Raw genomic sequence first — 57671 nt, forward strand, 5'->3', positions numbered from 1 at the left:
GCTTCATGCAGTGATTGATTCTGGCAGCGTCATTACGTTCTATCATGAGGATGGAAGAGTTCTGTTAAAGGAGCATTTCCGCCGTCTGCGCGATGAGGAAAGCATGCCGCTCAACATCATGGGACGCGAGTACAGCAACGGCGTCGGGGATAATTTCCGTATTGTAGCGCGGTTTGTAGCAAGAAAAGGTGAGAAAATCTTCGGAATGGGACAGTATCAGCAGCATGAGCTGGATCTGAAGGGCTGTATGCTGGAGCTGGCACAGAGAAACTCACAGGTCAGTGTTCCGTTCTATCTTTCCAGTATCGGCTACGGCTTCTTATGGAACAATCCGGGCGTCGGACAGGTGATGTTTGCGAATAATGGAACGGAATGGGTAACGGAATCCGGGAAAGAAATCGATTATCTTGTGATTGCAGGTGATACGCCTGCCGAGATCGAGGAGAATTATATGACGCTGACCGGAAAACCGCCGATGATGCCGGAATATGGCATGGGCTTCTGGCAGTGTAAGCTCCGCTACTGGAATCAGGAACAGCTTCTGTCTGTAGCAAGAAAATACAAAGAACTCGGTGTGCCGCTTGATGTGATTGTCGTTGATTTCTTCCACTGGACGAAGCAGGGCGAGTTCAAATTTGATCCGAAATACTGGCCGGATGTGCCGGGCATGTGCCGCGAATTAAAGGAGATGGGAATTCAGGTTGTTGTGTCGGTATGGCCGACCGTTGACATTTATTCCGAAAACTTCGAGGAGATGAAAGAGAAGGGTTATCTGGTTCGCACGGAGCACGGTGTACCGCTGACGATGCTCTGCGGCGGAAATGAAGTTTTCTTCGATGCGACTAACCCGGATGCAAGAACATATGTCTGGGAGAAGATCAAGAAAAATTATTATGATCAGGGTGCCAAGCTCTTCTGGCTGGATGTGGCAGAGCCGGAATACAGCGTTTATGATTTCAAGAACTACCGCTATCAGCTCGGAAGCGTACAGGAGGTCGGAAATATTTATCCGAAATATTATCTGAAAGCGTTCTATGACGGCATGACGGCAGAAGGCGATACTATGCCAATCAGCCTGATCCGTTCTGCCTGGGCAGGCAGCGCGAAATATGGTGCACTCGTATGGTCAGGCGATATTGTAAGTACCTTTGAGTGCTTCCGGCGCCAGGTACAGGCAGGTCTTAACATGGCGGTTGCCGGTATTCCGTGGTGGACCACTGATATCGGCGGCTTCCACGGCGCAAGAACCGATGACCCGGATTTCCATCGTCTGTACATCCGCTGGTTTGAGTACGGATGCTTCTGCCCTGTCATGCGTCTGCACGGAAACCGCAACCCACAGGAGGGCTACGGTGCAGAACAGATCGGATCCGGCAGTGACAATGAGATCTGGAGCTTTGGTGATGAGGCATATGAAATTTCCAAGAAATACATTTTCCTGCGTGAGCGCCTGAGAGATTATATCCGGGTACAGATGAAGAAAGCACATGAGGACGGAACCCCGGTGATGCGGCCTGTTTTCTATGATTTCCCGACAGATCCGGAGAGCTGGAATGTGGAGGACGCTTATCTGTTCGGACCGGATCTCTATGTTGCACCTGTGATGGAGGATCACGTAACGGAGCGCGAGGTTTATCTTCCGGCCGGAACGACATGGTTTAACGCATGGACCGGAGAAAAGTATGAGGGAGGACAGAAGGTAACGGTTGCTGCTCCGATGGATACTATTCCGGTATTCGTAAAGGAAGGAGCAGATGCAGAAAAGCTGCTGAATATTTTCTCTGAATAAGAGAATGTTCCCGTTCACCGGTACCAGGCGAACGGGAACAGAAAATCCTGTTCTTGCCATGTGAAACACGGACTCTGCATGGACAAAGCCGGAAAATATGGTATAATGGGCTGTGTTACAAAGAACATAGCTGCAAATGCATTCCGTGAGTGTAAAAGGACTGCCGGGGCTGCGCGGTAAGGTGCGGCGTCCGGCAGTCGCTCTGCAGAAAGAAAAAAGGAGGGGTGGATGCGCTTATGAATCTCTGGCAGAAAGGAAAACGAAGGATGCTGCATAGCGTTCGAATACGCAGTTTGAAGGATACGTCCCTGCGGCTTGGAACTCCGGTTTTTCTGGTCCTGATGGGGCTTGTTGTCTGCCTGCTCTGGGGCGTTTGGGAAAACCGCAAGCTGGCAGATAAATATATTGCCGATACGGCAAAGCTCTATGTCGATCAGATCAACCGTGATATGTCGCAGATCAACAGTGAACTGATCTATCTGCTGGATTCTGACAGCAATATCAAAGAAATCCCGGATCAGATAACATCGACAGATGCTCAGTATTATGAAATGGAGCAGACGCTGCGGGAGCGAAACCGTGTGCTGAAAATCCGTTACCATGAGGTACAGACCTTCTTCGTCTACGGTCAGAAAGCCAATGTTCTGATTACGGACAGCGGAACTATGTTTACCGAGAGTAAGGGAATGACAACGCTGAATCAGATGCTGATGTCCTATCTGCAGATTATGACATCAAAGGATTCGATCAGCACACAATGGACTGTGATTACGTTTGGCGACGACGACTATATTGTCGGCTGGTACGCGAAAAACAAAAAAGTCATAGGCTGTGTCATCAATCTGAATCTGATTTTCCGGACCATCCGCGCCAAAACAGAGGAGTATGATGTCATTCCGTTTATGGTGGATGCCAGAGGCCGTGTCATGACGCAGGCAGATACGTCGGAAAAATATAAAAATGAGATTATCGATTTTTCCAAAGCGGGAGAGAAAAAAGAGAAAAATGCGACGGTCTATTCCTACCAGCTTGGAACGGTCGGAAAAATCAATCTTATGGTTCTGCCGGGAGGAGGTATTCTTGAGAATGTACTGATTATGCAGATTGCATTTGTCGTCCTGATCGCGGTTCTTCTGATTGTCTGCGCATTGGAAATTACAGCATATTACCACCGGATTCTGGAACCGCTGGAAAAATTCGGACAAAAACTGGAGGAGCTGGAAAAAGAGCAGAGTCTGAATGACGATGGAAGCAACAATCTGTTAGAGCTGGAGTCTGTGAGCGGCAAATTCAAGGAACTGCTGCGGAAAATACAGGGATTGAAAATTGCGATCTACGAAAAAGAGCTTGCCGAACAGAAAGCCGAGCTGGAATACACGCAGGAACAGATCAAGCCACACTTCTTTCTGAACTGCCTGAGCCTGATCCATGGCATTGCGGATAAGAATAACGAAGGCGAGATCGTTGAGATCACAACGGTGCTGTCCGACTATATGCGCTACATTTTCCAGGATTCCAAGAAGCAGCGCGATGTGGAGGAAGAGCTGGAACACATTGAGGCATATATCCGCATCCAGAAGCTGCGGTACGGAGAAGAAGCCTTTTCCTTTGAAGCAACGACGGATGGTGATATCGGAGAATGGAAGGTTCCGTCTCTTCTGCTGCAGACACTGGTGGAAAACTCCGTAGTACACGGTGTATCCCTGGACCGGAAGAGTGAGATTTCCCTATATCTCACAAACGAGACGTACGAGGACGGTGAGTACCTCTACATCTGTATTTCCGACACCGGAAACGGATTTTCGAAAGAGGCACTGGATGCAATCGAAAACGACACGCCTATCATCTACCACGGCCGTCACCATGTCGGCATCTCCAATATAAAACGCCGCCTGGCGCTGATGTACGGCGAACGGGCGAGCATTACGTGCTCCAATATGGATGAAAATTACGGAGCCGTCGTAGAGGTGCGGCTGCCGAAAACAGAATAAAGCGAAAAGAAAAAGGCGGGAACCCGGAGAAACATAGAGGGTTCCCGCCTTTTTGCGTGAAAAAACTGCAGGAGCTTCCGGAACCTGATGGCTCCGGGAAGCTCCTGCAAAGGGGGAGATGATTCAAAAACTGTTTTCTGTATCAGATACGGGAAACTCCGTCATCGGTATAACGCTCGTAGGAAGCGCCTTCGTATCCGACCATGCGGATGCTTTCCTCTTTGATATCCGGTATGGATTCTGCAAAATCAGCAACCGGGATTGCGCAGCCTTTGCGGATGAAGAGCGGAACCTCATTCAGGGCAACTTCTACATAGTGGATACCTTTTGGAAGAACCTCCTGGAACATGTTTCCATTGCCGAGGAATTTTACAAACATCATTTCTTCCGGCAGATATACGTAACGGCCGATGGCATTCTGGGTGTAAACCGGTGCGATCATGATCTCATTACCGATCATCAACTGATCTTCTGTATTTCTTGCCAGTTTGTCGTCCGGATAAACGAAGGCAAGCGGTTTGAAGTACATATCGTCGTTTAAAGCAGCCTTCATGTACTCGCTGTACAGATACGGAACGAGGCGGTAGCGGACGCCGATGACGTTGCGGAAGTCCTCGATATGCTCAAACTGGTAAGGTTCCTGCTCACGTGTTCCGAGTGCAGCATGGTTTCTCATCAGAGGAGTGAAAACACCAAGTGCCAGCCAGCGGAGCAGCAGGTCTCTTGTGGTATTTGCACCGAATCCGCCGAGGTCGGCTCCGGTATAGAGGAAACCGCACATGTTGAGGGACGGCATCATCTTCAGGTTCAGCAGGATGTGTGACCACCACGAGCAGTTGTCTCCGGTCCAGATTCCACCGTAACGGTGCATGCCGATGTAGGAAGAACGGGAGAACATCAGGATTCGCTTATCCGGGGAAATTCGTTCAAAAGCTTCACCGGCAGAACGTGTCATGTTGTAGCCAAACAGATTGTGTACCTTGTCATGGCGGACCTGTTCGCCGTTTACGTTGTGATAGAAGCGTTTATAGTCCTCATGGTTGTTTGCCAGTGCCTGAAGCTTTCCACCTACCATGTAGTGCGGAACTTCCGGGTCACCCTCCACGTATTTCTTTGCAGTCTCTTTGAAATCAGCAAGGCCTTCCTGAGAATAGAAGATGGATGGCTCGTTCATGTCATTCCAGAAGGCATCGATTCCTTTGGAAACGAGAACATCGTATTTGTCGCCAAACCATTTTCTGGCATCTGCATTTAAGACATCCGGGAAATGAGTCCAGCCTGGCCATACAGTAGCTTCGAAGTAGGAGCCATCCTCACGGCGGCAGAAGTAGCCTTTTTCACAGCCCTCTTCGTAAATGTCATAACCCTCTTCGACTTTCACACCGGCATCGATGATCGGAACGAGATGGATCTTTTCTTTTTTCATATCCTGTACAAATCCCTCGAAATCCGGGAAACGTTCTTCATTTACGGTGAAGTCCTTGTAATCCTGCATGTAGTCAATATCCATGTAAACCATATCGAGCGGCACATGGTTTTCGCGGTATTTTTTCACTACCGTGCGGAAATCATCCTCTGTTTTGTAGCCCCAGCGGCTCTGACCGTAACCGAAAGCAAACTTCGGAGCAATGTAGCTGCGTCCGATGATGCCGCGGAACTGTTTTACGATATCAAGATCGGAATCACCGGTGATCATGTAAACGTAGAGATCTGCGTTTTCGCAGGAAACAGTCATTGTATCGGAAGTCGTGTAGCCGATATCGAAACGCAGGGTGCCCGGATAATCGAAGAAGAATCCTACGTGTGTCTTGCCGGAGATGATGATGAAGTTGTGTGCTGCATACAGAGAGGTTTTGCTCTCTACGTGGTTTGGATCATCAGCGCAGTCACTGATGTAAAGAAAACCGCGTTTGTTGATGCCGCGGTTGGCTTCGCCAAGTCCGAATACCATGTCCTCGTCAGCAAGCTTTGTAGTGAAGGAGAAGCCGTTCTCGGTGGAGAAGGTACCGTAATCCGGGTTCCTTCGGAAGAGGGGATCTCTTTTACGACAGCTTCGGTTTCAAATGGGGTTCCGTAGACAAATTTTTTTACCATGTCATCCTCCTTGTAAAATAAATGGAAAATATAGTGTTTTGGTTAGGTTTAGCGCAACACCTTTGTAATTTTATTATAACAGGGATCGGAAAAATGTCTAGCAAAATTCTTCCTTTTTTTAACAAAAAAACGTGTACAGAAAAAAATCAGGTTATGTTGGCAGGCCTTCTGCGCGTTTCCGGAAATCTCTCGGCGTACAATGGTAAGTACGCAGAAAAATTTTGGAATAATAACTCTGATGATTGAAACCGCATGCGGTACAGATTTCCGCGATGGACATTTTGGTTGTGTTTAGCAGATGACAGCTTACTTCCAGACGGTAATGATTCAGAAAATCAATTGGGCTCTGGCAAAGATAGCGGCGGAAAATCTGACAGCATTTATTGCGGCAGACTTTTCCGGCGGCGGCGATCTCTTCCAGATTGATGGATTCACTGTAGTGGCTGTAAATATAGGAAACCATATCGCGCTGGATCAGAAGATCTGGATCCTGTGAGACGGCGGTGTTGCCGTCCGGCATCATCGGATGCGTGCGCAAAAGACGGCACCACAAAAGGGAAAGCAGAGCAGCAGCCTCGATTTCGTAGGCGGTCGGCTGTTCCTTCTTCAGCCGGAGAATTTCCGGGAGGGTCTGCAGCGCTTCAGTATCTTCCGGATTTTCCGGCTTCAGATGAAGATATTCCAGAGCCGGATTCGAAAGAACCGGCGTAATATAAGACTGGTACAGAACGCTGTTCGCGGTGAGGATTTTCGGATGGCACAGGATACAGATAAAGTCACATTCCTGGCCGTTTTCAGAATATCCGTAGTGCATCTGGCGGGAATTGACGATAATCGCCTCCCCGGCGTTTAAAAGGACTCTTTTTCCATTGATATAGTAGTTCATCTGACCGGAGCGGATCTGTACCCATTCGATATCCTCATGCCAGTGGCAGAGCGCCCGGTGATCTGGATAGGAAGAAAGCAGTCCTTCCCGGATATAAAGCGGAATGCCGACTTCATCGTAGCGGACGATCTCGGATGCGTCCTGCATGACTTTTGTAATTGGGTCATTTATCATAAAAACCTCCGTGAAAAAGTACAATTATTATAAAAAATAAGGAATATTGTCGTAGAAAAAACGCAAAACCTAAGATAATATGATTATAACATATACGTGTATGGAATAAAACAGAAAAAAGGAAAAAGAAATGAAAAATCAGAGGGAAATCAAGAAAAAAGATCCAGAATTCTACCGGAAACTTCTTGCACTGCTGATCCCGATGGTTGTACAGAATCTGATGAATGCACTGGTAAGTGCGTCCGATGCGTTAATGGTCGGTACGCTGGACCAGAATTCCCTGTCTGCAGTTTCGCTTGCCACACAGATTTCTTTTGTCCTGAATCTCTTTTATGCGGCGATTACGATCGGAACAACGGTCATGGTCGTTTATTTCCTGCTGAATCTGGATGAAATGATTAAGCTTCCTGCCGTTTACAGACACTATAAAAAATATCAGTGGGTGAATAATATTACCAGGGAGGATACAGAACAATGAAAAACGTAGAGAGAAGAGACAGACAGTTACCGTACATTTCCGATGCAGAGGTCATGGAGCAGCAGATGAATGCGAGAAGACTGACGCAGAAACTGAACACCATCGACCGTTCGGATTTTGGCGGAATCGCAGCCATTGTAAAAGAACTGTTTGGAAAATCCGAGGGTGCATTTGTCAATCCGCCATTTTACTGTGACTATGGCTCTCATATTGAGGTTGGAAAAAATTTCTTTGCAAATTATAACTGCACCATTCTCGATGTGGCAAAGGTAAAAATCGGAGACAACTGCCAGATGGCGCCGAACGTTGCCATCTATACTGCAGGTCATCCGGTGCATCCGGCGGCAAGAAACAGTGCGTATGAATACGGCATTGAAGTTACCATCGGAGATAATGTCTGGATTGGCGGAAATACAGTTATTTTACCAGGCGTACATATCGGAGATAACGTTGTTATCGGCGGCGGAAGTGTTGTAACAAAGGACATTCCGGACTGGTCGATTGCAGCAGGAAATCCGTGTAAAGTCATTCGGAAGATTACCGAAGAAGATAAACAGTACTATTTCAGAGATAGAAAATTTGATGATGAAGCATGGGAGGTAATCAAAAATCTGTAAAAACGAAATGTTTTCTTGGGCAGTTATGCGACGAAAAAAACTCTGTACCGTATCCATCCGGGAATTTCCGGGGATGCGGTGCAGAGTTTTTTTGCGATAGGAGACAGGAGATTCTGCCGGATTTTGCTGTGGCAAAAAATGTGAATCCTGCTTTTGTGTAGCAAAAAATGCCCAGAGCCGGAATCGAACCAGCGACACGAGGATTTTCAGTCCTCTGCTCTACCAACTGAGCTATCTGGGCATTTTGATTTCCTGTTGGAAACCTCTGTTAATATAACATGGATTCGCGAAAATTGCAACTGTTTTATCGAAAATCGCGAAAAAATTGTGCTTTTGGAGGAATGGCGGTGTATTTTCGTTCGAGAATGTGGTAGTATAAAAGATATGCAAAGAGGAACCAAGGAGAAGTATTAGAAAGATTATGAAAATTATTCTGACTGCGGTCAACGCAAAATATATTCATTCCAATCTCGCAGTTTATACACTGCAGGCGAGCGCGGAGAAAGCCGGCGTGTTCCCGGAGATCCGCGAATTTACGATCAATCAGTCAAAGGATTCCATGCTGCGAAGCCTGTTTCTGGCGCGTGCAGACGTTGTCTGCGTTTCCTGCTACATCTGGAATATATCAATCGTAGAGGATCTGATTACAGAATATCATAAAATCAGTCCGAAAACAAAGATCTGGCTTGGCGGGCCGGAGGTTTCGTACCATGCAGAGGAGATGCTGGAGCAGTATCCGTTCCTTGCCGGAATTATGAAAGGCGAGGGAGAAGTGACTTTCCGGGAAATAGCAGTTTATTATCAGAACCAGGGGAATGGGATGGAGGGGAAAACGCTGGAGGAGATCCATGGCATTACATACCGTGATGCAGACGGTGCAGTCAAAAGCAACCCGTGGCGTCCGGTTATGGATCTGTCCGAGGTGGATTTTCCCTATGCAAACCTGAAAAAATTTGAGAACCGCATCATTTATTATGAGTCGAGCCGTGGCTGTCCGTTCTCGTGCAGCTACTGCCTTTCTTCCATTGATAAAAGGCTCCGGTTCCGAAATCTCGATCTCGTAAAAAAGGAGCTTGCCTTCTTTTTGGAGCAGAAGGTACCGCAGGTTAAATTTGTAGATCGTACCTTCAACTGCAAAAAAGATCACGCAATGGCGATCTGGAAATTCATCGCAGAACATGATAATGGTGTGACAAATTTCCATTTTGAAATTGCTGCCGATCTGATTACGGAAGAAGAGCTGGAACTTTTGAATACGCTGCGGCCGGGACTCGTACAGCTCGAGATCGGCGTGCAGTCTACGAATCCGCAGACGATCGAAGCAATTCACCGGAAGATGGATTTTGGAAAAGTGACAGAGATTGTCAATCGGATTGCGAAAGGAAGAAACATCCACCAGCATCTGGACCTGATTGCGGGACTTCCCTACGAGGACTATGCAAGTTTCCGCCGTTCTTTTGCGGATGTCTATGCGCTCCGGCCGCAGCAGCTGCAGCTCGGATTTTTAAAAGTGCTTCGAGGCTCCTTTATGTATGAGCATACGAAAGAATATGACTGCCATTATCAGGAACGGGAGCCGTATGAGGTGCTTTATACAAAATGGCTGCCGTATGATGATGTGCTGAAACTGAAAGACGTGGAAGAGATGGTAGAAGTCTATTACAACAGCGGTCAGTTTGTCCACACGCTTCCGATGATCGAGCGGTTGTATGAGAACCCGTTCGACTTCTTCCAGGAACTCGGTGATTTCTATCGGGCGAAGGACTACAGTGAGGCGGCGCATAACCGGATCCAGCGGTATGAAATTCTGCTCGAGTTTTTACGGGACGAAAAACAGCAGGACGAAGCATTCTTCCGCCAGATGATGGTACTCGATCTGTATGCGCGGGAAAATATGAAGACGCGGCCGCATTTTGCAAAGGATCCGTCGGAATGGAAAAACGAATCGCGTGATTTTTACCAGAAGGAAGCCGAAACGAGAACGCTTCTGCCATCGTATACGACATACGATTGGAAGCAGCTGCAGCGCATGACGCATGTGGAAGTTTTTGATTACGATGTGCTCGGAAACGGGGAAAAGGCGCGTATGGTACTCCTGTTTGATTATCAGAAGCGCGATCCGCTGACGGGAAATGCGGAGATGATCGACTGCAGTGAGCTTTTTTACGCTTGACATTTCAAAAGAACATGAGATACTAGAAAAGGTAATAAAAGATGAAAATACAAGATTTTGTAGTGCTCGATCTTGAGACAACGGGTCTTTCTGTAAAGGAAGACCAGATTCTGGAGATCGGTGCAGTAAAAGTGCAGGGCGGAGAGGTCACGGCATCGTATGAGACTTTCGTCAATCCGGGCAGAAAAGTGCCGGAGCGGATCACGGAACTCACCGGAATCCGGGATGAGATGATTGCGAATGCGCCCGATGTGGAGACTGCTGTCCGCGGCTTTCTGGATTTCTGCGGCGGCCTGCCGCTTCTGGGGCACAATATTCTGTTCGATTACAGCTTCATCAAGCAGGCAGCGATAAATGCCCGTCTGGACTTTGAAAAAGAAGCGTGGGATACGTTGAAAATTGCACGGAAAGCCCTCCCGGATCTGGAGAGCAGAAGCCTTGAAGCACTCTGCGGCTACTATCAGATCCCGCGGGAACACGCACACCGTGCAATGGACGATGTGCTGGAAACGCTGGCACTGTTCCGAAAACTGGAAGAAGGATTTTCGGAAGATCACCCGGAATGGTTTGCCGCAGCGCCTCTGAAGGCCAAAATGAAACGTGAGGTTCCGGCGACGGAGGCACAGAAAAAATATCTGGCGGATCTGATCCGGTACCATGAGCTGGATCTCGAACCGGAGTGGGGAGCACTCACAAAAAGCCGTGCATCCCGCATGATCGATCAGATTATTCTGGCACATGGAAGAATGGAAAAACGACAGAGAACTGAGAAAAAATAGAAGAGAAAAAGAAAGGATGGAACGATGAGTAATAAAGTCAATCGAAAAGCCCCGACAGAGGCACAGAAAAAGAAGAAAGATCCGCTGGCAAAGAAGAGAAATGCAGCAAAGATACTGGCATTGATTCTTGCAGTGGTTATGGTGCTTGGTATGGTTCTTCCAGCACTTTTATGGCTGGTGTAAAGAGATTCTGTAAAAGACAGAGTGAAATGGGAAACGGATCAAGAAGAGGCACAGTATGAAAAACAGCAGAAAAATGAGAGGCCTGCTGGTGATGCTTATCGCATTCGCATTCTGCTTTCTGGCAGAATCAGTCAAAGCGGATGGCCGGACAGCGCTGGACGGAATCTATGTAGAAGACATTTCCGTCGGCGGTATGACCGAAGAGCAGATCACACAGGCAGTAAACGACAAAATTGAACAGTTAAAACCCTCGGTTATCAACCTGTCTGCCGGAGAGCAGAATGCACAGGTGACAGCAGGGGATCTCGGACTTTCCTGTGCCAACCCGGAGGTGGAAAGAGAAGCCGTCACAATCGGGCAGGAAGGCAATGTACTGAAGCGGTTCCTGACACAGAACCGGCTCAAAAATGGAGAGACGGTGACGTTTTCCCTGAAATATACAGTCGATGGCGAGGCAGCGCGCCAGGAGGTAGAAAACAACACGGCCGTGCTGAACCGCGAGGCAACAGATGCAACGCTGACCCGCGAAAACGGCGAATTTATCGTCAATCCGGGCCAGACCGGATGCAGCGTCAACGTGGATGAGTCCACGGCGAAGGTTGTCAATTACCTGACGACAAGCTGGCGGGGCGGCATCGGCGGCGTAGAACTGGTAACAGAACAAACACCGGCAGGCGGTAATCCGGAGCAGCTTGCACTTGTCAAAGATCTGCTCGGCGAGGGTACGACGGAGTATGGCAACGGTACGAGCGGCAGAAAACAGAATGTCGCAGTCGGCGCAGAGAAGATTAACGGAACGCTGGTACAGCCGGGCGAGGAATTTTCCGTAGAGGCGGTCGTTGTGCCGTTTGATGCGGAAAATGGTTATGCACTGGCAGCATCGTATGAGATGGGCAAGGTCGTCGATTCGTACGGCGGCGGTATCTGCCAGGTTTCCACAACGCTCTATGTTGCTGTCTTAAAAGCAGAGCTTGAGGTGACGGAGCGGTACAGCCATTCCATGATTGTCCACTATGTGGATCCGTCGATGGATGCGGCGATTGCAGAGGGATTGAAAGACCTGAAATTCATCAACAATACGGATGCGCCGATTTATATTGAGGCGAGCGCGGACGGAAGCACCCTGCATTTTGCCATCTACGGCCATGAGACGAGAGATCCGAACCGCACGGTCCGCTATGAGAGTGAGACGACAAACACGGAGGATCCGACGCCGAGCCTGACGGAAGATGCGAATGCATCGTTTGGAACAATTGAACAGACATCGTACGGCTATCAGGGTTCGACGGCGCGGCTGTGGAAGATTGTGAATGACAATGGAAATGAGACGAAGGAGCAGGTGAATTCCAGCACTTACCGCATGACATCGGATGTCTATACCGTGGGAACAAAGACGGACAATGCAGCGGCGCGTGCGGAAATGCAGGCGGCGATTGCGGCAAATGATCTTGCAAAAGCAAAGGAAGTTGCAGCGAAATACAGCCAGAGCAGTTCGTCATCGAGTTCTTCGGAGAAGAAGGAAGACAGCAGCGATACAGAGAAAACGGAGGACGATGAGGACTAGGCGTTTTCTGGTTACTGTTCACTTAGCAGTGAAACACTTGCTGTTTCGTTGCGTAAGAACATGACGTCTGCTTTTTCGTTTGAAACAGGAAGTTCGAGGAGGACAAGGGATGCGAAAGGGTAAATTACAGCAGAGCGTGCTGGTGCGCTCGGTGTTTAAGATGCTGGGGCAGAAAAGAGAGGACGCAGCAGGACCGGCGGTCGGACGCGGGGTATCGGCATTTGCAGGAGAAAAGGAGACGCAGGTGTTTTCGTGTGCGCCGGTGCTGGTGAAGGATCCGGAGGACGCGGTGCTCGCGGTCTGCAGGGTGTGCAACAGTGTGGCCGCGGCGGGGGCATCGGCAAAAGGAGTGCTGGTGTCGCTGATGCTGCCGGAGGCGATGGAAGAAAAGGATTTAAAGGAGCTGATGCGGGCGGTTGACGGTGCGTGTGTGCGGTATGGAACTGCGGTGATCGGCGGGCATACGGAGGTGACGGACGGGGTTTTGTATCCGGTGCTTACCGTGACGGCGGCAGGCGGGACAACGCGTGCGGGGCTGTTTGATCCGTCGTGTGTGACAGCGGATTTGGATCTTGTCGTGACGAAGGGGATTGCGCTTGGCGCGGTGTCTTATCTGGCAAAGACAAGAAGGGATGAGCTTCTGAAGAGATTTTCTCCGGGATTTATCCATGGGGCGGCGGATTTTTCGGAGGATTACTCTGTCTGCCGTGAGGCGGAGATTGCGATCGAGCACGGTGCGGCTGCGATGCAGGATCTCTCGGAGGGCGGGATTTTCGGGGCGCTCTGGGAGATGGCGGACGGCGCGGGTATCGGGCTTGATGTGGCGCTGAAGAGGATTCCGATCCAGCAGGAGACGGTGGAGATCTGTGAATTTTTCGGGGTGAATCCGTATCAGATGCTTTCGACGGGGGCGCTGCTGATTGCGGCGGCGGACGGCGAGGGGCTGGTGCAGAAAATGGCACTCGAAGGGATTCCATCGGCGGTGATTGGGCGGACGACATCCGGGAAGGAGAGGATTCTCCGGAACGGGGAAGAGGTCAGGTATCTGGATAAGCCGCAGATGGATGAGATGTACCGGGTTGGCAGATAAGGCTTAAATATACGACAGGAGTGATTGGTAAAATGGCACATTTGAATATTGTTCTTCATGAGCCGGAGATTCCAGCAAATACAGGTAATATCGGACGGACGTGTGTGGCGACGGGGACGAGGCTGCATCTGATTAAGCCGCTGGGGTTTGATATTTCGGACAAGGCGGTCAGGCGCGCGGGGCTGGATTACTGGTCGAAGCTGGATGTGACAGTGTATGAGAGTTACGAGGATTTTCTGGAGAAAAATCCGGGGGCGAAGATTTACTATGCGACGACGAAGGGGCCGCAGACGTATGTGGATGTGCAGTATGAAGAGGACTGCTTTATCATGTTCGGAAAGGAAAGCGCGGGGATTCCGGAGGATATTCTGTACGATAATCAGGAGACGGCGGTGCGGATTCCGATGATTAATGATATTCGGTCGCTGAACCTTTCAAATTCCGTGGCGATCGTACTGTACGAGCACTGCGGCAGAATAACTTTGACCATATGCAGCTCGCGGGGCATTTGCGGACGCATGAGTGGAGGTAGACGGACGGGACTCTGGTGATCGTAGACGGAGCTGCATTCTTTTTATAAGGAAGAAGTTAAGATCATTTCCAATTCGGCAAAGACCTGCTCTGCGTAAAGCTGTTTGATTTCGTGGCGGGTCATGCCGGAGACGTTGGTCTGGAAGGTGAAGGTGTGGGCTTGGGCTTTGTATAAAATACAGAAGTAGACGACGCCCTGTACGCTGTCAGCGTTGTTGGGGTCGAGATTTCCGGTTGTGCCGGTGATTCCGATGGCGATGGCGGTGTGCAGGTTTTCTTGTACTGTGCGGGCCATGGCTTCGGCGCATTCGGGGGAGTAGACGCCGTGGATTTCGATGACGGAAGGGTCGACGCCGACGAGGACTTTGGTTTCGTTCAGATACGTGACGTAGCCGCCGGGGAAAATGGCGGAGGCGCCTTCGGTGTCGGTGATCAGGGAGGCGATCAGGCCGGAAGTGCAGCTTTCCATGGTGGAAATGGTGGTGTGGGATGCAATGAGCTGTTTGATGATGGAATCAATGGTGTTTGGGTTCATAGTGAAAATTACCTCCAGAGTTAGTTTGATATGTCTGGCAAAAAAGCCCCTCGGCGGAGGGGCTTATTTTGGTGCTTCGCCTTTGGCGAGTGTAAAGATAAATTCGGTACCAACGCCCTCTGTACTGATGACATTGATATTCTGGTTATGCGCAGTGATGATCTCTTTGACGATTGAAAGCCCAAGTCCCGTTCCTTTGCGGTCCTTGCCGCGGGAGGCGTCGAGCTTGTAGAAGCGCTCCCAGATTTTCGTGATGCTTGCCTTTGGAATGCCGCAGCCGGTGTCCTTGACGGAGACGAAGACTTTACCGTGCTTCTCCGTTGTCTCAACTGTGATGGTGGAATCGTTGTTGCTGAATTTGATTGCATTATCAATGAGATTGTACAGCACCTGCTGGATTTTTCCCATATCGGCGCAGACGTATAAGGTGCGCGATGCGAGGATCAGTGAAATGGAAATCCGTTTTTTTGTGCAGGTTCCCTCAAACGAAGCGGCGGTATCCTTGATGACGGCGTTGATGTCAAACGAGGTCAGATCGAGCATATTCCCTTTATCGTCGATGTCGTTCAGCGTCAGCAGGCTCTGCGTCAGCTTGTGCAGCCGTTCTGTCTCAAACAGAACGATTTTCAGATATTTTTCCTGCATTTCCGGCGGAATCGTTCCGTCGAGGATTGCCTCCACATAGCCTTTGATCGAGGTCAGCGGTGAGCGGAAGTCGTGAGAGACGTTCGCCACAAATTTCCGCTGGTATTCGCCGGTCTTGTTCAGCTCGCCGGACATGTAGTTCAGCGTGGAAGCGAGATACCCCATCTCATCGTGAGATTTAACATCAATTTTGTGGGTCAGGTTGCCGGAGGCATACTCCTTTGCACCGTTGATGATCTTTTTCAGCGGCCGGTACACGACGAGGGAGAAAAAGATCAGAATCACAAACGAGAGTCCGAACACGAGCAGGAACAGAAAATCAATCCGTGCCAGCAGACTTTCCCTCTGCTGATAGACGTCCTGCAGCGGAAGGTGGATGGCGACATAGCCATTGATCCGGAAATCGGAGGTGACGGGAACCATGACGCTCAGCATTTTGTCTTCGAAATAGCCGAAAAACGTTCCCGTGCTGTAATACTCGCTGCCGAGCGCAACCGGATCAAAACCGTCGATGATCTCCGGGTTTTCCTCATCGAGTGCAGCTGCCGTGTTCAGCAGAATTTCCCCGTCTGCGCTGATGAGCCAGATCTGGGAATTGTGATAGGAAGCCAGTGCACTGAGCGAATTGTAAAGATCCGTCAGGGAACGCTCACTGTGGTAATAAAGGTCGCCCTGTTTGGAAGCGATCTGCGTGGCCTCCCGGTACAGACTGGTGCTCGCGCTGGAGACCAGACTGTCCTCCACCATGCGGGAGCCGACCGTTGAGATCAGCGTAAAGCCGGCAATGGCGAGAATGACATAAATGAGAATTAATTTCCGGTAAAGCGTGCGTCGCATTATTTTTTAACCTCAAACTTGTAACCGATGCCCCAGACCGTCGTGATGGCCCAGGAGGCATGGTCCTTGATTTTTTCGCGGAGACGTTTGATATGAACGTCTACCGTGCGGGTATCGCCGATGTACTCATAGCCCCAGATATGGTCGAGGAGCTGTTCTCGCGTAAAGACCTGGTTTGGTGAGGAAGCAAGGAAGTAGAGAAGCTCCAGTTCCTTCGGCGGCATATCGACGGTGCGGCCCTGGTAAATGACGGAATAGTTCGTCTGGTTGATGATAAGATCCGGGTACTCGACACATTTTCCTGCGGTCGCGGACACCGGGATCGTGCGTGATGGCTGAAATCTCCGCAGCACTGCTTTCACACGGGCAACGAGTTCCTTGGAATCAAATGGTTTGATGATGTAGTCATCCGCGCCGAGTTCCAGGCCGAGGACTTTGTCGAACACCTCGCCCTTTGCCGAGAGCATGATGATCGGAACATCGGAATCGTGCCGGATTTCGCGGCAGACCTGGTAGCCGTCCATGCCGGGCAGCATCAGGTCGAGCAGAATCAGGTTCGGCTGGAAGGAGTGAAACTCCCGGACAGCCTCTTCTCCATCGTTTACAATTTTTGTGTCATAGCATTCCTTGGTCAGATAGAGAGAAATCAGTTCTGCGATATTGTTATCGTCATCGACGATCAGAATTTTCTGTTTGGAAGCCATAAAAGATTCTCCTTCACTGGGGACAGGACGGAACCGCATACAGTATGCGTTCCGTCCCATATTTTCCTGAGTTTTTATTTCTTAAACGTAACAATCGTAACGCCGGCATCGCCCTCGCCAAATTCCGCTAAATGGAAGTCCGCTACGTGTTTCTGGCGGCGCAGATAATTGTGAATGCCTTTCCGCAGTGCGCCCGTTCCTTTTCCGTGGACAACGCGGACACTCGGCAGATGGGAGAGATAAGCGTCATCGAGATATTTGTCGAGTTCGGCAACCGCTTCATCCACCGTTTTTCCGAGCAGATTGATCTCGGTAGAAATCGTGGCAGCCTTGGAAAGCTTCGATTTTCCGCTGCTTGTGCGGGAGATGGACGGGCCGGTGATGACAGCCTCGTCGATCAGCACAAGGTCGGAGATATGCACTTTGGTCCGCATGATACCCATCTGGACGAAGAGATTTCCCTTCGAATCCGGGCGGGTGCTGACAGTACCTTTGAGATTCATGCTTAAGACTTTGACGGCATCGCCGAGATGAAGATCCTGCGGGCGGAGATTTCCGGTGCGCTTCGGCACTTCCTTCGCCTTTTTCTTATCGAGCTTGTTCATTTTTTCACGCAGAGCGGTACGTTTCTGCTCCATTTCGCGGACGGAAACATTCTCTTTTCCAAATTTCTGGAAATCGCGCATCGTCTGGTCGGCGTATTCCTTCGCCTCGCGGAGAATTCTCTGTGCCTCCTCGGTTGCATTGGAGATCATCTTTTCTTTTCTTGCGTCGATCTGTTCCTGATTCTTGGCAAGGCTCTGCTTCAGGGATTCGACTTCCGCGCGGGTGCGGGCAAGCTCTTCTTTTTCGCGTTCCAGCGTGATCCGGTTCTGCTCGAGAGTGGTCAGAACGTCTTCAAACGATTCATCCTGCTCGCTGATTTCGTCTTTTGCCTTGTTGATGATGTAGTCCGGCAGGCCGAGTTTGCTGGAAATCGCAAACGCATTACTCTTTCCAGGAACGCCGACGAGCAGGCGGTATGTCGGGCTTAAAGTCTCGACATCGAATTCACAGCAGGCATTCTCCACGCCCGGTGTGGATAAGGCATAGATTTTCAGTTCACTGTAGTGTGTCGTTGCCATGGTGCGGATGCCGCGCTCGTGGAGCGTAGAGAGGATCGCGATGGCAAGCGCCGCGCCCTCTGTCGGGTCGGTACCGGCGCCGAGCTCATCGAACAGGACGAGGGAATTGCGGTCTGCCTTGTCGAGGAAGGAAACCACATTCGTCATGTGGGAGGAGAAGGTACTCAACGACTGCTCGATGCTCTGCTCATCACCGATATCGGCGTAAACCTCGTCGAAAACGGAAAGGGAGGAGCGGTCGAGTGCCGGAATGTGAAGTCCGGACTGGCCCATCAGTGTTAAGAGTCCGACCGTCTTTAAGGAAACCGTTTTACCGCCGGTATTCGGTCCTGTGACGATCAGAAGGTCGAAATCTTCGCCGAGCGACAGATCAATCGGAACGACTTTTTTCGCATTGATCAGCGGGTGGCGTGCCTTGCGCAGGTGGATTTTACCTTCGGTGTTGAAGATCGGCTCATTGGCGTTCTGCTCCATTGCAAGAGCGGCGCGCGCGAAGATGAAGTCAAGCTCTACCATGTTTTCGAGGTCGTAACGGATCTCATCGCGGTGCAGGTCTGCCTGGGCACTCAACGTAGAGAGGATGACCTCGATTTCTTTTGCTTCTTCAATTTCCAGCTCACGGATATCGTTGTTCAGTTTGACAACGGCCATCGGCTCGACAAAGAAGGTGGAACCGGTCGAGGACTGGTCATGTACCATGCCAGGAACCTGGCCTTTGTACTCGGATTTGATCGGGATACAGTAGCGGCCGTCGCGCATCGTGATGACGGCATCCTGCAGATACGTGCGGTAGGAACCGTTGACGAGCGAGATTAACTGGCTGTGGATTTTTTCCTCACACGATTTGATGGAACGACGGATGCGGCGTAGATTCGGGCTTGCATCATCGCTGATTTCATCCTCGGAGAGAATACAGCGGCGGATTTCCGTGGAAAGCAGCGTCAGAGGCTCCAGTGTTTCGAAGAGATCTTCGAGGCTGTCCGGCGTCTGGTCCGCATTTTCGCGGCGGCCGTACGCTTTGACGCGTGCCGTGTTTTCCAGAAGTGCGGCGGTCTGCAGAAGCTCCGTGATGTTCATGGAGCTGCCGATTTCGAGACGCTTTAATGCGCCGCGGATATCTTTGGCATCACCAAAGGAAATGTGGCCTTTTTTAAAGAGCCGGGTGAGCGCGTCGTGTGTTTCGTGCTGCATCCGTGTAATCTGGGAAAGGGAAGAGGAAGGAACGAGTTCCAGACATTTCTTCCGGCCCAGCGGAGAACTGGCATACGAAGCCAGTTGTTCGATAATTTTGTCGTATTCGAGCGTTTTTAATGCTTTCTGATTCATAATACTTACCTTTTCGTAATTCATAATTCAGTCATTGTCTACAGATAACGCGGTATTTTTGATGCAATACCGCACGGATCTGATGTTACAGTTCACAGGTACCCTGCGAACTGTAACATTCGCAGCCCTCATTTAAAGTTTTGCTTCGCAAAAGGAGGGCTGCTCACACCTGAATCACTTTCTTACGCAGCGAAACAGCAAGTGTTTCACTGCTGAGTGAACAGTAGCGATCTGATTATATATCTGCACGGGAAGTACAGACCGGAAGTGGAATGTGGGTCACAGGTTTTTCCACTCCCCCAATTATACCTTAAAAAAGAAAAGAAAGAAACCCCAAGAACGAGAAAATGCAGGATGTTGCGCAAATGAGAAAAAAATGTAACAGTCTTCATAAAATGTTCATATCTATCTGGTAAAGTTTTTTATATATGTGAAGATTGCGGAAGCGCATATGCGCAGAGCAGTTCGGTATGGAATACAGATGTATGGAGAAAGAAATGTATGGAAAATGACCCAAAACCTTACAAATTCATGAAAGAGAGCATCAAAAAGCAGCCGCCCGACTGGAAAAAGATTGTTCTTCTGATTGCCGGATGGCTGGCACTTGCGGCGCTTGGCGGTCTGGTTGCGGCCGCGGTATTTGCGGTGACAGAGCCAAAGATTGCAGAAGCAGTTACCAGGGAAGAGCTGCCGGCGAAAGTGGATATCCCGGGAGATGAGGATCCAAACAGCGGACAGGAGCCGGATGAGACAATTACCGCATCTTCGGCGAGTGCGTCGGTAGACAGCAGCGGCTCCGGTTCGGAAATCAGCAGTTCTACAGTGGATAGCAGTACTTCAGAAAGCAGTGTATCCGAAAGTACGGTTTCCGAAAGCACAGAGGAGAATGGAGCGGCAGAGGGAACGGAAAGCAGCACTTCCGAAGAGCCGGAGGAGGGCAGCGAGGTTTCCAGTGTCGATGGGGAAACGGATGCGGAGGAAAAGAACAGCAGCCTGAAAAATTATGAAGCGCTCTACCAGGATATGCTGGAAGTAACGGAAAAACCAAAACGAGCGCTGGTTACCGTCATCGGCATTACCAATCAGATGGACTATTTTAACCAGAACTATGAAAACCAGCAGCAGATTTCCGGTCTGATTGTTGCGGACAACGGGCAGGATCTCTTTATTCTGACGGAATACCGCATCGTGGAAAATGTGGAGCGGATTCAGGTCACCTTCTGGGACGAGACGATGGTGGATGCCACATACCAGCGCCACGATCCGAGCACCGGCCTTACGATTGTGAAGGTGGATGAATCGAAGCTGGATGAGGAAACACGGGACGGTCTTGCGGTTGCGCCGCTCGGCAGTTCGTATCTCGTCAGCCAGGGTGACCCGGTCGTGGCTGTCGGAAGCCCGGTCGGCTACAGCAATTCGATTGCGTATGGTGTGGTGACTTCGGTTACGAACAAGATTTCCGCGCTGGACAATGAGTACAATCTGCTGACCACCGACATCCTCGGCAGCACGGACGGCAGCGGCATTCTGGTAAATCTTGACGGCGAAATCGTCGGCATTATTGCGCAGAGTTACAGTGCCAAGGGAAACAACGTGGTGACGGGCATTGCGATTTCCCAGATCAAAAAGCTGATCGAAAACCTTTCCAACAACGTGAGCCGCGCGTATATCGGCATCCGCGGACAGGATGTCACAGAAGAACTTTCCGATAAAACCGGCATTCCAAAAGGCGTTCTCATCAGCCGCGTCGCAGACGATTCTCCGGCGATGATGGCGGGCATGAAAGAGTACGATGTGATTGTAAAGGTCGGGGAGCACAAGGTTGAGACGATCAAACAGTACCATGAACAGCTTGGCAAATACAGCACAGGAGACGTGGTTACCGTGACGGCGATGCGGAAAGGCGCTGAAGGGTATGCGGAGATGACGTTTGATGTGACGATGGGGGAAGTATAAAAAACAGAGGCTTTCGGGAGCAGAAAAAGCCGGTTTTAGCCGGTGGGGCTTCCGGAAGCTTTTCTTTTCGAATGGTTTTCCACTGGCGGATGAAAAAATACGTGCATTCTGCAGGAAAATCTGGTAGAATTGGTAAGGCATGCAGGAGCACAGGCTTTGCATCATAAAAACGGCATCATAGAAACAAAAACGGAACACTGTGTCCGCATTTATTTTAGAAAAAGAGGATTTATTTTTATGAAGTATATCAACGAACTCCGGGAAGGAAACCGCATTTCCGGAATTTATCTCTGCAAACATAAACAGTCGGCTGTTACCAAAAACGGAAAACAGTACGAAAACGTGATCTTACAGGATAAAACCGGTACGATCGATGCGAAAATCTGGGATCCGAATTCTATGGGAATCCGTGAATTTGAAGCACTGGATTATGTAGATATTATGGGAGATGTTTCCAGTTTCAATGGAGCACTTCAGGTTTCCATTAAAAATGCAAGAAAAGCGGAAGAGGGCGAATATAATCCGGCGGACTATCTGCCGACGAGCCGTTACGACATCAATACGATGTATCAGGAGCTGCTCTCCTGGATCGGAACGGTGAAAAATCAGTATCTCTCCGAACTGCTGACGTATTATTTTATCCAGGATCAGGAGACCGCAAAACGGTTCCGCATGAGCTCTGCAGCAAAAAGCGTGCATCACGGATTCGTCGGCGGCCTTTTAGAGCATACGTTAAGTGTCACCCGTTTCTGCGATTTTATGGTAAAATCGTATCCGATTCTGAACCGCGATCTGCTGATTACGGCAGCAATTCTGCACGATATCGGAAAGACGAAAGAACTCTCCTTATTCCCGCAGAACGATTACACCAATGACGGACAGCTGCTCGGCCACATCATGATCGGTGCGGAGATGGTACACGATGCGGCGCAGAAGATCGACGGTTTCCCACAGGAACTCGAGAATCAGTTAAAGCACTGCATTCTGGCGCACCACGGCGAGCTGGAATACGGTTCCCCGAAAAAACCGGCAATGGTAGAGGCGGTAGCGCTGAACCTGGCGGACAATGCCGATGCCAAAATGGAAACCCTGACCGAGCTGTTTGACGCAGCGCCGGCCGGCAATGAGTGGCTTGGCTACAACCGGTTTTTTGAGTCCAACATCCGCAGAACAGGAGACTTTTCATGAACTATCAGAAAAATGATGTACTGACGGTGAAAATTGAAGATATGGGACACGACGGAGAGGGTATAGGCAAATGCGAGGGCTATACCCTCTTTGTCAAGGACACCGTCATCGGCGATCTTGCCGAGGTAAAAGTGATCAAAGCAAAGAAAAATTACGGCTACGCGCGCCTGATGCGCCTGATCGAGCCGTCCGCGCACCGCGTCGAGCCGGTCTGCCCGGTTGCACGTCCGTGCGGCGGATGCCAGTTGCAGATGCTCGACTATGCGGAGCAGCTTCGCTTTAAGGAGAAGAAAATCGCCGGAAATCTCCAGCGCATCGGCGGCATGGCGGAGATCCCGATGGAGCCGATCGTGGGGATGGAAAATCCGTTCCGCTATCGAAACAAAGCCCAGTTTCCGATCGGGCAGGATAGAAATGGAAAGCTGATTACGGGATTTTATGCGGGAAGAACGCATCAGATCATGGAAAACCGGAACTGTTATCTCGGCGTGGAGCAGAACGAGGAGATTCTGAACCGCATTCTTGCCTGGATGGAGGAGAACGGCGTTCCGGCATACAACGAGGAGACCGGCAAAGGCCTGGTGCGCCATGTGCTGATCCGGTTTGGATTTATGACGAAAGAGATTATGGTCTGTCTCGTTGTGAACGGAAAGAAACTGCCGGCCGAGGAGAAACTCATCAAATCGCTGACAGAACTCGAAGGCATGACAAGCATTACCCTAAGCGTAAACCGTGAGCGGACCAATGTGATCATGGGAAAAGAAATCCGCTGCCTGTGGGGACAGGGGTATATCACCGACTATATTGGAACCGTAAAATATCGGATCTCCCCGCTGTCCTTCTACCAGGTCAACCCGGCGCAGACGGAAAAACTGTACGGTCTTGCCCTGGAATACGCAGACCTCACCGGAAATGAGACGGTCTGGGATCTCTACTGCGGCATCGGAACGATTTCCCTGTTCCTCGCGCAGAAAGCCAAAAAAGTCTACGGTGTCGAAATCGTCCCGGAGGCAATCGCGGATGCGAAGAACAATGCGAAAATTAACGAGATCGAAAACGCTGAATTTTTCGTTGGAAAATCGGAAGAGATTCTTCCGGCCTACTACGAACAGTACGCCAAAGACCACCCGGGCGAACACGCCCACGCGGACGTCATCGTCGTCGATCCGCCGAGAAAAGGCTGCGAAGAAAACCTCCTCCACACCATGGCCAGCATGCAGCCGGACCGCATCGTGTATGTATCCTGCGATTCCGCAACGCTGGCACGAGATGTGAAGGTGCTTGGGGAGCTGGGGTATGAAGTAAAGAAAGTCCGAGGGGTTGACCAATTCCCGATGACGTGCCATGTGGAGTGCGTGGTTGCACTACATCGGGTCGATATGTAAGAATCCTTGATTTGCGCGAAGGCAACGAGGAGAGTTCCGAAGAAATAACTGGCTGTAAAGCCAGTGTTTATGCGGAATTCGACGACTGCCCGCGAGTCGGGAAGTTTGTAAAACTTCTCGACTTCCGGCACTTTGAGCGACATATGATGTTCTCACAGAGTGATAGAAAAACCTACAAAAAAGCAATTTCAGACGGTGTGAATGTCTCAGTCGTATTGGATGTGGGGTGTGGAAACACATAAAAGTACAATTAATATTTTGAAGTTATTCAATAGAATACGAAGCGTGAAAGACCGTTCATTTTCAAGTAATTGGAGATGAGCGGTCTTTTTCTGTTTGCAGATAACATTGACGTAACTGAGTAGAAGTTATTCTACCGGAAGAACGGAGGTTGTAATGGAAGAGATAAAGAGTATCAGAATAAGCGAGTTAAAGGACTTTAAGAACCATCCTTTTCATGTGCAGCAGGACATAGAGCTGTGTGCCTTATGAAAAGTATTGAAGATGAGGGTGTGATTGTACCTTTGCTTGTAAGACCGAATCCTGACGGAGAAGGTTATGAAGTGATTGCAGGACACAGACGAAAGGCAGATGCCGGCTGGGCTGGTCTTGCGGAGGTTCCGGCAGTTATAAGAGAATTGGATGATGATCAGGCGATAGTGGCGATGGTAGATTCTGTGCGCCCGTAAGGCGTTTGGGGTGGACACCCAAGCGACGTGGGTCATTATGATTTTGTTTTGAGAAAACAATAAGAAAAATTATCAAGTGTGAAGAACACAGTCTTATCGCCAACAACTAACCTTGAATGGAAACATAAAGGGGACAACAGCACGTTTGTAAAGGCACAAGTCAACAAAGCTTCCAAGTTGCGACTGAGTGTCGAGGTGAAAGGTACTATATGAGGATGAAGCTAAACTGCTTGAAGGAAAGTCAGAGGCTAGAGCTAACCATCTCCGCACCGAAGGGAAGATGTTACGGTGATGTATTGGCAGATTAGTATTTTGCTGTCTGCAATCTGCGTGATAATCAATGCAAGCTAGCCATAGGTTCATTTGAGGATGCATCTGAAATCAAGGAAAAATTCAGAGTATTTCTCGAGGATACTCTGCATCTTGAGATGTCCGAAAAAAAGACCAAGATAACACATAGTCAAGATAAAGCAAGATTTCTTGGATATGATATCACCACCGCAAAGAACTCAGCGCTTATGCAATCATCAGGGCATACAGAAATGCCTATTCAGGCGGTTGGACAGGAACAACCTGTGCCTGACGATAAGGGTGCTTCTGGGAATATGGATTACACAGAGGAGGATGTGAAGAAGTATCAGATGGATCCTGATATCAATGAGTTGCTGGATTTCAGTTTTTGCGGGGAATGACAGCAGAAGGCTACAAAACATTTATAAATGGAAGTGTTATGGCATCATTTATGGAAGGAATTGTAGCCTCAATTTTAGAAGAAAAAAGTGGTGCCGGATACGGCACGAATTGTAGCCAATTAAATACAGTTATCAGCGTAATTGAAGCCATGTATCTTTGCGAAGGTATGTGGCTTTTTCCTTTTTGCGCTGAGGATAGATTTTTTAACCAGCCCTCGTGCATTTATGCGAGGCTAAGCCTCGCAGAGCGAAATACACCCATCGCACAAAACTTCGTTTTGTACTCTGTGTATTTCGCCCTTGCAGGGGGCTATCACGCCGGATACGGCGGTGGGTTCGTAAACGGACACCTATATGTCCACTCACATTGGCATTAGAAGTGAAAGAAAGAGTTGCAGGAGCAGATTGCTGTATTGGATAGAAAAGCAGGGAGGATGAAATCAGAGCTTTCAAATGTGCTTCAGGATGCAGACTATGCAAATGCTTCGGAGTTTTATACCGAGCTATTCATGGTTCGTGAGGAGAGGCAAAGGTATGAAGAGGCTTGTAAGGAATGGCAGCAGAAGTGTGTTGAGGTGGAACTTGTAGCGGTGAAGGATAGTAAGTATTTTGGGGACGTAATTCCGATTAGCAGGAATAGAGGGCGATAAAGTAAGGCGATGCTATTAGTGAATCTGATAGCATCTGTGTAACTACATAGTGACAATTTTGCATCTTCGAAGTGGTAGTCTATGCAAAATATCATCGAATTGGATGAAAAAGGAGAGAATTACCGCATCCTTTGGGGTCTGGTAAACGGAGGCAGACCGACCAGTGAGCTGCCGAGTCACCTGATGAACCATGAAGTGAAAAAAGGCGTTACCAATGTTTATCATGCACATACCACGAATGTGATCGCACTGACATTTGTACTGCCGTTGGAGGATAAAGTATTTACTAGAGAACTCTGGGAGATGGCGACCGAGTGCCCGGTTGTATTTCCTTCCGGAATCGGTGTAGTAGGATGGATGGTGCCGGGCGGCCGTGAGATCGCAGTGGCGACAAGTGCCTGATGAAAGAATATGATGTGGCAATCTGGGCGCATCACGGCATGTTCTGCTCAGGGGAAGACTTTGATCTTACATTCGGATTAATGCACACCGTAGAGAAATCCGCGGAAATCCTTGTAAAGATGCTGTCCATGAGACCGGATAAAAGACAGACAATCTCACCTCAGAATTTCAGAGATTTGGCGAAAGATTTTAAAGTAACTTTACCGGAAAAGTTTCTATATGGCAAATAATGTACATATCACATATTTGGCGTATCAGAAGCATGAAGCATGTTTCGATATTCCATAGGCGTACATCCGTATTTCTTGCGGAACAGCTGAAAGAAAAAGCTGGTATTCTGATATCCGACGGCAAGGCTGATATCATTTGTGGAAAGTGCGGTGCTCCTTAACAATTTTGCCGCCTGAGAGAGCCGGTGTGTCTGGACCAGCTCTTTGTAAGTGGTTCCGGTATGCTGGCGTATGTAGGCAGAGAGATAGTTTGGGTGCATATTAAAAAACTCAGCTGTAGAAGAAAGGGTACAGTCCGCAAAGTTTGTTTCGATATATCGGAGTATGGTATAAATCTGATCCACAGAGGCGTGATCTAGAACCATACCGTGCTGGAACAGATTGATCATCTCGCAGGTAATCAGCGTAAAAAGACTGTCTAAAAAAGGTCCGGATGTTACGGACGGAGAATAAAATTCACAGAGAAACTGGTTGGCAAGATCTGCCAGCCGGTTTTGTTTTTGTTCCGGGGAAAAGACAATATACATGCTTTCCTGCATCGTGGTGTTCAGAGCCTCAATGAAAAAGTGTGTAAGGTAATTATCCTGAGACAGGCGTTCAAAAAAAGTACCGTTCAGATATTCGCGCGTCAGCAGAAAATTGATGATAATATCATTTTCTGAACATCTTTTGACAGAATGAGGTGCATTCTGGCTGATCAGAACCATCTGCCCGGCTTTTAGCCTGAATGTAGTCTTATTTATCGTCATTGTGCAGGAACCAGAATAAATATAACTCAACTCCAGCCACTCATGGATATGCAGAGGTACGTTTTCAAAACGATCCTGTTTTACAACAGCGAAGTTGTAATAACTCGGAAGCACTTTCTTTGAAAGAAATAAAGAACGCAGATCTTCAAGGTTCGTATCAAAACGGTAACAGGGTGTATCAAACTTACCTCTGGCAACAGGAAATTGTGAATAATCTTTCTTTACACCATTCAGACGCTGGGTTTCTTCGGTAGTGTGCTGCTTCAGAAATTGATTCAATGCAGATAATGTCATCATATATAATCTCTCCTTTTCGAGATATGAATGAACTGTGATTATAGTCATCAGCAGTTTATTTAACCTGTCTAAAATATACCATATTGGGGGCAAAGGTGTACAGAGTAATCTCGGATATTTATTAAGTTTGGTCGGTAAATCACTTATGTTTCGTTGATGTAATTTTAGTCTGTATAAAGTAAGATGTCAGTAAGAAAAGGAGGCATAGGTTAGGATGAAGATATTTTTTGCAGTAGTGGTGATTGTTTTATTATTTGTAATCGGTGCGACATTATATGTCTATAAAAAAAGTGCCATGTTTTTGCCGGCACTTCTTGGCATCTGCGGATTTCCAAAAATAAAGGAAAGCAGCTATTACGATGAAAACGGACATTTCCGTCCGGGAACGGGGGAGGACAAAGTTGGATTTTTCATGCAGCATCCGGTATTCGGCGGTTTTAAACATATGTTTTTCAATGTGGAGGACAACGTGCTGAAAGCTATTGCGCCTGTAAAGTATAAGGATTTTTTAAAGGCGCCGGGCCGTGAGGAACAATTGGATGCAGCCTTGGAATCTTTCAATTATCTAACCGGACTTGTTGAGAAAGGTCAGGCAAGGCTGGTGTCGGATCTGTATCCTGCGGAAGCAGTGAAGGGTCATCCGTACAGGTCACATCTGACGGGAATGTTTTATCAGGACAACAGGGAAAACCACTTGCCATTGTAGTTCCGGGAGGCGGATTTATCAGTAATGTAACTGATTGCGAGGGGTATCCTGTGGCGATGAAGCTGCATAAAATGGGATATTCTGTTTTCGTCGTAAGTTATCCGGTCGGCAGACAGCTGGGTGAGACAGAACAGGTAAAGCAGGGACAGGCTGCCGCGAGGGAACTGACACAAGTGATTCGATATCTGACGGAGCATCAAAAACAGTTTTCTGTAAACATGGATGATTATGCCATCTTTGGTTTTTCAGCAGGAGGACTTATGACCACGGCGTATTCATTTGCCAATTATGAGGACTGCTGCCACAAGAATCATCTGCCAAGACCGAAGGTGATCTTCCCTATGTATGGTCTGGACTGGAATATCAAAGCTTTGCAGGAGGACAAGGGACTGGCGGTATTTTCTATCGTAGGGCGGGATGATGAGTTCGGTTTTGCAAATGTGGAAGATAAACTGCCGGAATTAGAGAAGGTACTGGGCAAAGAAAATGTGTCGGTCAGAATCGTTGACGGACTGGGACATGGATTTGGAATAGGAAATGAAACAAAAGTGAAAAACTGGCTTCAGGAAGCAGTCATCTTCTGGGAAGCCCACAGATAGGAACAGATAAGAATTTATTTAAGGAGGATTTCATAATGAGCAGAAACCTGAAAGAATTGATCAGACAGATGACACTGGAGGAAAAAGCAGGACTATGTTCGGGAGCGGATTTCTGGAACACGATGGGAATCGAAAGGTTAGGGATTCCTTCCGTTATGATGACAGACGGCCCGCACGGCTTGCGCAAACAGGAAGGCGCGGCAGATCATCTCGGCCTGAATAAAAGTGTGAATGCAGTCTGCTTTCCGGCAGCCTGCGCCACGGCATCCAGCTTTGACGTGGAACTGATGGAATGTATGGGACAGATCCTTGGGGACGAGTGTCAGGCTGAGAACGTGGGCATGCTCCTCGGCCCTGCAGTTAATATCAAACGCAGTCCTCTCTGCGGAAGGAATTTTGAATATATGTCCGAAGATCCATATCTGACAGGAAAGATGGCGTCAGCATATATCCGGGGCGTACAGTCGAAAGGCATCGGAACCAGTATGAAACACTTCGCCGCGAATAATCAGGAAACAGACCGTATGCAGATATCGTCGGAAGTATCGGAACGGGCTTTCCGGGAAATTTATCTGCCGGCTTTTGAGGAGGCGGTGAAGAAAGCGCAGCCAAAGACTGTGATGTGCAGCTACAATAAGATCAACGGAGTATTTTCTTCAGAGAATAAGAAGCTTCTGACAGATATCCTGCGGGATGAGTGGGGATTTGAAGGATATGTGGTCAGTGACTGGGGAGCTGTAAATGACCGGGTGAAAGGACTGAAAGCCGGTCTTGACTTGGAGATGCCGGGATCAGGAGGATATAATACAAGAAAGATTATTCAGGCAGTGGAGAATGGAGAACTGGAGGAAGAAATTCTTGACAGAACGGTGGAACGCATACTGAAAGTAGTCTTCTCCTACACAGATAACAGGAAAGCGGAGACTGTATTTGACAGGGAAAAGGATCACAAAGCAGCGGCAGATATCGAAACAGAGTGCGCCGTACTTCTGGAAAACAGGGGAGTGCTGCCGCTGAAAAAAGAACAGAAAGTAGTCTATATCGGGGAATTTGCAAAGAAACCGCGATACCAGGGCGGGGGATCGAGTCACATCAATACGGACAGCGTAGTGTCGGCTCTGGAAACTGCGGTGAGAAAAGGCAGGGCAGTGGAGTACGTGAAAGGCTTCTCGTCAGAGCGTGACGAGATGACAGAAGAGGATCTGAAACAGGCGTGTGAAGCGGCAGCGGGCGCAGATGTAGTTGTAATCTTTGCCGGACTGCCGGACAGCTTTGAGTCGGAAGGATATGACAGAACATCCATGGAACTGCCAAAGTGTCAGAATCGCCTTATAGAGGCTGTGGCTGAGATACAGAAAAATGTGGTAGTGGTTCTTCATAACGGAAGTCCCGTAGAAACTCCATGGGCGGAGTCTGTAAATGCCATTCTGGAGATGTATCTGGGAGGAGAAGGCATTGGGGAGGCCAGCGACCGGCTGTTATTTGGGGAGGCAAATCCAGGAGGACGTCTGGCGGAGACGTTCCCATATCGTCTGGAAGACAACCCGAGTTACCTGAATTTCCCTGGAGACGGCAGGACTGTTCTCTATGGAGAATATATCTTTGTCGGATACCGTTACTATGATGCGAAGAAAGTACCGGTGCGCTGGGCATTCGGCCATGGACTGTCATATACGGAATTCAGCTACAGCAATATGAAACTCTCTTCTGCGGAAATGAAAGATGGAGATATTCTGAAGGTGAGCATTGATGTGGAGAATACAGGGAAGAGGGCAGGAAGTGAAGTGGTTCAACTCTATGTCAGTGACAAGGACAGCACGGTGCCAAGAGCAGTGAAAGAACTAAAAGGGTTTGCGAAAGTATTTCTGAATCCGGGTGAGAAGAAGACGGTTACAATGGAACTTTGCGCGAGAGATTTTGCTTACTACGAGACAAAGATTCACGACTGGTACACTCCGTCAGGTACATATGAGATCCAGATCGGGCATGCCAGCGATGAGATCAGAGAGGCTGCAGAACTTACATTTACTACTGATGTGCTGCTGCCGTTCACTGTGGATATGACCACTACAATGGGGGAATTGATGAACCACCCGAAGACAGCAGGGAAAATGATGGAGTATCTTGAGGGGATATCACAGGGAGAAGAACCTAAGAAAGAAGATGGGGAGGTACAGCTTGTGACTCCGGAAATTATTGCGCAGATGCCGCTGAAATCATTTTTAAGCGTTATTCCGGGCGAAGCGATCGAGCAGATGATCGTGGAGTTAAATGCTCTGTGTCAGTAGTGGGAGGAACGGTTGGCTTATTATTGGATGAAAAAGTATCAGCATGAAAATGAGGAAGAATTATGGGCAAGATTTATGCGGCAAAAACAAATCATATCACAAACCCTTTAGGGTTTTATCTGAAACCGTTGGTATTTTCATGGAAAGTGAAAGGCGGCAGAGGACAGGAACAGAAACATGCAAGGATTGTGATCAGCAAGAACAAAACCTTTACAGATATCTGTCACGACACGGGGGAGGCAGAGCTGGACAGTCTCTCTGCAAGAGTGGAATTTGAACCGCAGCCGTATACAAGATATTACTGGAAAGTTATTGTGACAACAGATGCAGAGGAAGTGATCGAATCAGACACGCAGTTCTTTGAGACCGCCAAAATGGATGAACCGTGGACGGGCAGGTGGATTACCTGTGACAGCAGTCAGGAACGGCATCCGATTTTCTCAAAGAGGATTCGTCCGGCAAAAGAAGTGAAAAGCGCAAGACTGTACATTTGCGGCCTGGGATTGTATGAGGCATATTTCTTGGGGAAAATAAAGAAAATCCTAAGAAAATCGGTGAAGAGTATCTGACTCCGTACTGCAATAATTATGACCGGTGGATCCAGTATCAGACGTATGACATCACAGAACAGGCAGAACGAGGAGGTGTGCTGTCTGTTCTTCTCGGAAACGGTTGGTATAAAGGCAGGTTCGGTTTCAATGATCCGGAGCGGGAAGCATATTACGGTGACGAGTGGAAGCTGATTGCGGAGATTCACATAGAGTACAAAGACGGAACGAAAGATGTGATCAGTTCTGATGAAACCTGGTCAGTTACAAGAAGCAATTTGTGGTTTTCCAATATCTATGACGGTGAGAGAAGAGATGATACGCTGCCGCCGGTAGAGGAGTCTCCTGCGCGGATCGCAAAGGTTCCGAAAGGCCGGCTTATGGAACGGTTATCTCTTCCAGTTAAGGTACAGGAGGAGATGAAGCCGGCAGAGCTGATCCATACTCCTGCCGGAGAAGAGGTATTTGATCTGGGGCAGGAGATCACGGGGATCTTCCGGCTGCGGGTGCATGAGCCGGCGGGGACAACTATCAGGATTCAGACGGGCGAGGTGCTTCAGGACGGATGTTTCTACAACGAGAATTTAAGAACTGCACTTTCGGAGTACATTTATGTTTCTGATGGTACAGAAAAGGTGATTACGCCTCATTTTACATACTATGGTTATCGATATGTGAAAGTGACCGGGGTTAGGGACCTTTCGTGTGAGGATTTTACGGCGCTTGTTCTTTACAGTGATTATGAGAGCATCGGGGCAATCGAGACAGGGAATGATCTTGTGAACAAATTAATCTCCAATATCGAATGGGGAATGAAAGGGAACTTTCTGGATGTGCCTACAGACTGTCCCCAAAGAGATGAGAGGATGGGCTGGACAGGAGATACACAGGTATTTTCCGCGACTGCAAGCTATCTGGCTGATACCTATGCGTTTTACCGAAAATATTTATACGACCTGTATCAGGAACAGCTTCTGGCGGGCGGAATGGTTCCGGAGATTGTCCCCACATTCGGACCGACAAAATGTTCCTGCGCATGGGGAGACGCCGCATGTATCATCCCCTGGAACGTATATTTGTTCAGCGGGGACAAAACAATACTCGAAAACCAAATTGAGAGCATGAAAGCGTGGGTCGATTATATCCGGAGAATTGATGGAGACCATCATGGATGGAGACAGGTTTTCCATTATGGTGACTGGCTTGCTCTTGACCGTACAGGTGCCGCTGCGAACAGCGTGTATGGAGCGACTGATGAAGCATACATTGCAGACATCTACTACGCGGCAAGTGCACAGATTGTTGCAAAAGCAGCAGAGGTGCTTGGACTGGAAGAAACGAGACAGGAGTATCAGAAAATCGCAGACCGTCAGTGGCAGGTCGTGAAAGAAGAATATTTTACTGCTACAGGCAGATGTGCGGTGAAGACGCAGACAGGGCTTATTCTTGCACTGAAATATCATCTGTCTGAAAATGAAGAACTGACAAAGCAGATGCTGCAAAAGCTTCTCAGGGATAATAAAAATAAATTAAATACCGGGTTTGTAGGAACCCCGCTTCTGTGCAATGTCCTGACTGATCATGGAATGACAGACGCGGCATACCGGCTGCTTCTGAATAAGGAATACCCGGGCTGGCTCCATGAAGTGAAGCTGGGAGCAACAACGGTGTGGGAGCGTTGGAATTCACTGGATGAGAGCGGACATGTCTCCAGCACGGGGATGAACAGTCTAAATCATTATTCTTACGGCGCTGTATTGGAGTGGATCTTCCGTCATGCGGCCGGGATTGATGTGACGGAACAGAACCCGGGAGGCAGGGTGATGCGGATCAGCCCGAAAGTGAATAATGGACTGAAATATGTAAAAGCTGTTTATGATTCGGCAAGCGGATGCTATCAGTGCGGCTGGGAGATATCAGAGGATAATAAAATCACGGTCACTGTTACGGTTCCGTTCGGCGGAAGTGCAGAAGTGGTTCTTCCATATGCGTCGGAATCTGTATATGAAGATAAAGAAAATCCATTATTTGAAGAGGTGGAAAATGGAATCTGCCGTGTGAGAGCCGGAGAATATGAAGTCGCTTATGAGGCGTCACAGCCTTTAAAGAAGAAATACAGCATAGACTCGACAATGGAAGAACTGCTGAACCATCCGGATATCCGCGCGTTTCTTTCTCAAATGATGGAAGTGGATATGATCCCCGATATTGCATATGGGCTTTCGCTTAGAGATGTCGCGAAAACATTCGCAGGAGAGATAAAAAAAGATGAGGCGCAGATGCTGGATGCGGCACTGGCAAAATTCTAATCAGGAGGGTTGCTATGGAGCTTATAAGGCTTAAAGTAAACAGTCAATATAGACCATGCGTGGACGAAGCACCTTATTTTTCATGGGTAATCACTAGTGATGAAAAGAATGTGATGCAGACATCCTATCATATCACAGTGAAAAATATGGACGAAGTAATGTGGGATTCTGGAATGGTAGAAAGTGATAAAAGTATTTTTGTGGAGTACTCCGGGAAACCATTACAAAGTCTCAGTGACTACAACTGGACAGTGGAAGTGACAGTTAATAACGGAGAAAAGGCGGCGGCATCCTCATCCTTTGAGACAGGATTTATGAAGAAAGAATGGACGGCCGAGTGGGTGAAATCTCCGTTTCCTATGAAAAAGGTAAAACCCGGAACCGGCGGGCAGAACCCGGCAGAATATTTTCGCAAAGAATTTGATGCACGAGACGGCATAAAACGAGCGCGCGTTTATGCCACCTGTCACGGAGCATATCAGCTCAGCATGAACGGAATGCGTCCGGATGACAGAGAGTTTGCGCCGGAATTTACCGTCTATTCTAAATATCTGTGCTACCAGACTTATGATGTGACCCCGTTTTTGAGAGAGGGAGGAAATGTCATAGGAATGCTGGTGGGGGACGGCTGGTATGACAGCGCGAACTTTAAACCGAGAAGCAGGAAGTTTAAAGCCGAACATTCTGTGTTATTTCAGATAAAGATTGATTATGAAGACGGAACGAGTGAAATGGTGCTGTCAGATGATACGGTGAAAGTTTCAGAAAGTCCGATTCGTTCATCAGATCTGTTTGCAGGTGAACTCTATGACGCACGGATGGAACAGGAAAACTGGAACTGCTGCGGATTCGATGACAGCAGCTGGAAAACCGGTATTCCATGCGGAAAAATTTACGTGAACCTGGTGGCTCAGTACGGGGAACCGGTGCGCCCGGTAAAAGAAGTGCCGGCAGTAGGAATGACAGTTAGCCCGAAAGGCGAGACGATCATTGACTTTGGACAGAACTTGGCAGGTGTTCTGCGGGTAAAAAGCAAACTGCCGGCCGGAACAAAAATGGTATTAGATCATTTTGAAACTCTTGATCAATATGGAAACTATTTCAACAATATTTTCATGTCAGAGAAAACAGGGCACAAGCAAAGTGATATTTATATCTCAAACGGGAAATTCACAGAATACATACCGCATTTTACATATCATGGATTCCGCTATGTGAGAGTGACATGCGATCAGCCGGTGAGCCCGGAGGATTTCACAGCGATTGTCCTGTCTTCTGACAATGAGGATCTGGGAACATTTGAGACGTCCAACGAAGATATAAACCGGCTTTACGAAAATACAAGATGGTCTCAGCGGTCGAATCTGTTTTCAATCCCCACGGACTGCCCGCAGAGAGAAAAAGGCGGATGGACCGGAGATATCCAGATTTATGCAAGAACAGCCATGCTCAACGAAAATGTAACCCCATTTCTGACAAGATGGCTGCGTAATATGACCTTCAGTCAGCAGAAAAATGGGGCAATCCCCAATGTGATCCCCCTTACCGGAATCTATGAATTACTGGAGAAACTGAATCGGATCGTATACCGCAATTTTGAACCGGTGGGAGAAGCAGGATGGGGAGATGCCGCCTGTATCGTACCGTGGAGCATGTATCAGCTTACAGGAAATATCAGGATACTGAGAGAGCAGTATGACACAATGAAAAAGTGGTGCGACTATATCATCAACACTGCAAAGAAGCGTAGAGGCAAGATGAAACATCCAAAAGAAATTGACCAGTATCTGTGGAATACAGGACATCAGTACGGGGAGTGGCTCATACCGAGCCAGACAGTAGACGGAGCAGACCAAAGCGCTGCAAAACTTATCAATACTTCTACATACTGCGCGCCAATTTTTGGATGGAATTCCTGCCGGATCATGGCAGATACGGCAGCACTCCTCGGGCATACATCAGACGAATTATACTATGATGACATTGCGTCCAGAATGAAATCTGCCATTCAAAAAGGACTGATCGATGATGATGGGAAGATGCCTCTTGATTTTATGGGCAGTTATGTGCTGGCAATCGCATTTGATCTTGCTCCTGAAAGGAAGAAAAAAAGTATCGCCGGACATTTGATCCGCAAGATAGAAGAAAACGGGGATTGTCTGGATACAGGGTTCCTGACGACGCCGTATCTGCTGGATGCGCTCTGTAAGATCGGCAGGATGGACAAGGCATATAAAATCCTGCTCCAGACAAAGTGCCCGTCATGGCTTTATGAGGTGAAGCAGGGAGCGACAACAATCTGGGAAAATTACATTTCTTACAAGGAGGACGGGTCTCCGGTTATGACAAGCCTGAACCACTATGCCTTTGGATGCGTGGACGACTGGATGTTCCGGAAGATAAGCGGCATTGATATGGCTGCTCCCGGATTTAAGGAGATTGTAATCGCACCGGAGCCGGACAATGCGTTTACCAGTGTAAAACGTACTTATATAAGTGAGTACGGGGAAATCGCAGTCAGGTGGAGTATGGACGAAGGGAAATTTAAGCTGAAAGTAAAAATCCCCTGCAACACGACTGCCGTTGTAAAGATGCCGGATGGCAGATTATACAAGGTAGGAAGCGGAATGTATCAGTTTGAATAAAGAATCAAAGAAAACAAAATGACAGTATTTGCGAGAACTGACCGGTAAATACAGACGGTTAGTTCTCTTAATATGAAAGTTGAAAATAATAAGGAGTTAGGGATTATGAAAAAGAAAATATTGAAGATTATCTTAAGTATCGTTTTAATTCTGATTCTGGCTGTGGGAATCGGCCTGACATATTTAGTAGGAGCAGCAGGCGGTGGAGGACCGTTTGATTTTGTCTGGAAGAACAAACTGAAAAAAATGCCGGGAAACGCAGAAAAATACAGTCTGGAAAATATAGAACCGTTAGAAAACAGCCCTCTTGAAGGGAAGCGTATCTGCTACCTTGGATCATCTGTAACCTTAGGTCTGTACTCAATGGATGTTTCTTTCGCAGATTATATCTCTTACAGAAATGGCTGTGAGTATGTAAAAGAAGCTGTAAGCGGTACTACTTTAGTGGATAACGGAAAGACGTCTTATATCCAAAGGATGAAAAATAATATCGGTACAGATGAGAAATTCGATGCATTTGTCTGTCAGCTTTCCACGAATGACGCGTCGAAGGAAATGCCGATGGGAGAAATCAGCAGTTCAGAAAATCTGGAGGATTTTGATACACAGACGATAACAGGAGCAATGGAATATATCATTGTATATGCAAAGCAGACATGGAATTGTCCCGTGATCTTTTATACCGGAACAAAATATGACAGTAAACAGTATCAGCAGATGGTAGATGTATTGTTTGAGCTTCAGGATAAATATGGAATAGGCGTGATCGACCTTTGGAATGACGAGGAGATGAATGACGTTTCTGAAAAAGAATATGAAGTTTATATGGCAGATCCGGTTCATCCGACGCAGGCAGGATATCTGGAATGGTGGACGCCTAAGATGGAAGAATACTTATATCAGTTTTTAGAAAGATGATTATTATATTAAGTTTCGTCGGTAAACTGCTTATATATCGTTGGTGATTTGCCCTTTGGAATTATTTATAATTGAATCAAACAATGAAAGGACGGATAACGAAATGGAAAATTCAGTTACAAAAAGAGAAAAAATCAGTTATGGTTTGTATTTTATGGGACAGAATGTATTCTATGGACTGGTAGGATATATGACTACATATTTTACAGATATCGGCATAACGGCAGCATTGGTTGCGATCGTGGCGCTTATCACGAAAGTGTGGGATGCCATCAACGATCCGATCTTCGGTATGATCATGGATAAGGTGAATTTTAAGAAAGGGAAATTCCTGCCGTGGCTTCGAATATCTGTCATAGCGATTCCGGTGGCAACTATTCTTCTTTTTATAATACCTACCGGGATTTCCATGACGGCTAAAATCATATGGGCAACACTTGCTTATATGTTATGGGATACAGCCTATACCCTTTGCGATGTACCGATTTTTGGTATTGTTACCACGATGACAATAGACCAGAAGGAACGTGTTTCACTAAACAGCATAGGAAGATTGTTTGCTATTTTTGCAGGTATTGTTACAGGAATTGCCCTGCCGTTGGTACGGCAGCGGTTAGGCGGCTGGTCAACAACAGTAATTGTGTTATCTCTTTTGTCATGTGTTATGATGATTCCGATTTGTCTGTTCGCAAGGGAGAGAGTAATTGAAAAAGAAAGAGTCCAGAATGACGGGGCAGAAGAAAGTTATACATTGCGAGATATGGTAGAATGTCTGCGGAAGAACAAATATTTATTGCTTTTCTTTGCGGCTCCGCTCATCAGCAGCCTGCTTAATGTTGGTGCAAATTGGGGCTTATACGTTGCCCGGTACTGCCTTGGCGGTGAAGAAGCTGCCTCATATGTTTCGATGGCGGTAATTATTCCGACCTTAATCGGTGCGGTTATGGCAGTAGAATTATGCAAAAAATATGATAAATTTAAAGTCTTCTATATTTCATATATTTTCGCGTTACTTCTGGGAATTGTAAGATTCATAGCCGGGTATGAGAATATGATGGTGTATGTGATTTTAAATGCCTTAGGAGGAATTCCGCTGGGAATAGCAGTTATACTGCAGTATCAGTTTACGCCGGACTGCTACGAGTATGGACAGTACAAGACAGGATTAAAAATGCGTGGTGTAACGTTTGCGGCGCAGACATTTTTTACAAAATTAAGTGGAGCGATCGCAACAGCAGTCAGTGTGTTTGCGTTAACTATAATCGGCTTCCGAGAGGGAGAAGGCGTTGTTCAGGCGGCAGGATTTGCCGATAAATTATGGACATTCAGCTGTCTTGGCAGCATTATCGGGGGTATTTGCACTCTGCTTATACTTCGTCTTTACAAGCTTAATGACCATGATGTCCAGCTGATGGCAAAATGCAATAATGGTGAGATCAGCCGTGAAGAAGCAGAGGCACAGATGATCAATCAGTATTAAGAAAAGAAAGGAGGACTTTTGCGATGGACAGAATAAAGGAACTGATTTCAAAAATGACGCTGGAAGAGAAGGCAAGTCTCTGCTCGGGCGCTGATAACTGGCATACGAAAGAAATCAAACGACTGAACATTCCGTCAGTTATGATGGTGGACGGCCCTCACGGACTGAGAAAGCAGGAAGGGGAAACGGATCATCTGGGATTGAATGAAAGTGTGAAGGCCGTTTGTTTCCCGGCAGCCTGTGCAACAGCCTCCAGCTTTGATGTTGACCTGATGGAACGGATGGGAGAGACGCTGGGAGCGGAGTGTCAGGCCGAGAATGTAAGCATACTGCTTGGCCCGGCGGTGAATATTAAAAGGAGCCCGTTATGTGGGCGGAACTTTGAGTATCTGTCGGAGGATCCATATCTGGCAGGTAGGATGGCATCGGCATATATCCGCGGAGTACAGAGTCAGGGCGTGGGGACAAGCATTAAGCACTTCGCACTGAATAACCAGGAAACACTCCGTATGACGATATCTTCCGAAGTGTCAGAACGTGCGCTCAGGGAAATCTACCTGCCTGCGTTTGAGGAAGCGGTGAAAGAATCAGCTCCAAGAACCGTCATGTGTAGCTACAACAAAATAAATGGAGAATATGCTTCGGAAAACAGATATCTTCTGACAGATATCCTGAGAAAAGAATGGGGATACAAAGGCTGCGTCGTCAGTGACTGGGGCGCTGTAAATAACCGTGTGAAAGGACTGCAGGCCGGACTGGATCTGGAGATGCCTTATTCCGGAGGATACAATGACAGACAGATTGTGAAAGCAGTACAGGAGGGAAGACTGGACGAAGCTGTGCTGGATGAAGCGGTGGAGCGGGTATTGAATGTTGTGTTTGCCGGTGAAGAGCAGCATCGTCCGGAAGATATATCTGATAAGGAAACAGATCATAAAAAAGCAGCTGATATTGAGACGGAATGTGCGGTCCTGCTGGAAAATAACGGTATACTTCCGCTGAATACAGACAGAAAGGTTGCCTATATAGGGGAATTTGCCGAAAAGCCGCGGTATCAGGGCGGCGGCTCCAGCCATATCAATCCGTTCAGGGTTGTTTCGGCATTGGATGCTGCCGGAGAAAAAGGGCGTAGCGTGACTTATGCAAAAGGATTTTCTAACGAAAATGACTCGATGACGGAACAAGAGCTGGAAAAAGCGCTTCGGACTGCTGCAGAAGCAGACGTCGCGGTAATCTTTGCCGGGCTGCCTGAGATATTTGAGTCGGAAGGGTATGACAGAACATCCATGAAGCTGCCAAAATGCCAGGACCGGCTGATCGAAGAAGTGTTGAAAGTACAGCCTAATGTTGTAGTGGTACTCCACAATGGAAGTCCGGTAGAACTGCCATGGGCAGACCGGGTAAGCGCGATCCTTGAAATGTATCTAGGAGGTCAGGGCGTTGGCGAAGCCTGCGACCGGCTGTTATTCGGGGAAGCAAATCCGTCCGGCAGGCTGGCAGAGACATTCCCGTACCGGCTGGAAGATAATCCGAGCTTCCTTCATTTTCCGGGAAATGGAAAGCGGGTGTTATATGGCGAGGATATCTTTGTCGGATACCGTTATTATGATACAAAGAAGGTTCCGGTGCGGTATGCATTCGGACATGGGCTGTCTTACACGGAATTTACTTATGGGGACCTGACTTTGTCATCGGCTCAAATGACGGATGAGGATATACTGACAGTCTCTCTCAAGGTGAAAAATTCAGGAAAGACAGAAGGAAAAGAAGTCGTACAGTTGTACGTGGCTGACCTGTGCGGCATATCGGAGAGACCGGTCAAGGAATTGAAAGGATTTGCCAAAGTTCATCTCCTGCCGGGAGAGGAGAAAACGGTGTCGATGGAAATTTCGGCGAGGAATCTATCCTATTATGAAGAACGTCTTGGGGACTGGTATGCGCCATCCGGAACATATCGGATCCTGATCGGCCATGCTTCTGATGACATCCGCTTACATGCTGATGTTGTGTTTGAAATAAAGAAAAAATTGCCCCTTCGCGTAGATTTCACAACAACGTTCGGAGAATTATTGGATCATACGAAAACCGCTCCCGTTATTACGGAACTGCTGGCGCCTTTGGCAGCAGCGGCCGCATCAGCAGAAGGGATGAGTGACGAATACAAGAAGCTGGGAGAGCAAGTTATCCGGGAAATGCCGCTGAAATCTCTGCTGGGGCAGATGCCGGGAGAGCAGGTGGAACAGCTGATCGGGCAGCTGAATTGTTTACTTGCACAATAGGATAATTGAGGATGAGGTAGCGGTAAATGGTATTCGTAATATGGCAGAAGAGATTGTGTTGAAAGAATTGATTTACAGGTAAACAAAGAGCTGAAATCTTAAGCTTGGTAGGTAAAATGATGAAATTCCGTAAATGATTTTATGAGGCAAATCCATTATACTCGAATTACAGTGTACACAATGAAAAAAGGAAGGAGCTTGGAAAACGGCAATATGAATCAGATTTACGCAGCAAAAACAAATCATATCACGAATCCGGTGGGATTTTTACTGAATCCGGTGGTTTTTTCGTGGAAGGTCAGAGAATGCAGGGGAAAGAACCAGAGATGTGCCAGAATCCTTGTGGCAAAGGATGAAACCTTCGCGGATGTTCTTTGGGACACCGGGGAGGCAAAGCTCGACAGTCTGGCTGTAAAAGCGGAGATGAATCTGGAGCCTTGTACCAGATATTACTGGAAGGTAATCGTTACTACGGACGCAGACGAAGTGCTGGAGTCCGACGTACAGTTCTTTGAGACGGCAAAGAGGGACGAGCCGTGGGTGGGAAAATGGATTACCTGCGACAGCAGGATGGAACGCCATCCCATTTTCTCAAAGCGAATCATTCCCCGTGGAAAGGTAAAAAAAGCCCGTCTCTATCTCTGCGGACTGGGGCTTTATGAGGCATATTTTACGGATGGAGAGAAAACCGAAACAGATATTTTAAAATCCGCGAAAATTGGGGAAGAATATCTGACCCCGTACTGCAATAACTACAATCAGTGGTTACAGTATCAGACGTATGATGTGACCGCGCAGATGCAGCGCGAAGGTGTGTTGTCCGTTCTTTTGGGGAATGGGTGGTACAAAGGGAGGTTCGGGCTCAATCAGACAGAACAGAAAGGATTTTACGGCGACGAGTGGAAACTGCTGGTAGAGGTGCATCTGGAATATGAGGATGGCACACAAGAGATAATCGGCACGGATGACACATGGGAAGTGACAAGGAGCAATCTGTTTTTTTCCAATATATATGACGGGGAGAAACGGGATGATACCTTGGAACCTGTCGAACCTGTCAGCGCGCAGCTTGCGGAGGCGCCGCAGGGGCGACTGACGGAGCGGCTGTCCCTTCCGGTGACTGTGCATGAACAGTTTACACCGAAGGAACTGATTCACACCCCGAAGGATGAATGGGTGTTTGACTTAGGGCAGGAGATTACCGGGATTTTCAAACTTCATGTCCATGAGCCGAAAGGAAAAGAAATCAGAATCCAGACAGGCGAAATCCTGCAGGACGGATGTTTTTATAACGAAAACTTAAGAACCGCTTTGTCGGAATATGTGTATATCTCTGACGGGGAAGAAAAAGACATTGTTCCGCATTTTACATTTTACGGATACCGGTATGTAAAAATCAGCGGGGTAACCAATGTCTCCTGTGAAGATTTTACGGGAATGGCACTCTACAGTGATTACGAAGGTACCGGTAGTATACAGACAGGAAATGAACTGGTAAATCAGTTGATTTCCAATGTGGAATGGGGCATGAAGGATAATTTCTTAGATGTGCCGACAGACTGTCCGCAGAGAGATGAGCGCATGGGATGGACAGGCGACACACAGGTGTTTTCGGGTACGGCATGTTATCTGGCGGATACCTATGCATTTTACAGAAAATATCTGTACGATTTGTATAAGGAACAGCTGATTGCCGGAGGGATGGTTCCGGAGGTGGTGCCGACCTTCGGTCCGTCGAAATGTTCCTGTGCATGGGGCGATGCGGCCTGTATCGTTCCGTGGAATGTCTATCTGTTCAGCGGGGATGCTGCCATATTGGAACAGCAGTTTGACAGTATGAAGGCTTGGGTGGACTATATCCGTAAGGTGGACGGAGAGCACCACGGATGGAGACATTCCTTCCATTACGGAGACTGGCTGGCGCTTGACCGGGTGGGAGCCGCGGCGGGAAATGTATACGGAGCGACCGATGAAGGCTATATTGCGGATATTTATTATGCGGCAAGCGCGGAGCTTACAGCGAAGGCAGCGGCGGTTCTCGGGCGAAAGGAAGAGGAAAAACAATATCGGGAAATCGCCGAAAAACAATGGCGTGTGGTAAAAGAAGAATATTTTACCCCGACCGGAAGATGCGCGGAAAAGACACAGACGGGTCTTCTGCTGGCTCTGAAATATCATTTGTCAGAGGACGAAGAGCTGACCAGAGAGATGTTAAAGAAACTTTTCCGCGAGAGCAGAAACAAATTGAATACCGGATTTGTGGGAACCTCTCTTTTGTGCAATGTGTTGACCGATAACGGAATGACGGATACCGCCTACCGCCTGCTTTTGAACGAGGAGTATCCGGGGTGGCTGCACGAAGTGAAACTGGGAGCCACCACAGTCTGGGAACGATGGAATTCACTGGATGAAGACGGTAAGATATCCAGTACCGGAATGAACAGTCTCAACCATTATTCTTACGGGGCGATTCTGGAATGGATGTTCCGCCATGTGGGAGGAATCCATCTTTTGGAAGAATCTCCGGGAGGAAGAAGGATTGCAATTTGTCCGAATGTCCATTATGATTTGAGAAGGGCAGAGGCAGTGTATGATTCGGCCGTCGGACAGTATGCATGCAGCTGGGAAATTATGGAGGATAACAGGATTAGAATCAAAATTACGATTCCGTTTGGCGGAGAAGGCGAGGTGCGATTGCCGCATGCTCCGGAGATTCTGTTTGAAGATAAGACAAATCCACTATTCGCAACAGTGGTGAACGGTATTTGTTATATCACTGCAGGAAACTATGAAGTCGTATATGAGGCAACTGAGAAGTTAAAGAAAATATACAGCGTGGAGTCAAAGCTGGAAGATTTGCTGAACCATCCGCAGATACGGGCATTTTTGTCGACGATGACCGAGGTGGATATGATACCGGATGCGGTCTATGGACTGTCGTTTCGACAGGTGGCGGAGATGTTTTCCGGACCGATGGATGAAGGGCAGACAGAGATGTTGAATACAGCATTATCACAATATTAACGAGGAGAGAACAAATGAGTGAGAAGAGTAAAAAACAAAAGGTTAGTATCGTGGAAAAAATGGGCTTATTTATGGTATGTGCGGGAAATATTCCACTGATGGGATTATTGTCAGGATTCTTTATGATTTACTATACGAATGTGGTTGGTCTGGAACCGGCAGCACTGGCGACCCTGTTTTTAATATCCAAGGTGGTGGATGGAATCAGCGACCCGATTATGGGATATTTTCTGGACAAATTTCCGGTAACAAAAATGGGAAAATTTCGCCCTATGATTATTCTGGGAACAATCATCTGTGTTATAAATTATATTTTACTGTGGTTTGGCGCAGTCTGGATTCCGGTCGGAAAATATGTGATTGTGTATGTGACGTATCTGCTGCTGGGCTGGACGTTTGATATTATGGATATCTCCAAGAACAGTTTGCTCCCGGTCATGAGCGCGGATGACAAGGAGAGAAACAGTTTGTCACTTTTCAACGCGTTGGGAACAATGATAGGTAGCGCGGTACTGGCTGTGGCAGCACCGATTCTTGTGGCGGAAGGAACGTTACAGAACTATTACGTGTTAATTTTCGGTTCCATGGCCATGGTGTTGGTTTTATCTATTGCAGGGGCTCTTTGTGTAAAGGAAAGAGTAGCTTTTGAAGGAAAAAAAGAAGAAAGTTATACATTCAGGGAATTGTTACAGTTTTTGCGGTATAAACCTGTCTGGGCACTGTTTTTAGTGGCACTGGTAGTCGGGGTGGGCAGTAATATAGCAGGAGGAGCCGGCGCTTATTTTTACACATATATATTGGGTGATATGACGCTTATGTCAGGGGTGTCACTTGTTTCAATGATAACTGCTCTGGTGGGAATTTTCCTTGGACCAATTCTGGCAAACCGGTTTGGAAAGAAACAGATTTTTGTAATGGCAATCGTCGTATCCATCCTGTTTTCCGCACTGCGTTTGATTGATGTGAGATCTATGCTTTTGATCTATATTAGTACAGTGGCAGGAGGTGTGGCAGGCGGATGTATAGCACCGCTGACAACCAGTATACAGGCAGATAATACTACTTACGTGCAGTATAAAACCGGAAAACGTGCAGAAGCGGCGATCGCATCGCTTACATCTTTTATTACAAAAGTGGCGCAGGGACTCGGAGGAGCGATTCCGGGGTATGTATTGGCAGCTACAGGTTTTGTTACCGGCTCGGTTGCCCAGCCGGAGAGTATCAATACAGGAATTATCCTCTGCGTACTGATACTTCCGACTATCCTGACTGCCGCAGGGGCGATTCTTTTTGGTACACAGTATACGTTGGATAAAAAAGCAGTAGAGGAAATGCACACGGCAATCGCAGCGCGCAGCAATAAGTAACATATTGAAGGAGAATGCGATGGAACTGTCAAGATTAAAAGTAAACAACCACAGCGACGGATAACACCGGTGATACCGCCACCGCCACATCCTCCTTTGAAACAGGTTTTATGAAAAGGGAGTGGAGTGCGCAGTGTTGTTTGAAACGAGAATTGAGTATGAAGACGGCACATTTGAGACAGTTCTCTCTGACGATAAGTTGAAAGTTGCCGATGGTACAGTATGGTGAACCTGTGCGGCCGGTGAAAGAAGTGGAGGCGGTCGGTATGGAGGTAAGCCCAAAGGGAGAGACCATTATCGATTTCGGTCAGAATCTGGCAGGTGTACTGCGGGTAAAGGTGGATTTGCCCGCAGGAACAAAGTTGATACTAGATCACTTTGAGACCAAGGATTCTCAGGGGAATTATTTTAATAATATAGCTGGTGCTGACATGACAGGTCATACACAGACGGATGTATATATATCTAACGGGAAACCCGCAGAGTACAGACCGCATTTTACATATCATGGTTTCCGCTATGTGAGAGTGATATGTGATGCTCCGGTAAAGCCGGAAGATTTTACGGCAGTGGCGCACGCAGGACAATTTTGGGCAAGAGATAAGGAGGAAAAGAACATATGAAAATTCTGGCAATGATAATGCTCGTGCTGCTCATTTTAGCAGTCGGCTTTGTGGGGTATGTTTATAAGAAAAATGCGATGTTTCTGCCGGCACTGTTTGGCATCGGCGGTTTTCCGAATATAAAAAAGAAAGATTATTATCAGGCAGACGGAACATTCCGGAAAGCGGAAAAAGATGATAAAATGGCATTTTTTATGCAGCATCCGGTGTTTGGCGGCTATAAGCATATGTTTTTTAATGTTGAGGATAACGTGTTAAAAGCGATTGCCCCGGCAAAATATGCAGATTTTCTAAAAGCGCAGGGCAGAAGTGATCAGATGGAAAATGCACTGGAGGCTTTTAATTACCTGACCCGGCTTGTGGAAAGTGGAGAGGCGCAGTTGATTTCCGATATTAACTCGAAAGAAATGATAGAACAGAATCCATATCAGTCTCATTTGACCGGAATGTTTTACAAAGGAAAGCAAGGAAAACCGTTGGCGGTGGTCGTTCCCGGAGGTGGATTTATCAGTAATGTGACGGACTGCGAGGGATATCCCGTGGCAATGAAATTACACAAGTTGGGGTACTCCGTATTGGTAATCAGTTACCCGATTGGCAAACAGCTGGGAGAAACGGAACATGAAAAACAGGGGCAGGCAGCGGTCAGGGAGCTGGTGCAGGTAATCCGTTATCTGAAGGAGCATGAGCAGGAACTGTCTGTGGATATGGATGACTATGCGATATTCGGTTTCTCGGCAGGCGGCATGATGACTACGGCATATTCCTTCGCAAATTACGAGGACTGCTGTCACAAAGTAAAACTGCCGAGACCGAAAGTGATTTTCCCGATGTATGGTCTGGACTGGAATGTGAAAGCGCTTGAGCAGGATAAGGGACTGGCGGTATTTTCCATCGCAGGGCGCGAGGATGAATACGGATTCGGAAATGTAGAGAAGAGACTTCCGCAATTGAAATCCGTGTTGGGTGAGGACAATGTGTCTGTACGGATTTACGATAATCTCGGACATGGATTTGGTATTGGTTCCAATACCATAGTACCTCATTGGTTTGAAGAGGCAGTGGAATTCTGGGAGGCACATCGGAAATAATTTTTTCAAGAACAGGAAGAGTGAATTTTGAGAGGTCAAGTGTTTTATAAAATTATAAAACATCTGACCTTTTTTAAAGATGTTGGGGTCAAAAGCCCCCAACTATGATGCCTACGGATTGTTCCGTGCTTTGCACTCCCACAATCCTCCCAATTATTCGCAGAGTAGTCTCGGAAACTCAATAAATAATTGATATAATTCAGAGAGTATTCCAGCAAATCAGTAATACAGTGGTTTGCGAGCGGAGGAGATGATGTTTAGAAGAGCTGCAGTAAAAAAAGACATGGTAAGCAGCCATCTTGAATGAGAGCTGAAACAAACGCTATTGGGGAAAGAGTCCGCTTATATGTTGGATAGTTATCCATGGCAGAATCAAGGCACATATTTGATATGTGCAGGTCGGGCATGTGTTTTTCAAATTCATGGAAAGCTACCAGAAAACTGACAGAATCATGTCTTTTGGCACTGGTAAACCGCAAAAGGAGTGGAATATCAACGTGTAGTGAATGGCGCACAATTCACGAGAAATGACAATAGTTTTTTGGAAATTTGCTGAAAAAATTTAAAATCCCTCTCTGAAAATGGGAGGAAACGAAAAAAGTAACAAGTACAAAAAGAGCGGAGATTCGGGTTTTATGGAGTTTCCGAGACCGTTCTGAAATAGATAAGGAGGAAAAAAACATGGGTAAGTACAAAGGGCTGTTCTGGCCGGCAATCTTAGGCGTCAAGCATATGCCGAAGGTAAAGGAATCGGAGTTTTACAATGTCGCGGGAGGGTTCCGCAGGGCTACGATCAATGACAAGATTGCGTTCTTCCTGCAGCATCCCGTATGGGAGGGCAGGCCGGAGCTTTTTATGAAGACCGGGTCGCCAAAGGAAATATATGCCATGTCAGGCATGAGCGTCCATGGTTTGTGCAATCTTATCGGGCAGCCCGCACAGGCGCAGAGCATCGTGGATGGTTTCAACTATGTCGTGGAGCAGAAAGGGCTGAAAAAGGTGCATTTCATCAGCGGGCTTTATGCGGAGGATGAGGTAAGGCGTGATCCCGACAAGGGAAAGGTACAGGGGATCCTGTTCCAGGGGGAGCCAGGGAAGCCCGTGGCTGTGCTGATTGCGGGCGGCGGGTTTGACGGCGTAGCCTCTTATTTGGAGAGCATCCCGGCAGCCATGGAGCTGCACAGGAGGGGATACAGTGCGTTTGTGCTGGTCTACCGTGTGAATGTGGAGCTGCATGAACCGAACCGCAGGCCAAGGGCGGGGAGGCATCCAAGGATGTGCTGCCGGCGGTAAGGTATCTGATAGGGCATCAGGCAGAGTACGGCTATACGATGGACGGCTTTGGTATGTTCGGGTTCTCCGCTGGAGGCCTGATGACGACAGCCTACGCATTTTCTGATTATAAGGACTGCTGCCATAAACATAATCTGCCAAGGCCCGCCGCCATCTTCCCCATCTATGGCCTGCACTGGGAGCTTAAGGTTCACGAGGAGGACAAGGGGCTTGCTATATTTTCCAGGGTCGGGCGGGATGACCCTACCGGTTTTGCGGCCGTGGAGAAGATCATCCCGGACATCAGGAAAGCGCTGGGGCAGGAAAATGTCGATATCGTCATGTATGATAAGCTGGGTCATGGCTTTGGCCTGGGGATAGATACTGCGGCAGAGGGCTGGCTGCGGGATGCAGTCGCATTCTGGGAGGAGCATCGGAAATGTTGATTTGCTCTTCACGGATTTCAACTGTTGTTTGTGCCGCGGTGCGGCATGTCCGAAAGCGTGGGAGAACAGGAGAAATGACAGTATGGGACAGGTAAAAAACAATGATTCTTTTTTGGGCAAGGCTGAAAAATTAAAGCCTGTGCTGAAGCACAGGATGCTCCGGCCGGTGGGCGTTGTGTCCTTTGAGCGGAAAAAGGCGGACAGCGGGGCGGATTTCTGGAATACGGTGGGAATTGAGCGGTTGGGGATCCTCTCCGTTATGTTATCGGACGAGCCTCTCGCATATCGTGGGATTGTCATCCCACTTTTAGGCTCATATTGGGGCGGGTCCCAAGGCCTTTCATCCACTTATGAGCAAGCTCATGTGGATTTAGACCTTTTGACCTTGGCATCATGACATTACCTGATTTGGGGCTCCCTTTGCGCCATGCCTGCAGTCAGTCCGGAAAGAAAAAGTGGCAATGCCTGTTTCAGACTGTTTTCCACTGCATCTACAATCTGTTTCACAAAAAGTTCTTCCCGTTCTCTTGTTTCCAGATAAGGATCAGCCCGTGTGCGGTAGTAGCGGTCAAAATAATCTACCAGTGCAAGAGAGATTACCTGACTGTAAGATTTAAAATCCTGCCTGTCCATTGTCTGTAAATATTCCCAGGCTCTCCGCTGCTGTTCTTTGTCCAGATTAAAACGCAGGTTTGTGTTGCGGATATTGTTCTGCATGGTTTATCCCCTCCTTTTCAGGCTCATATAAGCAAGAGATTCATAACCTTTGGCGGTGGCACAGATGTCATCAATGATAGTGACTCGTGATTTGTCATAAGTTCCGAAGTTACGGATCAGACATCCACCGCCGCCAACTACATACAGGCGCATTAGGTCAGGATTGTATTCATATTTGCGGAGTGTGGAAAAAAGTTCTGCCACATACTGTCTGGCAATAGAACTGATACAATCCAGATATGGTGCTGAAATGTCAGCTGTTCCAAACCGCAGAATCTGTTCTACTGTGGATTCTTCAATCTTCACTCCAAACTTGTCCAGAACAGCGTTCTTTGCAGCAATCATGCATTGGTTTACACCAAGTTTTTCTGTCCAGCATCGGCTTTCCTGAGCTTTCTTATTGTTGACATACAGAATGTTCATGGTTCCGTTTCCGATATCTGCAAGGAGATTGGTTCCCTTGAAATTTCCTAGTTGGTTTATGATAGCCGGATATCCCTGTGGGTAAAGGCTACATCCCACAAAGTGGAGATGATATTCTTTGCCGTTGAAACGATAATGGACTTCTGGATTCTGGAGCAGATAGGAACGAAAAGCTTCTCTTTGATTTCTGATCCATGTCAGAGGAAGTCCGGCAGCCAGATGAACATCTGCTTCACGGATGGAAAAGACATTCAGTTCCCTTGCAATAGCCATTAGCGTCAGAAGATAATATTCTTCGTCCATAGCTTTATCCGGGATAAATTCTTTGTGTCCTTCGCCAATCCGGTAGTAAATGCCGTTATATTCCAGAATATTCCCGGTGAAGATTGGTTCGGTTTCATAGGCTTTGATGCCGGTTGGTGTGACGATGTTTGCTGTTTTCATATTGCCGTAGCCATGATCTACAGCAATGATTTTTGTGTTTCTGAGTTCTCGCATAAAAAATACCTCCGTTTTCGTATTGATTGATTCAGCAGGTCGTACCGGTGTGGTACTGCTCTGCTGTGAGATAAGCATACGAAGATCGGAGGAAAAAGGCATTGAGGGGAAATTGAGCAGGAATTGAGAAAAAAGATATATTGTGCTTACGTTCTTCATGTACTCTTGTTGTGATTTCATTGTTTTTTATCGTATAATATGGATACTGGAGGTGGTTTGGATGAAATACAAGATTTTAGTTGTCGATGATGATAAAGAATTGGTGAAAATGCTTTGTAGTTATTTTAATATGAAACAATATGAAACCATTACGGCTACAGATGGAATGGAAGCATTAAATAAAATAAAAATGAAACCGGATATTATTTTGTTGGATATCAATATGCCACGCATGGATGGGATTGAAGTATGTCGTCTGATACGCAGTAAAGTGTTATGTCCAATTTTATTTCTAACAGCAAGAGTTGACGAAGATGATAAAATTAATGGGTTGCTTTCAGGTGGGGATGATTATATTACGAAACCATTTAGTCTTCGGGAGTTGGAAGCGAGGATTGTTACAAACATAAAGAGAGAAGAAAGGCATCAACAAAAAACGGAATACCGTTTCATGGATGAAATGCTGATTGATTATTCTGAAAAAATAGTAGCTATAGCTGGACACAGGATGGAGTTCACAAAAATTGAATATCAGATTATTGAATTCTTATCCATGCATCCAGGGCAGGTGTTTGATAAAGAACGTATATATGCACAAGTCTGTGGATATGATGCGGAAGGGGACAGTAGAACGATAACGGAATTAGTACGGCGTATAAGGAAAAAAATAGCGGATTATTCAGAAAAAGAATACATAGAAACTGTATGGGGGATTGGATACCGATGGAAAAAATAAGAAACTTGTCACTGAAAAAAACAATTCTGCTTTATTTTGTGATCAGCTTAACGGCAGCATTTCTGTTATCTGGATTTACAGTTCATTTTGCAAGAAATATGCAGAATAAAATATGGGAAAAATATATTGATTATGCAGATTATACGGACGTGTTTCAGCAATATGGAAAGAAATACGAGATTGAGATATCAAGACCTAATCAATCACAGATGAATCGTTTGGACCATCATCTTTCGGAAATGTGTGACTTTATGGGAACATATTCGGTACTGATTTTTTCGATTGTTGGGAGTGTTGTTGCGGTATTCTTTTTTTATAAAAATAAGTTAAAGACACCTCTACAGGAACTAAAAGATGCCTCACAAATGATTGCAGATAATGAACTGGATTTTCATGTGTCCTATGAAAATAAAGATGAGATGGGAACTTTGTGTAAAGAATTTGAAAGGATGCGAAGTGATTTATCAGATAACAACAGAAAGATGTGGCGAATGATTGATGACGAGAAGGCTTTGCGGAATGCAATTGCACATGATATACGTTCTCCACTTTCCATATTGCGTGGGTATCAGGAAATGCTCTTAGAGTTTGTTTCTGCTGAGAGTATAAAAACAGAGGATGTTATTGATATCTTACAAACAGGCATGTATCAGATTGACCGTATAGAGCATTTCACGGAAAACATGAGAAAAATGTCCCATTTAGAACAGAGGGAACTGCAATGCTCAGAGATAGAATTATCGGAACTGGCAAAAAAGATTGAGGCAGAAGCTGCCATGCTGTCCAAGAAGGAAAGTAAATTATGTAAGGTAGAAAGAGTGCAGGAACAAAACATTGTGAAAGTGGATGAGGAACTTGTCATGGAAGTGACAGACAACTTACTGGAAAATGCGGTTCGATATGCACAAAAAAGTATTGCTTTGCAGATAAAGAAAAAGGATGGTTTTCTTATAATTTCTGTTGAAGATGATGGAATAGGATTTGTGGATACTGAGGAAAAAGTAACAGAACCATTTTATCATAAGAATCCACAAGATGATTTAAAGCATTTTGGCCTTGGTATGTATATTTCTCGTATTTTCTGTGAAAAGCATGGAGGAAATTTGAAAATATATAATGCCAGACAAGGCGGTGCTCATGTAGAAGCTCTTTTCAAAGCTGAATAAAAATACTTTATAAGGCTGAAATCACAAATAAAGTGGTTTTAGTCTTTTTTGTTGTGAATTTATTGAGAATTGATTTGTATGATGTTGTTAAAGAAATAAAGAAAGGAAGAGATACAATGAAAACAATCATAAAAAGAAGTATACTTGATTATTTAAAGAACCCTGTTTTGTGGATTGGCTTGATTATTATAGTTGCCAGTATGTATCAATGTCTGTCACCGTATTTGCAAATTCATTATATCAAACAGAATGAACAGGTCACACAAAATGATGTAGAATTGGAAGATGCCGATGTCATGGATGGGTACATTCCCACATCTGATGATAAAGAAAGAAGAAGGGAGTGGGAAGATACGATCAAAGAGACGTTAATGGACACCTCCCAAAATGGTTTTGGATTTAGCAGGCAGGAAGCGGATCATGTAATGAAAGAAATTCAGAATATGGATGTAAAGACTGCTTCTGAGTTTTTGGAATCCCAATATGGCTATTATAATGCAATATATGCTTATGAGGACCTTGAAATTCATAAGGGGACAGCAGAAGAAATCAATCATTATATCGAGCGGAAATTATCCGAACATTCTTTTTCCTGGTACTTTGCCAAAAAGTTCACGGATTTTGCAGGATTGCATATGGCCTTTTTTGCAACAGTCTTGCTATCATTTTTATTTATTCAGGATACACGAAAAAGTACCTATGAATTATTACATACAAAGCCTGTTACGGCAATCCAATATATATGTGGGAAAGTAATAAGCGGATTCATTAGTATGCTGGGAGTATTAGTGATTTTGAATGTTATATTCTTTATGCTGTGTTTGAAAACGTCTTTAGAATCGGGATTTCCGGTAACACCAATTGATTTTTGCGTGAATTCTCTGATCTATATTGTGCCGAATCTTTTGATGATATGTTGTGTCTATACAATTACAGCATTAATATTTAAAAATCCGCTTCCGGCAGCACCAGTTTTGTTTTTACACATTATATATTCAAATATGCTGACCGAGAAGAATGATATTTATTATATGAGACCGTTCTCTATTATGGTGCGATTTCCTGGCAGGTTTTTTGAAACACATGCAGCCAAAATGTCAAATATAAATCAGATTATGCTTGTGATCGCATCTGTTATATTAGTATGTATTTCTGTTACAATCTGGAAAAGGAGGAGGGTTCATTGAAAACGGAACTCAAAAACTGCCTGTCGTTATATAAGATTTTTTATTCATGTGCCTTTATACTGATATTGTGTGTTATTCATCCGATTATATACTATGAAGAAATCGGTTCAGCAATTCAGTCTCCAATAGCATTTTTAACAATTATTTTTTGTAGTGACACATATTTGATGGAAGTAAAAAGTAAGCGTGCCGATGTATTTCATTTGTATGACCCAAAAAAGCAGTTAAAAGTAATATCGCAGAGAGTGAGCGTTCAAATATTATATTTATTAATACTTTCTTGTGTTGGATATGTTTTGTTTTTCTGGCAAAAACCGGGCAGTGTAAACGAAGGCATTTCGGGTATTCAGATATTTCTTTTATATTTCATTGCAATGTTTGGAACTATCTGGTTTTGGAGTATATGCTCTGTGATTTTGTGTACATTGCTTCGAAATATGTGGGCAGGTATTGGATGTTTATTTGGAATTGTCATTGGACTTATATCAAAAGCGGGAAGTTCATTTTTCGGAAATCTGGGATTGTTTTCTTTCAGCTTTTGTGAACCTACTCAATTAATGTCCGAGAGTTGGATTTATGGAACGCTTGTGTCTTTTATAGCGGGGCTGTTTTTATTTGCAGTATTACCAATTACTTTAAAGAAAAGAGGATAGATTATGAGTATTAGAATAAATGATTTAACAGTTAGATTTAAAAATGGTGTAGTTGCAGTAAATAAGGCATCTCTTGAAATACCTAAGGGAATTTACGGACTTTTGGGTGAGAATGGTGCTGGAAAAACCACTTTGATGAGGGTTCTTACAACTGTTTTAAAACAAACGGAAGGAATGGTTTCCCTTGATGGAATTCTGTATAACGAGGGAAATTATGAGAAAATACAGAAAAAGATTGGTTATCTTCCACAGGAAATCGACTTATATCCGAATCTTACGGTGAAAGAATGTCTTGTATATATGGGGGGACTGTCAGGAGTATCCAGAAATGACCTCGAACAAAGAATTACCTATTATCTGGAAAAGACTTCTCTTACAGAGCATCAGAATAAAAAAATGCGGCAATTATCTGGTGGTATGAAGAGACGTGTCGGACTCATACAGGCACTTCTTAATAATCCGGATTTTTTGATTATTGATGAACCTACCACTGGGTTAGATCCGGAAGAAAGGATTAGGATCCGCAATCTTCTGGTTGATTTTTCAAAGGATAGAACTGTGCTGTTTTCCACTCATGTAGTAGAAGATTTAGCAGCAACCTGTACACAGCTTGCCATTATGAAAAAAGGAAGTTTTTTATATTCCGGAAGCGTGAGTGGGTTGCTGGAAAATGCAAAGGGTTGTGTTTGGAATTGTACGGTACAAAATGCAGAAGAAGCCCGTTTGTTAGAAGCCAATTATTCTATTTCATCTAAGCAGTATGTAGAAAATGGAATTCATATGAAAGTATTAAGCAAAGGAAAGCCAAATGAGAATTGCGCCCCGGATAATGATATCACTTTGGAAGATGCATATATTTATTTGACGAATAGTTGAATATAACGGCGGGCAAGTTGCCCGCCGTAAATTGTACTTATTTTGTTAAAAGACCGGATAGAGTTTTTCCAATGGAAAATCCAATCTGTGGATATAACTCCTGAATCTCCCGATATTTTGCTTCAATCATTTCAGGCTCATCAGCCAGATCTTTTCATATATTTTGAAAGCTTTTTTAAAATGTGTTTTGGCGTGTGAAAGATTGGCGGTCATCAGATAAATGGTTCCAAGGGTTTCCTGTACTTTGGCATAATCCAGACATTCATCGGAATGGTATTCCTTGATGATGCCGGATAATTTTTGCAATTCGGAGATCCCTCTTTCGGGTTCCTGCTGTTCTGTCAGGAACATTGCATAATTGGCAATCTGAGGTATGCTGTCATTTATATGAAGCAGGTTAAATTGGTCAAGCAGTGAGATACTTTTTTCCATGTGTTCTCTTGCAAGATCGGGATGACCGTTTATGCGGTAAAGTCCACCGAGATTGGCATGAAGGTTGGAAACAAGACGAGCATTGTCAGCAGTAATATTTTCTATCTGGGCAAGTGCATCCTTTTCCAGTTTTATTGCTTTTTCAGGTTTGGTTTCAAGGGCTGCTTGAAAATCCAGTAATAACGCCCGGTCAGAGTTGGTGCCAATGCTTTTTGTCTTTAACAGCACCTTCAGTTCCTGAATGATTCCCTTCATACCTTTGTGATAGTTATAGTTATCCATCTATGGAAATGCATTTTCCAGAAAAAGCAGATACTTTGGCATATCATCTTTTTCAATCAATTCTATGATATTTCCGATTGTTTGAAATAGCTTTTTGTAATAATCTACTTCCATTCCATGCATTAAACATATGTGCTGTAAAGAATCCAGCAATGTGTGGCAACTACTTACAGATGGTTTTGTCTCTGAAAGAGTGATTTCCTGAATCATCGGATGCAGAGAGATAGTGCGACGTGTTGTTGTCTGAACGAAACCAGTCTCAATTAAATCGTTGATTTCATTTAGTGTGGACAGTTCCAGCCATTTGGCAAATATACGGGCAGAAATACCGGTGGAAGGAAGAAAGCACATATTACACATGATATCCTGCTGTTTAAGAGATAAAGTGTATAAAGAAAACAGCGTATGGATATGACTGTAATAGGTGGCTTTGCTGCTTTGTCCATCTTTGATTATTTTAATTTTATCTTCGTTATGGAAAGATGCTTTTTCCACCTGAAGTCTTGTTAATAACTGGTCTGGAGTCGAGATTCCGTTTTCCAGAAGTTTTGCTGCCAGTTCCACGGCAAGAGTATGAGAGTGAACAGTTTCGATGATCTTTTCAACTGTTGTCCGGTACGTGTCTGCCTCTGAATAAAATGCTGATGCCAGCTGGAGGAGAGCGTTCATGTCCTCTATTTCTTTTAATGGCAGAGTACAGTATTCATCCAGTTTGCTTCTGGTTGTAAACAAAATCTGGCAGCGATAGTTTAATACTACTGACAGAAAGCTGTCCTGTGTGGCAGTGACATTAAAATTATCTATGATAAGCAGAGTATCAGATTTCAGAGAACGCAGAAAACGGTTATGTCTTTGAAACCGTTCCTGTTCGCTGATTTCTGGTGGATCATCAATAAAATCCATGTCAGTAATATCCTGATGGAGATTGCCGGTATATTCTACATAAAGGATATTGGTGTAATGCTTTATGTATCGCTTTGCGTAGGCTTTGGCAAGTTCACTTTTTCCGATGCCGGCGATTCCGCAAAGAAAAACATGACGGTTTTCCTCAAGCATGGTATATAATTCTTCCAGTTCTTTATCTCTTCCGATAAAATGACGGCATGGTTTCGGAACCTCACTGTCCATAATATAATCCAGCACAATGGGGGACAGGGCACCTCCGGCAATTAATTTTTGATTTTTAGTA

Annotated in this window: 44 protein-coding genes, 1 tRNA gene and 4 pseudogenes (2 of these 49 running past the window's edge); 38 read left to right on the forward strand and 11 right to left on the reverse strand. The window is 46.5% G+C overall.

Going from position 1 to position 57671, the window contains the following annotated elements:
* Both DWZ60_RS02140 and DWZ60_RS02145 read left to right on the forward strand, forming a co-directional pair.
* Positions 1–1789, forward strand: partial view of a glycoside hydrolase family 31 protein gene (locus DWZ60_RS02140; RefSeq protein WP_117802087.1) — the 3' portion only. 257 nt of this gene lie to the left of the window's left edge; only the last 1789 of its 2046 coding nucleotides appear in the window; its start codon lies beyond the left edge, outside the window; the stop codon is at positions 1787–1789.
* Between the two features lie 236 nt (positions 1790–2025).
* Complete coding sequence (locus tag DWZ60_RS02145) at positions 2026–3780, forward strand: sensor histidine kinase (RefSeq protein WP_117802088.1); 1755 nt, start codon at positions 2026–2028, stop codon at positions 3778–3780.
* A gap of 142 nt (positions 3781–3922) precedes the next feature.
* On the opposite strand, the pseudogene DWZ60_RS02150 reads toward DWZ60_RS02145, so the two are convergent.
* Positions 3923–5874, reverse strand: a pseudogene (locus DWZ60_RS02150) (glycoside hydrolase family 31 protein).
* A gap of 151 nt (positions 5875–6025) precedes the next feature.
* Positions 6026–6934, reverse strand: a complete 909-nt coding sequence (locus DWZ60_RS02155) for an AraC family transcriptional regulator (RefSeq protein ID WP_022462407.1) — start codon at positions 6932–6934, stop codon at positions 6026–6028.
* A 130-nt stretch (positions 6935–7064) separates the two neighbouring features.
* Between DWZ60_RS02155 and DWZ60_RS02160 the strand changes: the two genes are divergently transcribed.
* Both DWZ60_RS02160 and DWZ60_RS02165 read left to right on the forward strand, forming a co-directional pair.
* Complete coding sequence (locus tag DWZ60_RS02160; protein ID WP_022462408.1) at positions 7065–7412, forward strand: MATE family efflux transporter; 348 nt, start codon at positions 7065–7067, stop codon at positions 7410–7412.
* Positions 7409–8029 carry a sugar O-acetyltransferase gene (locus tag DWZ60_RS02165; RefSeq protein WP_118697657.1) on the forward strand — a complete coding sequence of 207 codons (621 nt, stop codon included), beginning with the start codon at positions 7409–7411 and terminating at the stop codon, positions 8027–8029. Before DWZ60_RS02160 ends, DWZ60_RS02165 begins: the two co-directional genes overlap by 4 nt.
* Positions 8030–8197: 168 nt before the next feature.
* Here the strand turns inward: DWZ60_RS02165 and DWZ60_RS02170 are convergent.
* Positions 8198–8270 (reverse strand) — tRNA-Phe (locus DWZ60_RS02170).
* Between the two features lie 180 nt (positions 8271–8450).
* On the opposite strand from DWZ60_RS02170, the gene DWZ60_RS02175 reads away from it, so the two are divergent.
* The 6 genes and pseudogenes from DWZ60_RS02175 to trmL all read left to right on the forward strand — a co-directional run bounded on the left by DWZ60_RS02175 (position 8451) and on the right by trmL (position 14350).
* A complete protein-coding gene (locus tag DWZ60_RS02175; RefSeq protein WP_119221189.1) occupies positions 8451–10202 on the forward strand; it encodes a B12-binding domain-containing radical SAM protein in 1752 nt (583 codons plus the stop codon).
* A gap of 41 nt (positions 10203–10243) precedes the next feature.
* On the forward strand, positions 10244–10981 hold the full coding sequence (locus DWZ60_RS02180; protein ID WP_055220616.1) for a 3'-5' exonuclease: 738 nt from the start codon (positions 10244–10246) through the stop codon (positions 10979–10981).
* A gap of 24 nt (positions 10982–11005) precedes the next feature.
* Positions 11006–11164 carry a hypothetical protein gene (locus tag DWZ60_RS17185; protein WP_022462412.1) on the forward strand — a complete coding sequence of 53 codons (159 nt, stop codon included), beginning with the start codon at positions 11006–11008 and terminating at the stop codon, positions 11162–11164.
* Between the two features lie 55 nt (positions 11165–11219).
* Complete coding sequence (locus DWZ60_RS02185; protein WP_119221190.1) at positions 11220–12728, forward strand: VanW family protein; 1509 nt, start codon at positions 11220–11222, stop codon at positions 12726–12728.
* 109 nt (positions 12729–12837) lie between these two features.
* Positions 12838–13818 (forward strand): AIR synthase-related protein, encoded by a 981-nt coding sequence (locus DWZ60_RS02190; RefSeq protein WP_119221191.1) that lies wholly within the window; start codon positions 12838–12840, stop codon positions 13816–13818.
* 32 nt (positions 13819–13850) lie between these two features.
* Positions 13851–14350 (forward strand): annotated as a pseudogene (trmL, locus tag DWZ60_RS02195) (tRNA (uridine(34)/cytosine(34)/5-carboxymethylaminomethyluridine(34)-2'-O)-methyltransferase TrmL).
* A gap of 42 nt (positions 14351–14392) precedes the next feature.
* Here the strand turns inward: trmL and DWZ60_RS02200 are convergent.
* From DWZ60_RS02200 to DWZ60_RS02215, 4 genes are all read right to left on the reverse strand, one after another.
* Positions 14393–14884 (reverse strand): CinA family protein, encoded by a 492-nt coding sequence (locus DWZ60_RS02200; RefSeq protein ID WP_022461605.1) that lies wholly within the window; start codon positions 14882–14884, stop codon positions 14393–14395.
* 63 nt (positions 14885–14947) lie between these two features.
* Complete coding sequence (locus DWZ60_RS02205; RefSeq protein WP_022461606.1) at positions 14948–16366, reverse strand: sensor histidine kinase; 1419 nt, start codon at positions 16364–16366, stop codon at positions 14948–14950.
* Complete coding sequence (locus tag DWZ60_RS02210) at positions 16366–17070, reverse strand: response regulator transcription factor (RefSeq protein ID WP_022461607.1); 705 nt, start codon at positions 17068–17070, stop codon at positions 16366–16368. Before DWZ60_RS02210 ends, DWZ60_RS02205 begins: the two co-directional genes overlap by 1 nt.
* 74 nt (positions 17071–17144) lie before the next feature.
* Complete coding sequence (locus tag DWZ60_RS02215; RefSeq protein ID WP_055220632.1) at positions 17145–19520, reverse strand: endonuclease MutS2; 2376 nt, start codon at positions 19518–19520, stop codon at positions 17145–17147.
* 501 nt (positions 19521–20021) lie between these two features.
* Between DWZ60_RS02215 and DWZ60_RS02220 the strand changes: the two genes are divergently transcribed.
* The 7 genes and pseudogenes from DWZ60_RS02220 to rhaD form a co-directional block, all read left to right on the forward strand.
* On the forward strand, positions 20022–21476 hold the full coding sequence (locus tag DWZ60_RS02220; protein WP_117760729.1) for a S1C family serine protease: 1455 nt from the start codon (positions 20022–20024) through the stop codon (positions 21474–21476).
* Between the two features lie 237 nt (positions 21477–21713).
* Complete coding sequence (locus DWZ60_RS02225) at positions 21714–22664, forward strand: 3'-5' exoribonuclease YhaM family protein (protein WP_055228015.1); 951 nt, start codon at positions 21714–21716, stop codon at positions 22662–22664.
* Entirely contained in the window at positions 22661–24049 is a 1389-nt protein-coding gene (rlmD, locus tag DWZ60_RS02230) for a 23S rRNA (uracil(1939)-C(5))-methyltransferase RlmD (RefSeq protein WP_117813813.1), read from the forward strand. The genes DWZ60_RS02225 and rlmD overlap by 4 nt, the downstream gene beginning before the upstream one ends.
* A gap of 488 nt (positions 24050–24537) precedes the next feature.
* Positions 24538–24738 (forward strand): ParB N-terminal domain-containing protein, encoded by a 201-nt coding sequence (locus DWZ60_RS02240; RefSeq protein WP_243038176.1) that lies wholly within the window; start codon positions 24538–24540, stop codon positions 24736–24738.
* A gap of 428 nt (positions 24739–25166) precedes the next feature.
* On the forward strand, positions 25167–25430 hold the full coding sequence (locus tag DWZ60_RS17745) for a hypothetical protein (RefSeq protein WP_055267519.1): 264 nt from the start codon (positions 25167–25169) through the stop codon (positions 25428–25430).
* Between the two features lie 413 nt (positions 25431–25843).
* Positions 25844–26080: a hypothetical protein gene (locus tag DWZ60_RS02255; protein WP_118700810.1), complete on the forward strand. Its 237-nt coding sequence runs from the start codon at positions 25844–25846 to the stop codon at positions 26078–26080.
* 90 nt (positions 26081–26170) lie between these two features.
* Positions 26171–26712 (forward strand): annotated as a pseudogene (gene rhaD / locus DWZ60_RS20580) (rhamnulose-1-phosphate aldolase); the annotation flags it as partial.
* An 8-nt stretch (positions 26713–26720) separates the two neighbouring features.
* Here the strand turns inward: rhaD and DWZ60_RS02265 are convergent.
* Positions 26721–27758: an AraC family transcriptional regulator gene (locus DWZ60_RS02265; RefSeq protein WP_158565064.1), complete on the reverse strand. Its 1038-nt coding sequence runs from the start codon at positions 27756–27758 to the stop codon at positions 26721–26723.
* Between the two features lie 214 nt (positions 27759–27972).
* On the opposite strand from DWZ60_RS02265, the gene DWZ60_RS17405 reads away from it, so the two are divergent.
* The 16 genes from DWZ60_RS17405 (at position 27973) to DWZ60_RS17190 (ending at position 49750) form a co-directional block, all read left to right on the forward strand.
* Positions 27973–28464, forward strand: coding sequence for a hypothetical protein (locus tag DWZ60_RS17405; RefSeq protein WP_199605767.1), 492 nt, complete (start codon positions 27973–27975; stop codon positions 28462–28464).
* Positions 28465–28481: 17 nt separating this feature from the next.
* On the forward strand, positions 28482–29063 hold the full coding sequence (locus tag DWZ60_RS17410; RefSeq protein ID WP_330415199.1) for an alpha/beta hydrolase: 582 nt from the start codon (positions 28482–28484) through the stop codon (positions 29061–29063).
* A 35-nt stretch (positions 29064–29098) separates the two neighbouring features.
* The gene (locus DWZ60_RS02275; RefSeq protein ID WP_119221193.1) at positions 29099–31351 is read left to right on the forward strand and encodes a glycoside hydrolase family 3 C-terminal domain-containing protein; all 2253 of its coding nucleotides are present in this window, start codon (positions 29099–29101) and stop codon (positions 31349–31351) included.
* Between the two features lie 62 nt (positions 31352–31413).
* On the forward strand, positions 31414–31920 hold the full coding sequence (locus DWZ60_RS17750) for a glycoside hydrolase family 78 protein (RefSeq protein WP_158581228.1): 507 nt from the start codon (positions 31414–31416) through the stop codon (positions 31918–31920).
* 29 nt (positions 31921–31949) lie between these two features.
* Positions 31950–34208: an alpha-L-rhamnosidase gene (locus DWZ60_RS02280; RefSeq protein ID WP_242998444.1), complete on the forward strand. Its 2259-nt coding sequence runs from the start codon at positions 31950–31952 to the stop codon at positions 34206–34208.
* 14 nt (positions 34209–34222) lie between these two features.
* Positions 34223–36853: a family 78 glycoside hydrolase catalytic domain gene (locus DWZ60_RS02285; RefSeq protein WP_117813817.1), complete on the forward strand. Its 2631-nt coding sequence runs from the start codon at positions 34223–34225 to the stop codon at positions 36851–36853.
* 105 nt (positions 36854–36958) lie between these two features.
* On the forward strand, positions 36959–37771 hold the full coding sequence (locus DWZ60_RS02290; protein WP_227093632.1) for an SGNH/GDSL hydrolase family protein: 813 nt from the start codon (positions 36959–36961) through the stop codon (positions 37769–37771).
* A gap of 103 nt (positions 37772–37874) precedes the next feature.
* A complete protein-coding gene (locus tag DWZ60_RS02295) occupies positions 37875–39251 on the forward strand; it encodes an MFS transporter (protein ID WP_117509310.1) in 1377 nt (458 codons plus the stop codon).
* 23 nt (positions 39252–39274) lie between these two features.
* Positions 39275–41530: a beta-glucosidase gene (locus tag DWZ60_RS02300; protein ID WP_117509309.1), complete on the forward strand. Its 2256-nt coding sequence runs from the start codon at positions 39275–39277 to the stop codon at positions 41528–41530.
* A 213-nt stretch (positions 41531–41743) separates the two neighbouring features.
* Positions 41744–44554 carry an alpha-L-rhamnosidase gene (locus DWZ60_RS02305; protein ID WP_055267552.1) on the forward strand — a complete coding sequence of 937 codons (2811 nt, stop codon included), beginning with the start codon at positions 41744–41746 and terminating at the stop codon, positions 44552–44554.
* A 14-nt stretch (positions 44555–44568) separates the two neighbouring features.
* On the forward strand, positions 44569–45921 hold the full coding sequence (locus tag DWZ60_RS02310; protein WP_055267537.1) for an MFS transporter: 1353 nt from the start codon (positions 44569–44571) through the stop codon (positions 45919–45921).
* Positions 45922–46187: 266 nt separating this feature from the next.
* Positions 46188–46544, forward strand: a complete 357-nt coding sequence (locus DWZ60_RS02315; RefSeq protein WP_010782296.1) for a family 78 glycoside hydrolase catalytic domain — start codon at positions 46188–46190, stop codon at positions 46542–46544.
* Entirely contained in the window at positions 46541–47635 is a 1095-nt protein-coding gene (locus DWZ60_RS02320) for an alpha/beta hydrolase (RefSeq protein ID WP_055267539.1), read from the forward strand. Before DWZ60_RS02315 ends, DWZ60_RS02320 begins: the two co-directional genes overlap by 4 nt.
* A 681-nt stretch (positions 47636–48316) precedes the next feature.
* The gene (locus DWZ60_RS02330) at positions 48317–48928 is read left to right on the forward strand and encodes a hypothetical protein (RefSeq protein WP_117813821.1); all 612 of its coding nucleotides are present in this window, start codon (positions 48317–48319) and stop codon (positions 48926–48928) included.
* Positions 48913–49353 (forward strand): alpha/beta hydrolase, encoded by a 441-nt coding sequence (locus tag DWZ60_RS02335; protein WP_117813823.1) that lies wholly within the window; start codon positions 48913–48915, stop codon positions 49351–49353. The genes DWZ60_RS02330 and DWZ60_RS02335 overlap by 16 nt, the downstream gene beginning before the upstream one ends.
* Before the next feature lie 82 nt (positions 49354–49435).
* Complete coding sequence (locus DWZ60_RS17190; protein ID WP_010782299.1) at positions 49436–49750, forward strand: hypothetical protein; 315 nt, start codon at positions 49436–49438, stop codon at positions 49748–49750.
* Between the two features lie 2 nt (positions 49751–49752).
* On the opposite strand, the gene DWZ60_RS02340 is transcribed toward DWZ60_RS17190, so the two are convergent.
* Both DWZ60_RS02340 and DWZ60_RS02345 read right to left on the reverse strand, forming a co-directional pair.
* Positions 49753–50070, reverse strand: coding sequence for a hypothetical protein (locus DWZ60_RS02340; protein WP_010782300.1), 318 nt, complete (start codon positions 50068–50070; stop codon positions 49753–49755).
* A 3-nt stretch (positions 50071–50073) separates the two neighbouring features.
* Positions 50074–50991 (reverse strand): ParM/StbA family protein, encoded by a 918-nt coding sequence (locus DWZ60_RS02345; RefSeq protein WP_118750255.1) that lies wholly within the window; start codon positions 50989–50991, stop codon positions 50074–50076.
* 220 nt (positions 50992–51211) lie between these two features.
* Between DWZ60_RS02345 and DWZ60_RS02350 the strand changes: the two genes are divergently transcribed.
* From DWZ60_RS02350 to DWZ60_RS02370, 5 genes are all read left to right on the forward strand, one after another.
* Complete coding sequence (locus tag DWZ60_RS02350) at positions 51212–51886, forward strand: response regulator transcription factor (RefSeq protein WP_014080778.1); 675 nt, start codon at positions 51212–51214, stop codon at positions 51884–51886.
* The gene (locus tag DWZ60_RS02355; RefSeq protein ID WP_118750256.1) at positions 51874–53052 is read left to right on the forward strand and encodes a sensor histidine kinase; all 1179 of its coding nucleotides are present in this window, start codon (positions 51874–51876) and stop codon (positions 53050–53052) included. Before DWZ60_RS02350 ends, DWZ60_RS02355 begins: the two co-directional genes overlap by 13 nt.
* A 116-nt stretch (positions 53053–53168) precedes the next feature.
* Positions 53169–54239 carry an ABC transporter permease subunit gene (locus DWZ60_RS02360; protein WP_117509306.1) on the forward strand — a complete coding sequence of 357 codons (1071 nt, stop codon included), beginning with the start codon at positions 53169–53171 and terminating at the stop codon, positions 54237–54239.
* Positions 54236–54892 (forward strand): transporter, encoded by a 657-nt coding sequence (locus tag DWZ60_RS02365; protein ID WP_243038177.1) that lies wholly within the window; start codon positions 54236–54238, stop codon positions 54890–54892. The genes DWZ60_RS02360 and DWZ60_RS02365 overlap by 4 nt, the downstream gene beginning before the upstream one ends.
* 3 nt (positions 54893–54895) lie before the next feature.
* Entirely contained in the window at positions 54896–55768 is an 873-nt protein-coding gene (locus DWZ60_RS02370) for an ATP-binding cassette domain-containing protein (RefSeq protein ID WP_117509305.1), read from the forward strand.
* Between the two features lie 37 nt (positions 55769–55805).
* Here the strand turns inward: DWZ60_RS02370 and DWZ60_RS17195 are convergent.
* Positions 55806–57671 (reverse strand): annotated as a pseudogene (locus DWZ60_RS17195) (tetratricopeptide repeat protein); its annotated part runs 147 nt beyond the window's last position; the annotation flags it as partial.

The sequence above is a fragment of the Blautia sp. AF34-10 genome (assembly GCF_003477865.1).
Classification (GTDB): domain Bacteria; phylum Bacillota; class Clostridia; order Lachnospirales; family Lachnospiraceae; genus Fusicatenibacter; species Fusicatenibacter saccharivorans.

What these genes read in the sequence shown, in the direction of transcription:
- DWZ60_RS02145 (WP_117802088.1), top strand. Translation starts at nt 2,026, where the DNA reads ATGAATCTCTGGCAGAAAGGAAAACGAAGGATGCTGCATAGCGTTCGA.
- DWZ60_RS02155 (WP_022462407.1), bottom strand. Translation starts at nt 6,934, where the DNA reads ATGATAAATGACCCAATTACAAAAGTCATGCAGGACGCATCCGAGATC.
- DWZ60_RS02160 (WP_022462408.1), top strand. Translation starts at nt 7,065, where the DNA reads ATGAAAAATCAGAGGGAAATCAAGAAAAAAGATCCAGAATTCTACCGG.
- DWZ60_RS02165 (WP_118697657.1), top strand. Translation starts at nt 7,409, where the DNA reads ATGAAAAACGTAGAGAGAAGAGACAGACAGTTACCGTACATTTCCGAT.
- DWZ60_RS02175 (WP_119221189.1), top strand. Translation starts at nt 8,451, where the DNA reads ATGAAAATTATTCTGACTGCGGTCAACGCAAAATATATTCATTCCAAT.
- DWZ60_RS02180 (WP_055220616.1), top strand. Translation starts at nt 10,244, where the DNA reads ATGAAAATACAAGATTTTGTAGTGCTCGATCTTGAGACAACGGGTCTT.
- DWZ60_RS17185 (WP_022462412.1), top strand. Translation starts at nt 11,006, where the DNA reads ATGAGTAATAAAGTCAATCGAAAAGCCCCGACAGAGGCACAGAAAAAG.
- DWZ60_RS02185 (WP_119221190.1), top strand. Translation starts at nt 11,220, where the DNA reads ATGAAAAACAGCAGAAAAATGAGAGGCCTGCTGGTGATGCTTATCGCA.
- DWZ60_RS02190 (WP_119221191.1), top strand. Translation starts at nt 12,838, where the DNA reads ATGCGAAAGGGTAAATTACAGCAGAGCGTGCTGGTGCGCTCGGTGTTT.
- DWZ60_RS02200 (WP_022461605.1), bottom strand. Translation starts at nt 14,884, where the DNA reads ATGAACCCAAACACCATTGATTCCATCATCAAACAGCTCATTGCATCC.
- DWZ60_RS02205 (WP_022461606.1), bottom strand. Translation starts at nt 16,366, where the DNA reads ATGCGACGCACGCTTTACCGGAAATTAATTCTCATTTATGTCATTCTC.
- DWZ60_RS02210 (WP_022461607.1), bottom strand. Translation starts at nt 17,070, where the DNA reads ATGGCTTCCAAACAGAAAATTCTGATCGTCGATGACGATAACAATATC.
- DWZ60_RS02215 (WP_055220632.1), bottom strand. Translation starts at nt 19,520, where the DNA reads ATGAATCAGAAAGCATTAAAAACGCTCGAATACGACAAAATTATCGAA.
- DWZ60_RS02220 (WP_117760729.1), top strand. Translation starts at nt 20,022, where the DNA reads ATGGAAAATGACCCAAAACCTTACAAATTCATGAAAGAGAGCATCAAA.
- DWZ60_RS02225 (WP_055228015.1), top strand. Translation starts at nt 21,714, where the DNA reads ATGAAGTATATCAACGAACTCCGGGAAGGAAACCGCATTTCCGGAATT.
- rlmD (WP_117813813.1), top strand. Translation starts at nt 22,661, where the DNA reads ATGAACTATCAGAAAAATGATGTACTGACGGTGAAAATTGAAGATATG.
- DWZ60_RS02240 (WP_243038176.1), top strand. Translation starts at nt 24,538, where the DNA reads ATGAAAAGTATTGAAGATGAGGGTGTGATTGTACCTTTGCTTGTAAGA.
- DWZ60_RS17745 (WP_055267519.1), top strand. Translation starts at nt 25,167, where the DNA reads ATGTCCGAAAAAAAGACCAAGATAACACATAGTCAAGATAAAGCAAGA.
- DWZ60_RS02265 (WP_158565064.1), bottom strand. Translation starts at nt 27,758, where the DNA reads ATGATGACATTATCTGCATTGAATCAATTTCTGAAGCAGCACACTACC.
- DWZ60_RS17405 (WP_199605767.1), top strand. Translation starts at nt 27,973, where the DNA reads ATGAAGATATTTTTTGCAGTAGTGGTGATTGTTTTATTATTTGTAATC.
- DWZ60_RS02275 (WP_119221193.1), top strand. Translation starts at nt 29,099, where the DNA reads ATGAGCAGAAACCTGAAAGAATTGATCAGACAGATGACACTGGAGGAA.
- DWZ60_RS17750 (WP_158581228.1), top strand. Translation starts at nt 31,414, where the DNA reads ATGGGCAAGATTTATGCGGCAAAAACAAATCATATCACAAACCCTTTA.
- DWZ60_RS02285 (WP_117813817.1), top strand. Translation starts at nt 34,223, where the DNA reads ATGGAGCTTATAAGGCTTAAAGTAAACAGTCAATATAGACCATGCGTG.
- DWZ60_RS02290 (WP_227093632.1), top strand. Translation starts at nt 36,959, where the DNA reads ATGAAAAAGAAAATATTGAAGATTATCTTAAGTATCGTTTTAATTCTG.
- DWZ60_RS02295 (WP_117509310.1), top strand. Translation starts at nt 37,875, where the DNA reads ATGGAAAATTCAGTTACAAAAAGAGAAAAAATCAGTTATGGTTTGTAT.
- DWZ60_RS02300 (WP_117509309.1), top strand. Translation starts at nt 39,275, where the DNA reads ATGGACAGAATAAAGGAACTGATTTCAAAAATGACGCTGGAAGAGAAG.
- DWZ60_RS02305 (WP_055267552.1), top strand. Translation starts at nt 41,744, where the DNA reads ATGAATCAGATTTACGCAGCAAAAACAAATCATATCACGAATCCGGTG.
- DWZ60_RS02310 (WP_055267537.1), top strand. Translation starts at nt 44,569, where the DNA reads ATGAGTGAGAAGAGTAAAAAACAAAAGGTTAGTATCGTGGAAAAAATG.
- DWZ60_RS02315 (WP_010782296.1), top strand. Translation starts at nt 46,188, where the DNA reads ATGGAGGTAAGCCCAAAGGGAGAGACCATTATCGATTTCGGTCAGAAT.
- DWZ60_RS02320 (WP_055267539.1), top strand. Translation starts at nt 46,541, where the DNA reads ATGAAAATTCTGGCAATGATAATGCTCGTGCTGCTCATTTTAGCAGTC.
- DWZ60_RS02330 (WP_117813821.1), top strand. Translation starts at nt 48,317, where the DNA reads ATGGGTAAGTACAAAGGGCTGTTCTGGCCGGCAATCTTAGGCGTCAAG.
- DWZ60_RS17190 (WP_010782299.1), top strand. Translation starts at nt 49,436, where the DNA reads ATGGGACAGGTAAAAAACAATGATTCTTTTTTGGGCAAGGCTGAAAAA.
- DWZ60_RS02340 (WP_010782300.1), bottom strand. Translation starts at nt 50,070, where the DNA reads ATGCAGAACAATATCCGCAACACAAACCTGCGTTTTAATCTGGACAAA.
- DWZ60_RS02345 (WP_118750255.1), bottom strand. Translation starts at nt 50,991, where the DNA reads ATGCGAGAACTCAGAAACACAAAAATCATTGCTGTAGATCATGGCTAC.
- DWZ60_RS02350 (WP_014080778.1), top strand. Translation starts at nt 51,212, where the DNA reads ATGAAATACAAGATTTTAGTTGTCGATGATGATAAAGAATTGGTGAAA.
- DWZ60_RS02355 (WP_118750256.1), top strand. Translation starts at nt 51,874, where the DNA reads ATGGAAAAAATAAGAAACTTGTCACTGAAAAAAACAATTCTGCTTTAT.
- DWZ60_RS02360 (WP_117509306.1), top strand. Translation starts at nt 53,169, where the DNA reads ATGAAAACAATCATAAAAAGAAGTATACTTGATTATTTAAAGAACCCT.
- DWZ60_RS02370 (WP_117509305.1), top strand. Translation starts at nt 54,896, where the DNA reads ATGAGTATTAGAATAAATGATTTAACAGTTAGATTTAAAAATGGTGTA.